Genomic DNA, 57,671 nt, shown 5'->3' on the forward strand with positions numbered 1-57,671 from the left:
GCCGACTGCTGCCACAGGATGAGGCCCGAAAGAACGTCGTCCATGCCTTGCAGCCACGCGCCTGCGCCTGATTCCTCCAGACGCGCCTTCAGTTCCAGATATTCGCTGACCGCTTCATTATGATATCGGGCACATTCTAAAAGCGCCGACTGCTCGCTAATGGCCTTTTCTCTTTTCAGTATCATGGCCAGATTAAAATTACAGGGCCTTTTTACCTCTTTGTGATAAGAGAAGATGTCGTTACCGAGATAGATAATCTCACCCGCTTTTTTTAGAAAGGCATCGAGCAAGAGGCTGTGGACTTTGTCAAAAGGCATTTCGGCTGAAGCCAGTTCTCCCAGGTAGAGAGTGGGTAGAACACCTGAAGAGAAGGGCCGGATATGAAAGTAGCTGTCAACATCGGTTTTCGACGGATCACCGCAAATGGCCGGCTCTTTTTCGATGCCTTCAAAGAGCCACATTTTCATGGCATGGCAGAATCTTTTGCAGAGCTCGGGCCTTGCAAATTGCGGCAGACGGCGCCCCAGTTCCCTTGCTGCCGGAACAAAGCAATCTTCAATGTCACCGAAGGCATGGCTGCCCTCCAGTGATGCTATGTAGCTTCTGAAGAGGGCATGCCGTTTTTTTTCGGACTGCCGCCGCTTGCGGCTGGACTCTAGCCTGTCATCAAGAAGAAACCACCAGGCCATGAAGTCGGACGCGAACTGTGCCGCCTTTCTCCCCGCCCCCGGATAGACAAGCGCTGAAAAGAGCCCCGTGTCGAGCTTTGCCAGGGTCTTCTCCAGCTGTGAAATGTCTTTGGAAAAGTGTTCCTTACACCATTGGCGCGTATTGTCCTGCAATTGACGGGCAAAGGCCGGGTCTGCCCCGGAGCGCCTCTCGCCGGGATAGCTCAGGGCCAGCCATTTTTCATTATTATTATGAGACATATTTATTTCTAATTAATCTTTGAAGTCCCCATCTTTTGGGCGGGGTTAGAGTTAAAAGGCTATGCCATAATAATTTTACTTTTCTTTTGCGGACAAAGAAAAGTAAGAAAAGAAAGGCCGCCCTAAGCCCGGTTAAAACCGGATAAGTACCTTAACGAAATAACTTCCTGTAAAAAGAAACAGAAAGTTATTTCTAAGTTACTAAACTTGGTCCCGCCAAGGCGGGACTTCCCTCCTTCCACCGTTGCCTTCGGCGGGCACAAAAACTCGCTTCGCTCAAACAGTTTGTGCCCTTCATCCTCAGTCAACGGCTACACTCGGCTGCCTTTTAACGGGAAGGAAAAGCAAGGCCTTTTAGGGCTCAAGCAAGACCATGTCCTCTGGGCATGGATTCTTTACTTTGATACAGAGGAAGATAATTAAAACTTCACCCGTTGCCCTTTTTTCAATTCCTTTGTTGAATAATGCGTGCCTCGCCAGTCGATACCGCCGTTTATCATGCATTTTACGCCCGACCAGAGCATCATAAGCGCCAGAATAAAAAAACCCAGGGGAAGGAAGAGAGCCGTCAGCCTGGCCCTTCCCTTTTCCGGCGACAGAAAGAATAGAAGTATATTCATGCCGAAGGCAACAATGGCTGCCGTAAGGAGAGGCAGGGAGCCGCTTTCTAACCCCCTTACAAGCGCCAGGGGCGGTATGGCGATTAATGTCCATAAAAGCAAGAGGGTAAGGGCCAGACGCCACCACCGGTATCCCAAACCGGGTCCGAAGAGGTTTTTTTCAAGCCCCTTGAACATTTCCCTTACACTGCCGTACCAGGTGAGTGAGAGGTCTTTTTCGGCAAGGGCGAAGCGGGTTTTCCCCCCTGCCCTGTTGATCATGAGTCCCAGACCGTAATCATCGCAGGGTTCGAGACGCAGCCACTCAAAACCGGGCGTCTTGCGAAAGGTTTCCGACTTGACCAGGTTGAATGCGCCAATGCCCATGGGTGTTTTGCTCCCTTGGCGGTTTACCAGGGCCGAGCGGGTAGAGAGCAGGAAAAGAAGACCGAAGGTTCGCACCGAAAGATCGAGTAAAAAGCTGTTCACATGGACCTTGGGAAAAAGGGCCACATGATCTGCCCCGTAATGATTGGCGTACATCTGTGTCCGCCGCAGCGCTCCCCGGTGAAAGTGGACATCGGCATCGGTAAAGAGGAACCACTCCCCCTTTGCCAGTTGCACGCCCCGGTGGAGGGCATTTACCTTGCCGAGCCAGCCCTCGGGCAAGGCCTTAATATGCAGCGCCTTGATCCGTTCATCCTTTTTTGCCAGTTTATCGATGATCTCTCCCGTTTCGTCTGTTGAGCGGTCGTTTACGGCGATGATTTCCATGTTTGGGTAATCCTGCTGAAGCAGCGATGAAAGAGCGGAACCGATATGGGCGGCTTCGTTGCAGGCGGGAATAATGATGCTCATGAGGGGCAGGCTATGGGGTTCGTCTTTGATATCCTTCATGTCATCCCGCAGCTTAGGCAACTTTTTCAAGGACCAGATAAAGCCGATTATCATGGCAGACCAGAGTCCGCAAAAGAAAATTAACGTTTTCATGAAGCTCCCCAAACGCTTCTCGTTTAGTGGTAGTCTGTTATTGTAAACTATAAAGGGAATTAAACCAATATGGGATTGAGAATTGGGCAGGAATATTTTCCGGTAAGGGCGCTGGAATGACAGTTAATTTGTATTTATCCGGGCGCAAACCCTTGTCATTGCGCACTTGATGCGGAACGGGGTTCTTTTTATTATTAGAATTGCAAGTGGCAATGGAAGTTAATATTGACGCTTAAAAGTGTGACACAATTACTGCGTATCTGCAACCGTCCCGGCGCTGAAGGATTATTTTTTCTTTTTTTCCTTTACCTCGGCAGGCGGCTCTTTTTCCAGGACAAGGGCCGTCTTTTTAGGATTATTCCGGTGTCTTTTACCGGTAGTTCCCCGCCAGATCTTTCCGCGCTTTGATTTTCTGTCGCCTTTTCCCATTATTTATCTCCTTTTAAAATGACTGTTGCAGATTCACTCTTTCCTGTCGAGAAATAAGAGCAGCCCCTTGCCCCTCTCAAGCAGCGAATTATCCGGAAACGATAGGCCGACATGAGATCAAGACTATCTTCATCGTTTCCTGTGGTGTCATTATGGGCATCGAATTTTTCAAAGTCAATGCCCATATTTTTAAATATATTTCCAAGTATAGCGTAAAATTTACAAATTTAAAGAAAGGCCTTTGCATTTTTTAAAGCGATTCATTTCCCTTAAGGGCAAGTCACTTTACCGCATCAGCGGGGACGTTAATAAAAATTTTGAATAATTAAGGGGTATTAGGGGGCTTTATAGAGAGGGCCAGCAAAAGGATGGCGATGATAGATACAAACATTGCAAAGAGATCACCATAGCGGGTGTAAAATGTTTTTTTACGGGAAGGGGAAATCTTTCCGGTAATGAAGGATTCTTCATAGATTTTGGTCTCTTTGACAATCCTTCCAAGGGGATCGACAATGGCTGTTACCCCCGTATTGGCCGATCTAAGCATGTATACGCCGTTTTCTACGGACCGGAAGGTAATGGCGGAAAGATGCTGGTATGGCGCAGATGTCTTCCCGTACCAGCCGTCATTGGTGATATTAACGAGCACGTTAGCGCCCTCTTTTACAAATCGCCTCACAAGATCGGGAAATATCGCTTCGTAGCAGATAAGCGGACCGAAAGATAATTTAACCTTGTCACTGTTATTGACTTCCACATCGAGGGTCATGACCCCCTTTCCGGGAGTAAAATCCCCTATACCCTGGGTAATTTTTTCGACGAAAAAAAGCAGTTTCTTTAATGGCACATATTCACCGAAGGGAACGAGGTGAATCTTGTCATAGCGGTCAATGACCTCTATTTTCCTCTTTTCCTTATCCGGCGAAATGAGAAAGGCGCTGTTTAAGTAATTTATTTTCTGATCTTCTTTAAAGCTATAAGCGGGACTGCCGAAAATAATCGGGCTGTCGAGTGTTCCCGACATTCTCATTACCCTGTTTCTTAAAATGCCGGGCTGCTGGAAGTAAAAAGGGACAGCCGTTTCAGGCCAAATGATAACATGCAGATCACCCGATTCACGGAGGGCCTTTTGAGAAAGTTCTTCATAAATAGCGATTGTTTTGGCGGTGTACTTTTTATCCCACTTAAGGGCCTGGTCTATGTTGCCCTGTATGAGCCCTGCCTGAAAGGTCTTCTCCGGCGCTTTATAATAATTGACTTTTATGATTCCATAAGAAAATGTGAGGCCAATAAGGAGTAACAGCATGGCCAACTCCCTGAAAGGGAGGGCTTTTTCCCTGATAAATTTGGCAACAATCTGAAAAAAGAGGCTGGAAAAGAGAACAAGGATAAAGGAAATTCCATATACGCCAAGACAATCGGCCAGCTGAATGGCATAAATATTCTTGTATTGCGTGTAAGCAATAAGGCCCCAGGGATGACCCGTAAAAAGATAGGTTCGAAGGTATTCGAGGGCTACCCATAATGAGGGCGCCCCTAATATAAGAGAGAGGCCCCTTTGTGAAATCTTTTTCAGTAAAAGCGTAAAGAAGGCCCAGTAGAGGGCCAGGTAAAGATTAAGAAAGAGAAAAAAGAAGAAACTGGCAAGATAACCCAGACCGCCAAAGTTAACCATTGTATTTATGAGCCAGTAACAAAGCCCTGAATAGGCAGCTACACCTGCTGCAAGGCCTGCCAGGAAAGCCTCTTTCAGAGACCGGCTTAAGGTAACGGCCCCTATGAGCGGCGCTATGGCAAGCCAGCCGAGAGGCTCCAGGTCGAAGAAGGGGGAAGCAAGGACATAAAAAAGCGCTGAAAGAAGAGACAGCGCAAGAACGTTAATATTCATTTACTCTTCCCGCTGGATTTGCAGGTTTGTCTCCTTTTCCGCCGGGGGCTCCATTTTTATCCCCACCTTGGCAACGCGCCGCTCATCAGCCTCAATAATGGTAAAGGTAATATTTTCATAATTTATAACGTCATCTACTGCGGGAATCTTGTTGCTCATATGGACAAGAAAGCCGCCGAGCGTATCATAATCCTCTTTTGGGATGATAACACCAAGCTTATCGGAAAGTTCATCAATATCTATTTTGGCATCGGCTATGTATTCACCTTCTTCAACAACAACAAACTCATCTTCCTCGATATCATACTCATCCTGGATATCACCGACAATTTCTTCAATAAGGTCCTCGATGGTAACAAGACCTGACGTTCCGCCATATTCATCGACGACGACGGCAATATGAATGCGCTGGTTTTTCAGTTCCTTGAAAAGATCGTCAATATTCTTTGTTTCCGGAACGAAAAGCGGTTTTCTCATGACATCCCTGATTTTGTCGGTCTTGCTCTTGCTGATCCAGTATTTAAGCAGATCCTTGGCATAAACAATGCCTACAATCCTGTCTATATTCTCCTCATAGACGGGTATCCTGGAATGGCCTACCTTTACGACCAGTTTTGCCACATCTTCAACGCTTGAGTTGATTTCCAGCGCCTCAACGTCCGTTCTGGGAACCATGACCTCCCTTACGACGATATCTTTCATTTCAAAGATACGGTGAATCATTTCATTTTCATCTTCGTCGAGGAGGCCCGTTTCCTGACCCGTATCGATAATGGTCTCCAGCTCTTCCTGGGTTACCTCCTTCTTCCATTTAAAAGGCAGAAAGTTCCTCCACGAAAAGGAACGATCATTATTATTTTTCCCCAAATTTAACTCCTCTTATCTATCTGAATAGTTGAAAAAAAAGTAACGTAATTAAAAAGCCCAATAAGGCGCCTGTAATGACTTCCGCTTTACTGTGTATTCCCAGGAGCAACCTGCTGTGGCTAACCATGAGGGCAAGGGCAAAGACAAGCAGGGCAATAAAAGGATCCATCGATATAAGCGACACGGCGGTAAAGACAGAAAAGGATATGGCCGAATGGCCGCTCGGCATTCCTCCGTGAAGGGGCGTTCCCTTACCGATATGTGACTTCATAATGACGACGACGATAATAACAATGATAAGGGAAATCATGGTTATATGTTCGGGTGCTCTTTTTATGCTCTCCAGAGCGACTGTGCTGTATGCAAAAACCGGTTTTGACAATATAATATATCCCATAATAAGGGCGCCGAAAGATGCAATCAGCACGGCGCCGGCAGCCACGTCCTTGGCAGCCTTGGCCAGCGGATGAAATTCCTCATGAATAAGATCGATGGTGTATTCGATGGCCGAATTGATAAGTTCCGCAAAGATAACAAAGGTGATGGAGATGGCAAGAAGGATAAAATCAGAGCCCTTTATATCGAGAAAGAGGCTTAAAGTGAGAACGGCTGCGGCAATAATAAAGTGAACCTTCACATGCCTTTCATGCTTTGCGGCATAGAGGATACCTTCAATGGCGCAGTTTAGAGTCTCAAACCAGTTTTCCGGTTTCATAGATTTCTCTTCTCCAGCGCCTTAAGCAGTTCCTTCTCCTTTCCTTCCATTAGCAGCCGTTGGGCTTCATCCTTTTCATGGTCATAGCCGTGAAGATGGAGCATACCGTGGATGAGAAGCGACCTTACCTCCTCCATAACCTGTGCATTTCTTTCCATAGCCTGCTTTTTTGCCCTGTCGAGAGAGATAACCACATCTCCCAGCATATTGCTGTTAATATTACCAAACTCGCCCTCACCCATGGCAAAGGCAATAACGTCGGTGGGCCGGTTTTTTCCGCGGTATTCAGAATTAATGGCGGTCATCTCGGCATCATCGACAAGAAGAATGCTCAACTCGGCGTCAGATGACTGCAAGAGGCGCAGAACAGCTTCCGCCGTTTTCCTGATCTTTTCCCTGCTTACCCCTGTCAGTCTCTTTTTTCCGCTTATCAGTACCGTCATTAACTTTTATACCCTTTTTTCCTTCATCGTCGGGATCGGGATAATCGATCCTGGCGTGGAATATTCCATTAAGTATCCTGTTAAAGCTCTTTGCAATTTCATTCATATCCTTAAGGGTGAGTTCACATTCATCGAGCTGGCCATCGGCGAAAATATCTCCGATAATCTTCTTGACGACTGATTGTATCCTGGCAGGCGTCGGCTCCTGGATAGTCCTTGCCGCCGCTTCCACGGCGTCGGCAAGCATAACGAGACCTGCCTCCTTGGTCTGCGGCTTTGGGCCCGGATAGCGAAAGTCCTTTTCATTAACGGAGTGCACATGAGGATCTTCCTGGTCCTTTGCTTTCTGGTAAAATAAGCGGATAAGCCGTGTTCCATGGTGCTGGGGGATAATATCGGTAATCTCCTTGCCCAGTTTATACTCCTTTGCCAACTCCATGCCGTCCTTGACATGACCTATAATGATGAGGCTGCTCAGACTGGGAGCGAGTTTATCATGAGGATTTCTTCCCCCCTTCTGGTTTTCAAAAAAGTACTGGGGCTTTTTCATCTTTCCAATATCGTGATAAAGGGCGCTCACCTTGGCAAGAAGCGGATTGGCATGAATGGCTTCTGCCGCCGTTTCAACGAGATTACCGATAATCCAGCTGTGGTGATAGGTCCCCGGCGACTGGGTAATGAGATCCTTCAAAAGGGGATGGTCGAGACTTGCCAGTTCGAGGAGTTTAAAATTGGTCGTATAAGAAAAGAGACTTTCAATAATAGGGGTAAGGCCTGTAACGAGAACGCCCGTCATAATTCCCCCCAGAAAGGCGAAAAGTATACCGAAGGAGTACTCCCCGCTATAGGGATTATCTGAAAGTAGTCCGAAGACAATAACCATGGCGGCATTGGCAAGCCCTATATGAAAGCCTGCTTTAATCAGCGTTACCCTGTATTTGCAGAACCTTACCACCTGTGCGCCGACGATACAGCCCACAAGGGAATAGATGCCGAAATAGAGGTTGTTTTTCATCATCATTGCCGTCAAAACACTCACAGCGATGGAAAAAATAATGGCCACTTCTGAATTCAGCACGATACGCACAAGAATAGCGCTGGCAGAGACGGTAAAGAAATACCGGTAGGCCGAAGCGGGTATAGCAGGAAACACATTGGAAAGGGCGTCCGTTATGGGCATGGTAATATCAAAGAAAAGAATGGAAAACATAAGAAGCAGCGCAAGAAAGAGAAGGTCTTTCGTTTCCAGGGTTATTTTCCTGATATTGCTTGTTGCAAAATAATAGAGGGCATAAATAAGGGCGCTGATGAGAAGAAACATTCCGAAAAGGTTATGATACCATTCCCTGCTCTTTTTACCGCCTGAAAGGGCCTTCAATTTAACGATATGCTCTGCTGTGACTCTCTCCCCCTCACGGAGGATCATTTCTCCCGCCTTTACCTGAAAAAAAACAGGCCCCACTTCATTAACCGCCTTTTCCCTCCTTGCCTCCGTTTCATTTTTATTTAAGGTCAGATTGGGCTTGATAAGGCTTGAAGCCATACTGGCAAAGGCGGTAATTTCCTTGTCTTTCCAGAGTTCCGCATAAGATTTTACTTCATTAACTACATTCAGTCTGGCGCTGTTTAAATCGACCACTTCCGAGATATCTTTAACTTCAGCCTCCTTCTGGCTTCCCACACTCCTGACGACAATTCCCTTGTCCATCTCCTGCCGGAGGAATTCCCTGCTTTCAACAATACCGGTAACGAGAGCTGCATAGCATGCTTTTCGTAAAATATCCTCTATGTGAGAGCTGAAGTTCTGCTTTTCCAGTATTAAAAAGGTCTTTTCATCGATTTTCAGGCCAAGTTCCTGGTCAAAGGCCTGCTTTCTTTCATTTCGTGACTCTTCCAGGTAAGCCGACTCTGCTTCCCTCATGCGCCGTTCCCTCCTCTTTCCGGCCTGCTTGTCGGCAGATAAAGAGGCAAGTTTCCCCGCATTTCCCTCAATTTCTGCAAGATACTGCCGCATAAGGAGAAAACTCTTTGATATCCTCTCTCCTGTGACGGTAGCTGCGCCATCGTCAAAATCATATACAGAGAGGGAAGCGGACCCCGTTTCTTCTTTCTTTTTTTCAGTAGACGGAAAGTCCTGGACGAGAAAATCGTGAGGCGCCTTTACATTACTCCTCGCTATCTCGCCTGCATCGTAGTCATAGACACTGGATACGATGTTGGGAGAAATGATTAATGCCAGACCCATGCTGACGACAAAGAGAATGAAAGACTTCTGCAGATGAGGCTTTTGACTAAGGAAGCTGAAAAGCCCTGTACCGGCTGAAAGTGATTCTTTTGGCTTTGCCCCCTCTTTTTTTACAAGAGGGACAACCTTCTGTTTTTTACTTTCTTCCTTTCCGTTTTGCATCAGTTGAGTTTTTTCTTTAATCTTTCGTAGGCATTGACAATGTCCTGAACAAGTCTGTGCCTGACAACGTCTTTATCGTTAAAATCAATAAAGACAATACCTTCTACCCCTTTCAGTATCCGTTTCGATTCGACGAGACCGGAAACCTTTTCCATGGGAAGGTCGATTTGCGTTATATCACCGGTAATAATAGCCTTCGACCCTACGCCGAGCCGCGTAAGCAGCATTTTCATCTGCTCGGAAGTCGTGTTCTGCGCTTCATCGAGAATAACAAAGGAATCGTTAAGGGTTCTTCCTCTCATAAAGGCAAGGGGCGCTACTTCAACAATATCCTTCTCCAGCATATCCTTGACTTCATTAAAATCAACCATATCATGAAGCGCATCATAGAGCGGCCTTAAGTAGGGATTTACCTTTTCTATCAGGTCACCGGGCAAAAAACCGAGCTTTTCTCCAGCCTCAACGGCAGGACGTGTCAGGATAATTCTTTTAACTTCTCCTTTTAAAAGCGATGAAACAGCCATGGCCATGGCGAGATAAGTCTTGCCCGTCCCGGCCGGTCCGATACCGAAAACAATGTCATTCTTCCTGATGGCATCAATATATTTTTTTTGATTAACGCTCTTTGGAGAGATAACTCTTTTTTTGGGGGAAACGCATATCTTTTCAAGAAAAATATCTTGCAGGCGAGACTTGGGATCTTCCCTGACTATCCTTGTTGCTCTCTCGATATCGAAAGGACTCAGCTTGTACCCATTGAGCTGGAGTTCATGCAAAGATTTAAGAAGGCTGTTGACAATAGCGATATCGTCATGGCTTCCGCTGATGATAAGATTTGCCCCCGATGAACTGATCTCTACGGGAAAAACTTTCTCAATCAGTCTTAAATTTGAATTATGCTCACCGAAAAGTGATTGGGCCAGACTGTTATCTTTAAATCCGATTTCCAGGTCCGGCTCGTCTCTATCAGCTTCCAATAAAGCTCTCTCTCCTCTTTACACAAAAGCTTTGTGTGAAATAAATACTACCACTTTAGTATGTCATGTGCAACTTCTTTAGAAGAAAGTTGCACATTATTGCTCAACATTTTATATCTTTTATAAATAATTGTATGGACTTTTGCTTGTTCCAGTAATTAAACCGCAGTGAATAGGCAATGGAAAAACGCTCCCCTTCCTGAACCCGCTTATGCGCCATATTAAAGGCTATGGCATCAAAGGTCTTGCCCTCTTGCTGAAAAGTCATTTTTAAATGCGCATCCTTTAAAAGCCTTAGCGATAAAAGGGTCACATCTTCAGTAGCAAAGACAGGCTCTGCATTGGATGCGCCAAAGGGAGACAAACGTTCCAATTCTTCGATAATGTTATCATCAATTTCTTCAAATGAGAGACAGGACTCTATTTTAAGAGGCCGTTTAAAGTCCTCTTTAGGGACACTTTTTTTTACTACCCTGTCGAAATTCTCAGCAAAAGGAAGGATTTTTTCAGGACTGATGGTAATTCCGGCAGCATATTTATGGCCTCCAAACCCTTCAAGGTGGTCTGAGCACTCTGTAAGGCCCCTGTAGAGGTGAAATCCATCAATACTTCGGGCTGAACCCTTTCCCACACCGTCGATGACGGCAATAACGAGGGAAGGTTTATAATATCGATCGACGAGCCGGGAAGCGACTATTCCTATTACACCGGGATGCCAGTTCTCTGAATGGATGACAATGGATGATTTCTCGTAAAGCTTCATCGATTCAACCATGGCGACGGCTTCTTCCAGGATCTCTTTCTCTACGGCCTGTCTCTTTCTATTCTCCGAATCGAGTTCCTCAGCCATTGTTGAGGCCTCTTTCACTATTTCCGTCGTGAGAAGCTTCACGCCGGCATCTGCACTGGACATTCTCCCTGCTGCATTTAAGCGAGGCCCCAACTGAAATCCGACACCCCCCACATTGACTTCACCCGAATCGATTGCGCTTACCCTTTTTAAAGCTTTGATACCGGGCCGGTTTCCCCTGCTTAGTTCCTTCAGGCCGTGTACGGTAATGATTCTATTTATACCTGTCAGGGGCGCTATGTCGGCAATGGTGCCCAGTGCCGCGAGATCGAGGTATTTTTTTATATTCGGCTCACATTGCCTTTCCCATTTCCCTCTTTCTCTCAGGCCGGATCGAATAGCCATAACCATATTGAGTGCGATGCCTACCCCGGCAAGCTCTTTAAAGGGGTAGCTGCAATCAGCCTGTTGAGGGTTGATAACGCCATAGGCAGGTGGCAGGTGGGGGGGGATTTGATGATGATCGGTTATGATCACATCCATACCGAGACTGCAGGCCAGCTCTACTTCCTTAAATGAGCTTATGCCGTTATCAACGGTAATGATGACCCGCGTTCCCCTCCGGGAAAGTTTCTTTATGGCGTCAACGTTAAGACCATAACCCTCATGGAGCCTGTCAGGAATGTAGTAATCGCAATTTGCCTCGATTTCCTTTAAAAAAAGAAGCAGCAGTGATGTCGATGTGGTGCCATCTACATCATAATCACCGAAGATGGTTATCTTTTCATTCTTTTCCAGTGCAAGAAGTACCCTTTCAACCCCTTTTTTCATATCTTTAAGGAGAAAGGGATCATGGAGATTGGACAATGAAGGATTGAGGAAGCGGAATGCCTCCTCCGGTGAGTTTATCTCCCGATTTATTAAAACCTGGGCAACTTTGGGGGAAAGATTAACTTCCCCCGCCAGTTTTTTGCATTCCTCGCTTTGCTGGTGGTAAAAAACCCACCTTTTTTCCATCTAGGCCCCTTTAGTTTTTGAAAAGAGCGCATCATAATAGATGAGCACAGGTGAAGCAACAAAAATTGACGAGTAGGTACCGATAAGAACACCGACGAGAAGGGCAAAGGCAAAGTTATGAATAACCCCTCCCCCGTAGAGGAAAAGGGCCAGAACGACAATAAGTGTCGTTACCGATGTAAGAATGGTCCTGCTCAGCGTTTCATTAATGCTCTGGTTGATGCAGGACTCTTCCTGCCCCTTTTTTACCCGCTTCATATTTTCCCTGATCCTGTCATAAACAATAATCGTATCATTAAGAGAATAACCGATAACGGCAAGGATGGCGGCAATCACGGGAAGCGATATTTCATAACCCGTGACGGCAAAGGCGCCTACCGTAACGAGAACATCATGAGCAATGGCAATGATGGCGCCAAGGGCATATCTGAATTCGAAGCGGAGGGAGACATAGATGAGAATGCCGCCCATCGCGTAAAGTATAGCCATAAGCGCCTTTGTCTTAAGATCATCGCCTACCTGGGGTCCCACCATCTCGACACGCCTTACTTCGTAACTGCCGGCCCCAAAACTGTCGGACAACTGGCCTTTTACCGAATGGGAAAGGTCTTCAACCTTGCCCGTTCCCTTTTCAATTCGGATAAGGTATTCACCTGCGCCTTCACCAAAATCCTGAACAAGCACGTCGCCAAGGTCGACTTTGGCTAAGGAATCCCTCAGGCTGTCAATAGAAAGCGCAGTATCGTTGAATTTAACATGAACAAGGGTTCCACCGGCAAAATCGATTCCGTAATTGGGACCATTTCTCAAAATAAGTGAGGCCATGGTAATTATGATCAGTGACAGGGAGAAAATAAGCGCCGTACCCCTCTTGCCGACAAAATCAATATTTGTTCCAGAACGTATTAATTCCATAAACTTAACTATCCTCCCAACTGCTATATACTTAACTTGCTGACTTTTTTCCCGGAAAGGGAAATATCGAAGATCAACCGTGAAACAAAGAGCGCCGTAAAGAGGCTGGCCAGGATTCCGATTGAAAGTGTAACGGCAAAACCTTTAACAGGCCCGGTGCCGAATTCGAAAAGAACGATGGCGGCAATGAGTGTTGTCACATTGGCGTCCATAATGGGCAAAAGCGCTTTTGAAAAACCGCTGTCAAGGGCCGCCATGGGCGTTTTCCCAAGCCTTAGCTCTTCCCTCACTCTTTCGAATATAATGACATTGGCATCGACAGCCATACCGATGGTAAGAACGATACCGGCAATACCGGGCAGTGTGAGCGTTGCGCTGAGCCCTGCCAGGGCTGCCATAATAAATACGACGTTTAGAATAAGAACTATATCGGCAACAAACCCTGAAAACCGGTAGTAGACGGCCATGAAGAGGATAACGATAACTCCGCCGATGAGCATGGAGAGGAAGCCCTTTTCAATTGAATCCTTACCGAGAGTCGGTCCTACCGTCCTGTTTTCAAGAATTTCCAGAGGGGCAGGAAGCGCTCCTGCTCTTAAAATAATGGCAAGGTCATGAGCTTCATCCATGGTGAAACTCCCTTCGATCATGGCGCTGCCCCCTGAAATTTTACTCTTTATGTTGGGCGCTGAATAGACGTTGTTATCAAGAACGATGGCAAGCCTTTTTCCTACATTTTCTCCCGTCACCCTTTCAAACTGCCTGGCTCCCTTTGAATCAAATTCTATGGCTACATAGGGTGTGTTGTACTGGCTGTTAATTCTCACCCTTGCATCGGTGAGCCTGTCACCGGTCATGAGGATTCGCTTCTGAAGAATAAATTCATTTTTCTGTATAATCTTGTTCGTGCCCTTTTCAGTGATTTTCTGATAAACGATTTCTCTGCCGGGCCCCTTGCTATCGGCAACGATCCTGAATTCAAGCTGTGCCGTCGTTACCAAAATATCAATTGCCCTGTCAGGGTCTTTAACGCCGGGAAGCTGGACGAGTATCCTGTCTTTACCCTGCTTCTGGATAGTGGGTTCACTTACACCGAGTTCATCAATCCTGTTCCTTAAAGTTTCAATGCCCTGATCGACTGCATATCTCTTGATTTCATCAATCTCTTCCTGCTTCAGCGTTAAAATAAAGTTGCCATTTCCGAGATTTTTCAATTCAAACTGACTAAAATCATTCCGAAGGATCTCTTCAGCTTCTTTTTCATGCTTTTCCGACATGAGACGAAGGTTAATTTTTGATAAATCGCTAATGACACTTCTCTTTGTCCTGATATGCTCTTCACTCAGCGAGTCTCTGACCTCGGCGCTGAGCCTTTCCATAACGGCGCTAACGGCCTTATCCTGATCCACGCCAAGCACGAGATGCATACCGCCCTGAAGGTCAAGACCGAGAATCATCTTGTATTTTCCCCACCACTGGGGAAGATCAGGTTTTATTGCCGGCGCCAGAAAGAAGAGAGCAGAAATAATAACGGCTAATGTCAGTGCGAGTCTTCCTTTGATAGTCATCTGCAACCAATCCCCTTTCGCATATTATTCTTTCGTTTCTTTAACTTCTTTACTTTCACTGCCGCCGATGGGCTGAAGCTGTGCTTTTAAAACAGCGACCTTAACCTTGTCGGCAATTTCCAAAACCACCTTGTTACCGCTGTCAACGCGGGTAACTTTACCGAAAATACCGCCGGCAGTAACCACTTCATCGCCAACCTTCAGCTTTTCAAGGGCCTTAGCCTGCTCTTTCGCTTTTTTCTGCTGTGGCCTGATTAAAAGAAAGTAAAAAATAGCAAATATCAGTATGAGTGGGAAAAACGCTCCAAAGGGATTTTGCGGCGCTCTCTGCGCCCCTTCCGCAGCATAGGCTATTGCAACTAACAACTTATGTACCTCCTAAGGTTTTATTAAATTTAGTACCTTAGAAAATATTTTCGTAAAGGTACTTATCCAGTTTACCTGGGTTAAGAATTAATTTGACGCAGTGCGTAAAATTCCCGCTTAAACTGCGGGAACCGGTCTTCTTCTATCGCTTTTCTCGCCCTCTTCATCAGGTCAAGGTAGTAATGAACATTATGTATCGTATTAAGGACGGAAGACAAAATCTCCCCGGCCTTGAAAAGGTGCCTCAAGTAGGCCCTTGAAAAATTTTTGCACGTATAACAACTGCAGCTTTCATCGACAGGGCCTTTGTCTCTTTCATAGCGGCTGTTTTTTATAACAAGCTTGCCGAAAGAGGTAAAAAGCATACCGTTTCGCGCATTTCTTGTGGGCATAACACAGTCAAACATATCAATGCCCCTGTCTATGGCCTCGATGAGATCTTCCGGCGTCCCCACCCCCATGAGATAACGTGGACTCTCTTCAGGTATAAAAGGTTCGGTAGCTTCGATCATCTCATACATGAGGGGTTTTGTTTCCCCCACACTTAGTCCCCCGACGGCATAGCCGTCAAAACCGATATCTACCGTTTCCTGAGCCGAACGTTTTCTGAGATCGCCATACATGCCCCCCTGGATGATGCCGAAAAGAGCGCTTCCTTCACGCTTTTTCGCTTTCTTGCAGCGCTTTGCCCAGCGGAGCGTCATATCGAGCGAAGCGCTGATATAATCATAACTCTCCCTATGGGGAGGGCATTCGTCAAAACACATGATAATGTCCGCTCCCAGCGCTTCCTGTATCGCTATGGAAGATTCAGCGGTAAGGAGATGGCGTGATCCGTCCAGGTGAGACTGAAAGCTGACGCCTTCTTCCGATATTTTCCTGAGTGAACCAAGACTGAAAACCTGAAAGCCGCCACTGTCTGTAAGGATGGGACCATGCCAGCCCATAAACTTGTGAAGCCCCCCCATCTCCCTAATAAGCTCATGCCCCGGCCTTATATAAAGATGATAAGTATTGCCCAGTATAATCTGGGTATCCAGATTTTTCAGATCATGGGGCGTTAATCCCTTTACCGTTCCCTGAGTACCTACAGGCATAAATACGGGTGTATTTATTTCACCTCCGGGAGTAACTATCCTGCCCCTTCTTGCCTTTGTTCCACCGGCCTTTTTTAAAAGATCAAATTTAAACTTCACTATTGTTCGTTATCAGCGCCTTTCACTTACAGCAGGAATTACAAAATCAGCATGGCATCGCCATAGCTGAAAAAACGATACCTCTCTTTGACAGCCCTTTCGTAAACACGCTTCATGACATCCGTCCCGGCAAAAGCGGAGACAAGCATAAAAAGCGTCGATTTTGGCAAGTGAAAGTTGGTAACCATACAGTCAACAATGTTGAATCCGTATCCGGGACGCACAAATATATCAGTCCAATCTTTATTTGGCAAGACCTTTCCGTTCAAGGTGGAAGATTCAAGCGCTCTGAGGGCTGTCGTACCTACGGCGACAACCCTTCCGCCCCTTTCTTTTGCACTATTTATACGTTGGGCGGTCTCTTCGTCTATCATAAAATATTCCCGATGCATTTTATGATCATCGAGATTTTCTGCCCTGACAGGCTGAAAAGTGCCGGGGCCTACATGGAGCGTAATCATTTCGACAGAGATGCCTTTATTTTTTATCTCTTCCAGCACAGGAAGGGTAAAGTGAAGCCCTGCAGTGGGCGCTGCAACGGCCCCCTCCATTGAGGAATAGACTGTCTGGTAGCGTTCTTCGTCCTCTTTTACTGCGGGACGTTTAATATAGGGAGGGAGAGGCATTTCTCCATACCTGCCGATGGCTTCCTTTACAGAGCCGGCGCATGAGAAGCTCAAGAGACAGGTGTCGCCTCGCTTTTCCTCTACCCTGGCTTTCAACTCACCACCGAAAAGAAGGGGGCTTCCTTTTTTCGGACTTTTTGAGGACTTGAGCATGGCTTCCCAGAGATGCCCTTCCACCTCTCTTAAAAGAAGGGCCTCCACCTTTCCGCCACTGGCCTTTTGGCCATAGAGCCTGGCAGGAATGACTCTCGTATTATTAAAAACAAGGGCATCCTTTTCATCGAGGAAATCGATGAGATTGGAAAAAGACCTGTGCAGGACCTCTCCTTCCTTTCGTTTCAGGACCAGAAGGCGTGACTCGCCTCTCTTCGCCGGCGGACTCTGTGCTATAAGGTCTTCAGGCAGGGAATAATCAAAATCGGATGTTTTCATTCAGGACTAATCGGGCATAAAAGCAACAACGATGTTTCTCCCTTTTGTTTTACCACTGTACAAGGCTTTGTCGGCACAATCAATCAGCTCCGTTGCATACTGTGTATCATCAGGATAAGAAGAAACACCAAGGGTTACCGTCAGCTTTCCCCGGGGCTGGTTTTTTTCACCGCTAACCTCGATTTCTTCGATGGCGACTCTCAGCTTTTCAGCTATCTTAACGGTATGTGTTTTGTCCTGTTCGGATATAAGGACGATAAACTCCTCTCCACCATACCTTGCAAGGGTATCGGCCTTTCTCACATTTTCTTCAAGCGTAGCGGCAACCGTTCTGAGCGCATCATCACCAAGCAGATGGCCGTTTTTGTCATTAAAGTTCTTAAAATGATCGATATCGAGAATAATGACTGAAATATTGCGATTAAATCGCCTGGCTCTTTCCATTTCCTTTTCAAAAGTATCAAAGAAATAGCGCCTGTTGTAGAGCCCCGTCAGGTCATCTCTCATTGAAAGTTCCCTTATATTCCTGAAAGAAAGGGCCTTGTCTATGGCGACGGCAATCTGCTGGGCTACTTCATCGAAAAGCTGCACATCTTTTTCTAAAAAGGCATTTGCTTCAGGTTTATGGACATTAAGTGTGCCTATAATCGATTTATCACTTCTTTTAAGGGGTATGGTAAGAAAGGAACCGATATTCCTTTTTTTACCTTTATAGAAGAGAAAGTCAGGCTCTTTACTAACGTCCTGTATGAGAACTTTCTCGCCAAGGAGGGGAACCCGTCCCGAAATCCCTTCGCCTACGGACAAGGATATATTCTTAAGGTCCGTATCGCTGTGAGAGGCGCTAACCGTAAGAAACTCATTTGATTTATCGAGAAGCATGATACAGAAATCGTCAATTTTGAGCGACCGGCTGATGTGCTCCATCGTTTCGCTGAATATCTCCTCAAGGTGAGTGGTCATGCTCAAACGCTTGCTGATACTGTAAAGGGTATAAAGTTCGAGAATCCTGGAATCTAAAATCCTGTTCTCTTTTTCCAGTCCTTCTACCCTGGCTTCAAGATCCTTCTTTTCCATTTTTCCCTCATAAGCACTGCCAACTAACTAATAAACCCTTCGTATATATGTTCCCTTGTAATAATACGTTAAAATATCTTTATAGTTCATTCCCGACAGGGCCATTCCTCTTGCTCCCCACTGGCACATTCCCACACCGTGGCCGAACCCGCTGCCTGAGAAAATAATCTCGTTACCTTTGATCTCCAGCGAAAAAAGCGTGCTCTTTATATTTTCATAGCCCATGAGTTCCCTCAGTTCATTTCCCGATAATTGCACGCCTGCCAGGAGAATCTTCTTTATTCGTCCACTTTCGGACTGTTGAAAAATCTTTATTGAATGAGGACCTTTTCCGGGCAGATGACCTTTTTTACGGAGAGACTCTAAAATGCTAGCAAAATCTGTCCTGTAAATCCAGAAATAGTTTGGCGCCTCTGTGCAATAGCTGTCTTCAACAGACCTTAAGTAGGGAAAATCCTCGCCCCAGACATGAACTGCCGATTCCGTCTGGCCGCCACAACTTGAATGATAGAGTGTGCGGGCAATCGTTCCTTCATAAAAAAGAACCTCGCCCTCTGTTTCGTTGACGGCCTTTTGCACTCTTTCGTCTTCACTTAAGCTTCCCCCGTAGACCTGATCCAGTACTGACGCCTTTAAATGATAGGGCGCTTCTCCCGCTGATTTCAGCTTAAGATAGGCATAAGTTCTAGCTGCCACGGCCTGGGCCTTTACAGACGCTAAAGGCCACCTTGAGGAGATCTCATGATTGATTATTCCCATGAGGTAACCTTCCAGCCCAAGCGAGTTGATGACAGTAAGGGCGCCCCGCTCTCTAATGACGGAAATGCTTCCTCTGTAAGGCCTTCCGTTAACGCTTATATCCTTGCCGCCGAAAGCCAGTCTTTCACTTTTAACAAGACGACCATCGACAAGGATACCGTTATTGCCCATATTAACGGTAATATTGCTTCGTCCCTGCAAGAGATCCTTTCCATTATCTATCACTCTTAATCCGCTTCCCGACAGGGAAACTTCCTCGACTCCCGTTAATAAAGCAACATTTATGCCAGGACCCTTTAAGGTCTCAGGGGAAAATCTTTCACCCGGTGTGGAGCAGGAGATTGTCTGCAGAGAGAAATAAAGGGGAATGATGAGCCCTGCTAACTTTTTATGAGCCGTCATTTTTATATAACCCTTAAGGCAATATAAAGCACGCCAAGTCCGGTAAGCATAAAGAGAAAACCAATCCCCCTGATGGCGGAATCGGGCATTTCCCTGATGATTTCAAGCCATTTTTTAATCCCCGAAGGGGCCAGGAAGTAAGGCATACCCTCAATGACAAAGACGAGCGCAAGAACGGAAAGGAAGAATTTAAGTCCGTATGTTTCCATTATCCTATCCCTTTTATATGCGCTATAAAGTCGAGGCTTTTAAGTCTTTTTCCCAGATGCTGTGAAATAAATGCAGAAAGCAGCCTTCCGCTCTCATTTAGCGCATCTTTTGTAAAAGAAACCTTTCCATTTAAAGCGCCGCTTAAGGTTTTCAATGTTCCCGGTGAAATAAAATCGAAGGCTGAATTATCATGCCCTCTGCACTTGCCGCAAACAACTCCTCCCCTGCTGTGACTGAAGGCGATTCCCATGGGAGCGCTTTCTGCCGATATCTTAAAAACGTTGCTGCCGCAGGAAGTGCACTCCAGCAGTGACGGCATATAGCCCGCCATGGAGAGGAGTCTGATTTCAAATTCCCTGACCACAACTTCTAGCGCTTTTGCATGGGAAAGTCTTTCCATGCTGTCCAGCGTAAGGGCAAAAAAACACCTTGCCGAGTCCCTGTCATGATGGTGATTTTCGTCGGAAAGGACATCTGCCAGTTCCATTATATAACTGCCGTAGGATATCTTTACAATATCATTCCTGATCGCTTTATAGCTTTTAAGTACCCTGGCGTCATTTATAAAAGCAAGGCCCTTGCCCGGTTTAAGGACAAGCTTGACAAGGGTAAAGGGCTCAAGGGCGCCGCCGAATCGTTTCAGGCTTTTTCTCGCCCCTTTCGCTATACCTTTTATCCTGCCCAGATCTTCCGTAATAAGGGTGAGTATGCGATCCGATTCACCGTAATTACTCCCTTTTATGATCAAAGCCCTGGTTTCTACCTGATTCACAGTCACCTCTTTCGTTAAAGAAAACTAAAACATTAAAAATGAAGCAATGTTAAAGAGGATGAGAATACCGATAATATCGATGGAAGTTGTTACAAAAGGTCCCGTCGCAACAGCCGGGTCGGCGCCGAGTTTAAAAAGAATAATGGGCATCATCGTTCCAAGGGCTGCCGCAAGAATCATGGACATGCACATGGATATGCCGACAACGGCGCTTAAGCGCAGGGCATCAGGGTAAATGAGGGAGGCCGCAAATGCGACCAAGCCGCCATAGACGACACCGAGAATGAAGCCGATTCTAATCTCCTTGAAAACGATCTTCCATAAAGCGCCCACATCGACACTTCCTGTAGCAAGGCCTCTTACGACAATTGTTGTTGACTGTGTGCCGATATTTCCACCCATACCAAGGATAACAGGGATAAAGGAAGCCAGGGCAACGACCTGCCCCAGCGTATGCTCAAAGGCGCCGATTATCTTTAATGCGACAATTCCACCGATGCAGCTCGCAAAAAGCCAGGGGAGCCTTGATTTGGCGCTTTTAATGATAGACATGGGGATGGCATCATCAGAGCCGGCGCCTGCCATCTTGAAAAAATCCTCCGAAGCTTCTTCTTCGATGACGTCGACTATATCGTCAATGGTAATTCTTCCAACGAGTGTTTCCTCCGGATCCGTTACGGGAAGAGAGATGAGGTTATATTTTTTAAAAATTCTGGCAATTTCCTCCTGGTCCTGATCTACGTAAGCCGCTGCATACTCCGTATCCATAATATCCATAATGGGAGTATGGGGCGGTTCGAGAACAAGACGCCTGATGGGGAGAACGCCTGTCAGCTTATTTTTACGGTCAGTCACAAAAATGTTGTGAATGTCTTCCCCTTTGTCACTCATATCTCTAAGCATATGGATCACTTCCTGGACTGTGGCATCTGCCGTTACGGAAGCAACCTCTGCCTGCATGATACCGCCGGCGCTGTCCTCGTCGTAGGTAAGAAGCCTTTTAACCTGTCTTGTGTCTTCTTCGGGAATAAGGTCGAGGACTTTATTGGCATCTTCTTCAGATAAGGAACCGAGCACGTCGGCTGCATCATCGGAATCCATATGATCAACGATTTCACTGACCCGTTTGGATTCCATCTCTTCGAGAATGAACTCTCTCATTTCATCTGAAAGCTCGATAATCACTTCCGAAGCAATTTTAGGCTCGAGGATATAAAAGAGTTCCCTCGAATTCTCTTTGGAAAGGTGATTCATGAATTTTGCCACGTCGGCGGGATGGTGTGTGGAGAGCAAAGCGGCCAGTTCTTCTTTCTTGCCACTTTCCAGGAGCCCGTCACACTGCTCGTAATCGATTTTTAAATCTTCTGTTGCCGACATGGGCATGGCAGGCCTCTTGATATGACGCTTTGATTAAATTAACGGAAGTTTCTGTAATACTTGCGAAAATAGCACAGAGACGGCCTTTTTGTCAAGGAAGTGAGCAGCCGGGAAAGATCTTTAAAAAGTGGAGAATATAAACGCGTAAAGAGAGGTATAAAAGGTTTGACAGACTGTTTATTCCAGGTGTCCTCTGTCCCAGCCCTTTGCCCGCTCAACGGCCCGCTTCCACCCTGCATAAAGACAATCGGCTTCCCCCTTATCCATAGCCGGAACATACCTGGCCCCCTCCTGCCAGTGGGAGGAGATCTGATCCATGCTTTCCCAAAAGCCGACGGCAAGTCCGGCAAGGTAGGCGGCGCCCAGGGCCGTTGTTTCCGTGACCTTTGAAACAACGACGGGAACACCGAGAATATCGGCCTGAAACTGCATAAGAAATGAATTAACGACGGCCCCGCCATCAACTCTGAGCTCCTTTAGTTTGAGTCCCGAATCGGCCTCCATCGCACCAATAAGGGCCCTCACCTGAAAGGCAATCGATTCCAGGGCTGCTCTTACCATATGCGCCCTGCCCGTCCCGCGCGTCAGGCCAACGATCGTTCCTCGCGCATACATATCCCAGTAAGGCGCGCCCAGCCCTGCAAAGGCGGGCACAAAATAGACGCCGCCTGAATTTTCAATACTCATGGCTATCTCCTCGCTCCCGGCGGCATCTTCTATGAGCTTCATTTCATCCCTTAGCCACTGAATGGCCGCTCCGGCAATAAAGATACTCCCTTCGAGGGCATATTCCACTTTCCCGTCAACACCCCAGGCAAGGGTGGTCAGAAGCCCTTCTTTTGAGGCAAGGTATTCTTCTCCCGTATTCATGAGGAGAAAGCAGCCTGTGCCATAGGTGTTTTTTGCAAGTCCCCTGTCAAAACATCCCTGGCCGAAAAGGGCCGCCTGCTGGTCACCGGCCACTCCGGCAAGGGGAATGCCGCAACCGATTAAATCTTTATTAACTGTTCCCAGGTGTCCGCTCGACGATTTTACCTCGGGAAGCATCGATTCCGGTATATCAAGGGCCGACAGGATTTCATTGTCCCAGCATTTCTCCCTGATATTGTACAGCAAGGTTCTCGAAGCATTGCTGTAATCGGTGGCGTGAACCTTGCCAGCGGTCAGTTTATAAATGAGCCATGAATCGACTGTGCCGAAACAAAGTTCCCCTTTCCGGGCTTTCTCTCTTGCGCCGGACACATTGTCGAGTATCCACTTTACTTTGGTTCCCGAAAAATAGGCATCGAGAACAAGTCCCGTCTTTTCTCTTATTTTTTCTTCAAGGCCCTTTTCTTTCAGGTCCTCGCAGACAGGAGCCGTTCTGCGGCATTGCCATACAATAGCGTTGTATACCGGCTTGCCGCTATCTCTTTCCCAGACAAGTGTCGTTTCTCTCTGGTTGGTAATGCCTATAGCGGCAATTTCATCAACGGGCTTATTGGAACGCGCTAAAACTTCTTTCAGGGTCCATAACTGGCTTTCCCATATTTCCAGCGGATCATGCTCCACCCACCCCGGCCTGGGGTAGATCTGCCTGAATTCCCTGGAAACCTGCTCAAGGGGCCTGCCCTCTCCATTAAAGAGGATGGTTCTTGAACTGGTCGTCCCCTGGTCAAGGGCGATAATATATTTCTTTTTATCATTCATGGCTTGCCCCCTCAAGTTAAGGTTTTGATTTACCCCTCCTAAGCTCCCCTTATCAAGGGGAGGAACTAAATCCCCTCCTTATCGTAGAGTACTACATGGCATAAAGAAACAAAGAGGGTGGCTATCAATTCCCCCCTTTAACAAAGGGGGGTGAGGGGGGGCTTTAGATATCATGCTACAAGAAAATCCCCCTTAATCCCCCTTTTTCAAAGGGGGGAGACTCATTTAAAAGTCACCCTGAGCCTGTCGAAGGGTCTTCAACACTAATGACCCAAAGAACAATCAAAATATAGCTTCCACAAAATCCTCTGCATTAAATTCCCTGAGATCCTCCACGCCTTCACCGACACCGATATAGCGAATAGGAAGCTTCATCTCGTCGGCAATAGCAAAGACAACCCCTCCCTTGGGTGTTCCGTCCAGCTTAGTTACCACAAGTCCCGTTACACCAACGGATTCATGAAAAAGTTTCGCCTGGGCAATGGCATTCTGCCCCGTACTTGCATCGAGAACGAGAATTACTTCATGGGGCGCATGGGGAATAACCTTCGTCATGACCCGCTTTATTTTTTTCAGCTCTTCCATAAGATTTACCTTCGTATGAAGACGGCCGGCCGTATCGATAATAAGAACATCCATGCCCCTTGCCTTTGCTGCTTCCACGGCATCATAGGCAACGGCGGCAGGATCAGCGCCGTCGGCATGGCTGACAACAGGAATCTCATTACGCTCGCCCCAGATTTTGATCTGCTCGATGGCGGCAGCCCTGAAGGTATCTCCTGCCGCCATGAGCACCTTTTTACCTTCCGATTGAAATTTAGAAGCCAGTTTGCCTATGGTCGTTGTTTTACCGACACCATTAACACCGACAACCATAATAACGGTAGGCTTTTCTTTACTAAATGGAAGCAAACCTTCGCCGGGCTTGAGAAGGTTCAGCATCTCACCTTTAAGGGTTCCCCTGAGGGCTTCTGCATCACCCAGTTCCTTCCTTCTCACCTTGTCTTCCACGGCTTCCAGGAGGTCATAGGTCGTTTTTACGCCAATGTCGGAAGTAATTAAGATCTCTTCAAGATCTTCGACAAGATCATCGTCGATCTGTTTTTTGCCAAGAACAGCCCTGTCTATTCTCTTGACCAGCCCCTCACTGGTCTTTGAAAGCCCCCTTCGTAATTTCTTTAAAAAACCTTTTTTTTCTTCTTCTCCCATTATCTCATTCCCAAAGTGTATTTAAAAAAAACGCCCGTCCTTATTTGATTATTTCATAGCAGGGAACATATTTGGAACCGGGCAACTTCATCCGGTGCTGGCTGACGAATGAACCGAGAAGAATATCCATAGATTCCATAATGTCTTTATCACCCCTGATTTCGAAAGGTCCATGTTCTTCAATTATCTGTATTCCATCGGCCTTTACCGTTCCTGATACGATACCTGAAAAGGCGCGCCGCAGGTTTGCCGCAAGCTGATGGCGTTCCTGATCTTTATGGAGTTCCAGCGACGCCATATTTTCATGGGTCGCTTCAAAAGGTTTCTGGAAATCATCTTCAATCTTCAGAAGCCAGTTATAGTAAAAGGCATCACTCGTGGAGCGCCTGAAGCGGTAAACCTCTTCAATGCCCTCTTTAACCTCTTTGGCCACTTCCGGCGGATCGTTGATGATTATTTTATAGCGCTTTTGCGCCTCCTTGCCGAGGGTCTCTTCAATAAACCGGTTGACACCCTCAAAATAGGCTTCAGAACTTTTCGGCCCCGTCAATATGAAGGGGAAAGGTATTCCCCTGTTTTCAGGATTAAGAAGCAGACCGAGAAGAAAAAGGATCTCCTCCGTCGTGCCGGCGCCGCCGGGAAAAACAACGATACCATGTCCCGTACGGACAAAGGCTTCCAGCCTTTTTTCAATATCGGGCAGAATGACGAGATCGTTGACGATGGGATTAGGGGGCTCGGCCGCAATAATACCCGGCTCCGAGATGCCGATATATTGTCCTATATTGATTCGCTGTTTGGCATGACCTATTGTTGCGCCTTTCATGGGACCTTTCATTGCGCCCGGCCCGCATCCGGTGGCAATATTAAGTCCCCGAAGCCCCATTTCATGGCCTACTTCTTTCGTATATTCATATTCTATGCGGTTAATGGAGTGACCTCCCCAGCAGACAACGAGGTTTGGAACCGTCCTTGGCCTCATTATTCGCGCATTGCGAAGAATATGAAAAACGGCATTTGTTATTCCTTCGGAACTGATGAGGTCAAATTTGGGGTTTCTATAAACTTCGTCACTGACATAAATAACATCACGCAGTACGGAAAAAAGATGATCACTGATTCCCCTGATAATCCTGCCTTCTACGAAAGCGGAAGCCGGCGCGCCCCTGACTTCGAGCTTTATTCCCCTTTCCTGCTGAAGAACCTCGATATGGAAGGATTTGTACCTTTCAAGGAGCTTTTTACCGTCATCGAGGTTACTGCCGCAATTAAGCACGGCAAGTGAGCAGTTCCTGAATATAGTATGGAGATCGCCCTTACTGGTATTAAGCAGGCTTTCCACTTCCGCCTTGGAGAGGACTTCCATCCTCCCTTCAGGTGTTATTCTCGCATCTACAACTTCCGGTTTCATAAGGTTTTTCAAGGCTCCATCATTTATTTGTTTTCAAGGCGTAACAGACTATCAGAAAATCGCTAAAATGGGTATGCAAAATATATTTTACTCCTTTTAACAGGGAATATCATTTGATCTTCACCTTTATTTTTCAGAATAAAATGTGCAATAATGATCTCCGTCTTAACAGAATATGTGCAGGGAGTTTATTTATGAATATTACGATGGTCAAAAAAATAATGGAAGATGGCCGGGAGTGCAAAAAATGTCGGGAAGTCTCTGAAAGACTTGAGTCAGGCGGGGAAATGGCCTTTATAAACCGCACTATTTATGCCGACATGAGAGATCCTTCTTCCGAAGGGCATCATGTCGCCAAAATGCATAATATAACTATTGCGCCTTTCTTTGTCGTTGAAGAAGCGGGACAGGTTAAAATATATAAAACCTATATGGAGCTTAAGAGAAAGGTCTTCAAAAAGATACTTGACGAAGCCGATATTGAAATAGAGGAAAAGCGTAAGGCAAAACCAGCATCCTCCGCTCTGGATTTTATGAAGTATAAATCAAAGGTCAAAAGCGCTTCTTCACCCATGCCGCAGATTGACATTGACAGCTTAAATAGCGACTTTGAAGACAAATCTCCCCGGGAGTTGCTCAAATGGGCATTAGATGAACTTCATCCTTCCATTGCACTGGCATGGAGCGGCGCAGAAGATGTGGCCCTTGTCGATATGATGCTCAAAATCAACCCTCAGGCCAGGGTGTTTACACTCGATACGGGCAGATTAAATGAAGAGACCTACCAGCTCATTAGCAGAGTGCGTGAGAAATACGGCATGAACGTGGAAGTTCTCTTCCCTCATACTGAGCAGACAGAGGAAATGATCCGGCAAAATGGAATCAATCTTTTTTATGACAGCATTGAAAAGAGAAAGCTCTGCTGCAAGATAAGAAAAGTTCAACCTTTAACTAAAATGCTCTCTACCATGAATGCATGGATAACGGGGCTCCGGAGGGATCAATCGGTAACGCGTACGGTTCTTCAAAAAATAGAGATTGACCATGCCTTTGGCGGCATTATTAAAATTAATCCCCTTGCCGGCTGGTCTCACGATGATGTATGGCGCTATATCCGTGAAAACGATGTTCCTTTCAATGAACTTCATGAAAAAGGCTACCCCTCCATCGGCTGTGCTCCCTGCACCCGTGCCGTTCAGGAAGGAGAAGACATAAGGGCGGGACGATGGTGGTGGGAAGAGCCGGAGAGCAAGGAGTGCGGACTCCATATTAAGTCCAAATAAGCCTGTCAACCACCCCGCCGCAAGGAGTGGTCTTTCACCTGGCAGACCGGCTTTCCCATTTATTGAAGTACGTCCGAAGGGTTTTAACATAGCCATTCGAGGGGCCGTCAGTGGCCCCTTTTTTATTTATTTTTTCGCACAAAAAGCACCTTTTTCCCTTCTCTTAATGGTCTCTATTTTTATTTTTCTGCATAAATGGCTTACATATTAGCCACTTGTATGCTAAACTCCCCTGCAAAAACCTAAAGAGCAATCCTTATGAGGAGATTATTTTATGCATAACAAAGGAATAGTCCTTTTAACGTCCTGCCTTTTTGCGGTTTCCGGTTGTGCATCTTCAGCAGTAACAGGAATCGACAGGCTTGGCAATAAAAAACCCGGCAAGCCAACTGAGGAAGTATTCCTTGCACAGAGACACAGCTCTTCAGATGACTTCATCACCCGTCATAACGGCGAAATAATCTATCTTGAAAAGCATAAGCCCCTCGACCTCCCCGAAAGTGAAGTCAGCGCCCTTGAAGAAAGCGCCAATCCTCAGTTTCATCTCGATGCTGCCCTACAGCTATACGAAGAGGCCCAGCAACTCCGGATGGAAGGCAAAAATGAAAAATCGATGAGCGCTCTCGATGAGGCTTATGAAAATCTCCTCAAAGTTTCAGACAAGGATAACCCGGAAATCGATCAGCAGGTAGATAACCTGAGATTTATGATATCCAAAAGGGTCCTTGAAATTTATGCTTCGAGAAATGCCACTACAACAGGAAAGAACAATGCCATACCTCTTGTTATGAATTCTCACGTTAAAAGGGAAATCAAGCAATTCCAGAGAGGTGAAAGAAGATTTTTTATAGAATCTTACCAGCGCTCAGGCCTCTACAGAGATAAAATTGTAAAGGAACTGAAAGAGGCGGGAATTCCCGAAGAACTTTCCTGGCTTCCTCTCATCGAGAGCGGCTTTAAGGTCAAGGCCCTGTCAAGAGCCAGGGCGCTCGGTCTCTGGCAGTTTATACCTTCTACAGGCTATAAATTCGGTCTGCGCCGTGATTCATGGATCGATGAACGCCTGGATCCTGACAAAGCGACTGAAGCGGCTATTGCCTATATGAAGGAGCTTCATCAGATTTTCGGAGACTGGACAACCGTCCTTGCCGCTTATAACTGCGGTGAAAACAGGGTGCTCAGACTCATTCGCAAGCAAAAGATCAATTACCTGGACAACTTCTGGGATCTTTATGAGCGATTGCCACAGGAGACAGCCCGTTACGTTCCTCGCTTTATGGCAACACTCCATATACTGAAAGATCCTGAAAAATACGGCATTGACCTCAAAACACCTTACTCTGAACAGGAATATGACAGGGTAATGGTTGAAAAGGAAATGAGCCTCAAATCGATCGCAGCTTCACTGAAGATTGATAAAAAAAACCTTCAGGCTCTCAATCCAGAACTGAGATACGGCATTACCCCCAAAATAGCCTATAGTTTAAAAGTCCCGCAAGGTATGGGGATTACCCTGTCGGCAAAAGTCGATAAAATACCGGTTACGGTACTTCCCAAAAGGTCTTACAAAATTCACTATGTCAAACGAGGCGAAACGCTGTCCGGTATTGCCCGCAAGTATCGCACAACGGTCTGGCGTATAGCCGGCGCAAATAATATCAGGCGAAAGCATGTTATCAGAGTCGGCCAGAGGCTGAAAATCCCTGCCCGCGGCGTTAAAGTCAGAAAGAGCAGACGAGCGATCAGGAAAGCAAACTACAAGTTGACTCCACAGGGGACATACAAGGTAAGAGCCGGCGATTCGCTCTGGATGATCTCAAAACAATTCAAGGTTTCCATGGATAAGCTTAAAAAACTTAACAAACTCGACTCAAACATACTCCATATTAACCAGGAACTGAAAATCACCAATATTTAAAAAGAAAGGGGCCTTGAAAAAGGCCCCTTTTGTTTTTCTTGTTTAAGCTAAAAGCTTCTTACATTCCTTAAGGCATTTTACACAGGCATCGGCGCAATTGAGACATGTCTGGTGCTTCTTGTGCTTCCTGCATTCCTTCTCGCAATCAGTGCAGACTTTTTCAGACAAGGCCGCAATCTTTTTTAGGTATTCTGAATTTATAATACCGGCCTGATACAGGGCAGTACAGTATATTTTCAGTTCCGTCACGCTTTTGGCACATTTAGCGAGAGAAGTATCACCTCTGCCAAGGACGTCTATGCAGTGATTCAGACAGGCTTCCGCCCTTTTGACACAATCAAGGGCTGCATCAATTAATCCTGTGTTAGTTCCATGACTGTGGTCATGTTTATGATCTCCCGCAAATGCCGTCCCTTCGAGTTTTCCAAGGGCCGCTGCTGCCGCAAATCCTCCGGCGGCAACAAACAGTTCTCTTCTTTTCATGGCTGTCTCCTTTATTTGATGATTTCAGTTTCGAATATTCTATAACAAGAAAATAATTTACAGGATTTTTAATAACAAGGCCAGATGAAAATGAAAATAGACCTGCTTCTTGATTTAATAAAGATCAGTCTGTACAATAAGCCCTTTTCAGTTTAAAACAGTCTGACAGGCTGTCTATTAAAGGAGGTTTTATGTCTGCAAAGAGAACATTCGGAGCGAGTACTCGGCTCTGCGCCGTTATCGGCAATCCTGTTTCACACTCCCTCTCTCCGGCAATTCACAATGCCGGTTATGAAGCGCTGGGACTTGATTTTGTTTACATTGCCTGCCGTGTTGAAGATGTGAAAAGTGCGCTTGCCGGAATGAGGGCGCTAGAGAACTTCAGAGGACTGAGTGTCACCATTCCTCACAAAATTGAAGTCATGAACCACGTCGATGAGATAAATGATGTGGACCGTTCCATCGGCTCTATCAATACGGTTATTCATGAAGGAGAGAATCTGATCGGCCTCGGAACGGACGGACCCGGAGCGCTAAAGGCGATTCGGGATGCCGGAGTAGCGACAGAAGGCAAAAAAGTGCTTATGCTTGGTGCAGGGGGTGCATCGAGGGCCATTTCCTTTACGCTGGCTAAAGAAGCAGGCCCTGACTCTATTACCCTGCTCGACCTTAACAGGGAAATTCTCGACGGGCTTGCTTCTGATCTAGGCTCATCGACAGACAGAGATATAAAGTCTGCCCTATTTGATGACAATGCACTGGCTGCATCTATGGAAGAAGCCCATATTATTATCCACTGTACGCCTGTGGGGATGCACCCCAAAGAGGATGCCTCTCTTGTCCCGCAAGACCTTATGAGACCGGGGCAGGTTTTCTTTGATATTGTTTATACGCCGCTGGAAACGAAGCTCCTGGCAGATGCAAAGGCTAAAGGCCTGCAAACCATATCCGGAGTTGAAATGTTTGTTAACCAGGCCGTACTGCAATTTGAGCAATTTACCGGCGTCGATGCCCCTGAAGAGGTCATGCGCCGCGTTGTTATGGAGAACCTTACAAAATGAATATTGTGCTCATCGGATACCGTGGAACGGGAAAGAGCGAAGTAAGCACTTTACTTTCGCAGAAGTCAGGCATGAAATGCATCGGCATGGATGCTGAAATTGTGAGAATAGCCGCTATGCCCATACCTGAAATTGTTGAAAAATACGGCTGGCCCGGCTTTCGTGACCGCGAATCGGAACTGGCAAGGGATTTATCTGGCCAGGATAATCTCATTATTGATTGCGGCGGCGGTATCATTGAAAGGGCTGAGAACATTGAAACCCTAAAAAATAACGCCATCATTGTCTGGCTAAAGGCCTCTGTCGATACTATCGTTACCCGTATTACAGGCGATAGGTCAAGACCGGCACTGACGGAAGGTAAAACCTTTACCGAGGAAGTGGCTGAAGTACTGGAAAGGCGTACACCGCTTTATCATGGGGCTTCAGAATATGAGATTGATACAGACAACTTAACGCCGGAGCAGGTGGCTGAGAGGATTATTGAGGTTTGGGAGACAAAAAAATGACTTGTAAAGGTGAGATCGCTTCACTCTGTTCGCCATGACTTGGTTTTACTCGTTATTTGTCTTTGCGAGGAGGCACGGCGAAGCAATCTCATTGAACAAAACTTACCGTTGACATATGCCTTGTAAAAACATTTTTTTACAGTAAAGGTTGCCATCAAAGATTATCTCCACAGGAAGAAACTGGAGAAAATCGCCGCATACCGGGACAACCTGGACATTGACCATACTGGCGGGCTCTTAAAGAGGATGAGCTAAAATAATATGACAATGAATAGTTAACGCTCCTCACCTTTACAAGGGTCTTGATGCCCCCGGTGAGTAGAGGTCAGGAGCTTTTTTCATTCACGCTCATAATAGCTATAATATGAAGACCCCTTTGACATAGAACTAAATTTGGGCTATATTTAGGTCATCAAGCAAAAGGAGGAAGGCTATGAAACTAAGTGAGGCTGTAAAACCGATAAGTTATTTGAAAGCCCATGCCGCAGAAATGATTCGCTCAGTATCAAAAGACCACAAAACAGTTATTATTACTCAAAATGGCGAAGCAAAAGCAGTACTGCAAGACATTCAACTCTATGAACAAACACGTGAAAGCCTTGCCATGCTCAAAATCCTGGCTCAAAGTAATGAAAGTCTTCGTAAGGGAAAAACAAGCCCACAAAAGGAATCTTTCAATCGTCTAAGAAAAAGGATAGAAGAGTATAAGAAATCATGAAATATTCTGCTCATCTTGCAGAGGATGCAGAAAACGACCTTTTTGATATCTTCCGTTATGTGGCAGAGGAAGATTCACCAGCCAAAGCAGAAAAACTTATTAACAACATCGAAGCTGTTTGCAATAAACTTGCTGATCTCCCTGAAAGGGAGCATATTCCGCCGGAGCTGGAACGAATCGGTATCTTCAGCTACAGGGAAGTACACTTTAAACCTTACCGAATAATTTATCAGATCCTCGAAAAAGAGGTTTTCATTCATTGTATCCTTGACGGAAGGCGCGATATGGAAGAGATTCTCCACCACAGAATGTTGAGGTAAGTTAAAAAAACAATTTAAAACATAGACATAACTTGCTTTTTTGCATCTATATAACACAATGACTTTACTTATCACATACCTTACCATCGCCATCGGTGTTTCTTTTATCTGCTCCGTACTGGAAGCTGTTTTATTGTCAATCACTCCCAGTTATGTGGAGAGTATGGCCAGTCAGCAACCTGCCCGGGGCAAAGTACTCATAAGCGTCAAAAACCGTCTCGATCAATCCATATCAAGCATACTCATATTAAATACTTTTGCACACACCATGGGTGCAGCCGGCGTCGGCGCTCAGGCAACCATTATCTTTGGCGCCCGTTGGGAAACATTGATCGCCGTTTTGCTGACACTGGCTATTCTTTATTTCTCTGAAATTATTCCAAAGACAATTGGCGCTACCTTCTGGCGTCAACTGGCTGTTCCCTCGGCACATACTATCCACTGGCTTATAAAACTGGTCTACCCCTTAATATGGCTATCAACACTAATCACTAAAATTTTTAGAAAAAAGGAACAACAGGAAATCAGCCGGGAAGAAATTATCGCATTAGCCTCATTGGGCCACAAAATGGGATCACTCATCAGCCAGGAAAATGAATACCTTGCCAATGTTTTGAAGCTGCGGGAAGTTAAAACGGAAGAAATCCTGACGCCACGTACCGTTATGCACAGCCTGAATGAAAAACTAAGCGTTAGTGAGGCCCTTGAGGATGAAAGGACAAAGCAATTTTCACGCATACCTGTCTATAGTGATGATCAGGACCACGTGACAGGTTTAGTCACCAATCGTGAACTTTTAATAGGCGAGCGTGAAGGAAAGTCTGACATGGCAATCAGCCATTTTTCCAAACCCATTACCCGTGTTTCAGAAAACCTCCAGGTACAAAAGCTTTTAGACCTCTTTATCAAAAAAAAGGAGCACCTCTTTCTGGTAGAAGATGAGTTCGGTCAGACAGCAGGCATCGTTACACTGGAAGATGCCATTGAAACCATGTTAGGCAGAGAAATCGTTGACGAGACGGATACCGTCGAAGACTTGCAGGAATTTGCTAAAGAAAAATACCGGGACCGATTAAGGCAGGACAAGAAGTGACAGCAGTCAAGGGGATCATGTCTTTGCGAGGAGGAACGACGAAGCAATCTCAAAAAGCCAGATTGAATATGACGGATAGATCGAAAAAAATATTTACAAATTAGATTGATTAGGATATAAAAAATAGAAAACTCTGGGGGAGTAAAGTGGGGAAGAGAGGAAAAATAAAAGAAAGATAAAAGCCCGGACTGGTAACGGTTTCGGGCTTTTATTATTTTGAAGTAAAGGGATAAGAAATATGGAGTTAGACAGAAACAAATTAAATTATGATTTCGGAGGTCAAGATGAAACCTAGAATATTTATTGCTTCTTCTGTGGAAGGTTTAGATATAGCTTATGGTGTTCAGGAAAATCTTGAATACGATGCTGAAATCACCGTGTGGGCACAAGGAATTTTCGAGTTGTCAAAAACTACCCTTGAAGACCTTCTTGATGCAATAAACAGCTTTGATTTTGCCATATTTGTTTTTTCCTTTGACGATATCGCAAAAATAAGAGGTGAAAATGTAAAAGCTGTTAGGGATAATGTTTTATTTGAATTGGGCTTATTTATTGGGAAGCTTGGTAAGAATCGATCTTTTTTTATAATGCCTAGAGAAGCAGATGAAATTCATCTTCCAACAGATATTCTTGGTTTCAAACCAGGCACTTTTGAATCAAATCGTGGTGATGGCAATTTACAGGCTGCGCTAGGCCCCTGCTGTAATCAAATAAGAAAAGCTATCAAAAAATTAGGTTGCTTCAGAGATGGTCTAGCAGAAATGTATGAGCCACTGGTTGGATTTCATGAAACATATAGGAAAGTCAATTGGTCATCTCTTCTTGAACGAGCTGACAGCAATATCGATATAGTAGCTTACTATTTTGACTCTTGGGTTAATGCAAATTATGAAGCTATAGTAAATTTTTTCAAAAAAAGGGATACAAAGATGCGTGTCTTTGTTGCTAATCCGGAAGATGATTTTATAATCAAAAACGTTCAAAGATTATTTCCTGAATATAGTGAACAAACAATAAATGAAAAAATTGAACATACGGGTGAACGTTTCAATAAAGCTGTTATTGATGCAGGTGGTGACCCAAATCGATTTGAATTTTACTATGTTCCGCATTTTCTCAATTATTCTGTCCAATGCGTTGACAACAATATTCTGGTGCTGTCAATTTTTGAAATGTTCCGTGAAATGAAAATTGATTCTCCTGCCCTTGTAATAAATCTTGAGATGTCAGATCATTTATTAAGGTTTTGGCAGAAAGAACTTGAGGGCCTAATAAGTAAATCCAAAAAAATTGAATTTGCGTAATACCCCGCTGTTATTGCGCCCTACATCGCTGGGTGCTATCATTTGAACACTTGTAATGAAATCAATCAAAGTTTCGAAAAATTTTATCAGGCGGCCCAAATATAGGATGAACACATGGATAGTATCTCATTAAACTTTTTCCCTCTGCTCAAACAAAACAATAATGCAACAATCTACAGGCAACAGGTCCAGGACAGCTCACAATCAAAAAGTGACGAAGATTTTCGTGTGAGCCTTCCCATGCAAGGAAAAGATGACGAATGGTTTTTGTTTGATGTTTCGGTCGACTCCAAGGATGGTTATGAAGCATACGAGTATGAATATACCCAGAATCCCTTTTTGACTGTTCATCTCATTTATCATGATTTTCTGGAAACGCTGAAAGCTAATGCTTGTGAGCTGGAATATTATATTCCTGAAAAAGCGATCTTTTTGAAAGAGGTTCGCTTTGTAACGGAAAAATTTGAAGACGGCAGCACCGAAATCATTGTTAAACCCTATTACCTAAAGGGAGAGAAACAGTTTGGCATACTAGTCGAACATAAATTCTCTCTGAAAAACAATCAGTCTTTTAATAAGCAGACGCAAATTCGTAGTTTCTCTCTAGATAAGTGCGGCAAACCGAATATCTACTTCTATAAGGACAAAAAGGCCACGATTGAGGCTTTTACGAAAAATGTACTTATGCCACTGCTGTCCGGCTCTAGTCTTGACATTGACAAGGACTTTTCTGCTCTCCCTGCGAAGCAGCTTGATGTAAAGACTTATCTAGTTGGTGGTGGAAAGACAGCAAAATCACAGTTTATGGGAATAAGGTCTAATGGCCCGTATCGACGAATGAATGATGAAGTTAGATATCTCTTCCTTTTTACTGAAAGAACTAGGTCCTTAGCAAGAGATATCTACCTTGGATTGGTCGGCAAGCTTTTTCCCGGCCAGTTCTCCGGCCTTGACAAGATGTTCTCTGTGCCAATTCATAAAGACATTGTAGAACATCATCTGGTAAGTACGTTTGATGAAACCGCCATACAAGATATCGAAAAGCAGGTCCAGCTGCTAAAAGCGTCTCATCCCACTAGAAAAGTAATGCTTGTAGCGGTCCTTCCGAAAGGCTTTAAAGGTGTAGAAGCGGCTTTCGATGCATACGGCTATCTCAAATTGATGGCATTAAGAAACAATACCTATTGTCAGGTCGTAACAGAAGACACTTTCTTCAAGAAAGACCAATTGAAATGGTCTGTCTCCAATATCGGGTTGCAGATATTTAGCAAACTTGGCGGCGCACCTTGGCTCGTGCAGCCCGCGAAGAGCAACTGTTTAATATTTGGAATTGGAAGTGTACAGGAGAGGGATAAGGGTAGCACAACTCGCTATACAGCGTATACCGTATGTTTGGATTCCAGTGGCGACTTTAAATATATCAAGCCACTGTCTTCCTCAAGCGATGAGTCGGCTTATCTCGATAGCTTAAAGACTAACTTGAAGGTCGTTTTGTCGAGTGAGCTTGGTGATCACTACAAATCGCTCGTTTTGCACCTCCCATACAAGATCAGTCGGAAGGAAATCGATATCATCAAGGCAGTAGTTTCCTATATTAGAGAGGCAGATGATTTTGAGGTCATAGTCATACGCGTCAATACAAAACACAAGTTTCTAGGATTTAGCGATCACAACACCTGTGTTCCTTACGAAAGTAGCTATGTGCAGCTTTCAGCGAACGAGTTTTTGATTTGGGCAGAAGGATTGCAGTATGGAAAAGAGGTATTGCATAAGCGAGTATCGGAGCCATTGTACATTGACTTCATTGAATCACGGGAAGAATGGTCGACAAAAAAGGAGTGTCTTCAGGATATTTTAAATCTAACAGGTGCTAACTGGCGTGGATTCAACTCAAAGGCCCAACCAATTTCGATCCTATATTCAAGGCTTATCGCGAAATTCATGAAGGAGTTTTCGCACCTAGAAAATGTAAATGATATGCGGATTGTTAGCGCTCAGTCTGTAGCGCCGTGGTTCTTGTAGAAAGGAGTGTAAAATGAGTTTAAGAGAAGATTCGTTGTTATTTCTCTTAGGGGCCGGAGCCAGTGTCGATGCAGGTATTAAGCATGCAAAGGCGATGACACTTGATATCGAAGAGAAGATACGATCAGACTCGGAATTCAAAGAGTTTTACGAGCTGTATAACTACTTGAAAAGCTCTATCATCTATCAGCGAGGACTTGTAGGTGCATTCGAAGATCAGACGGCGACCATCGAAGAGCTGTTAAACGTTTTATCGGAGATCAACCAGAAGCATCAGAACAAGCTATATCCATTTATAGGTGGTTGGAACATTCATCTGCTTAAAGTTGCGGGTGAAGAATTTGAGATGGTGGCAAAGCTTGATAAGCTGATACGTTCACAGCTTTTCCAGTGGATAAATATAAGCAACTACGACGAAGCGAGTTACTTTCGTGGGTTTAGAGACTTAGTGTCTGACATCGGTAGCGCCGTCCGTGTATTTACACTCAACTATGATATCTGTGTCGAAAAAGCGCTCGTGGGTATAGACTTTAGTATAGAACTAGGATTCAACGGTGACCGTGAATGGGAGGCATCGAAATTTGATGCAAACGAGAATGCAGACATTGTCCTGTATCTATATAAGTTACACGGCTCTATAGATTGGATAAGAGATGAGACTAATGGTGGGGTACTGAAGCTATGCGACAACCCCCAGCCAAATCCTGAACTTATCTTTGGTAACGCCGCGAAATTGAGTTCGATTGATCCTTACTTATTCTATGTACACGAGCTTCGAAAGTATTCGTTGAATGAGGCTTTGCGATTTATTGTTATCGTTGGCTATAGCTTCAGCGACGACTATGTTAATGGCCTTATCGCACAGGCAGCTACTCGTAGTGATTACCTTAATGTCTTGGTGGTAGCACCGATCTTCGAGGATAAGCAAAATCTTGTGTCAGCCCGTATTGAAGTGGAAAAGTCTCGTATTGCGACAATTCTGAACGTTGAGAAAGATCGAATTATCTACGAAAACTTAACCGCAAAGGAATTCTTCGAAGAAAAGATGGTACTTACTTACTTTTCCAACCTATCTGGCGCGGGCGACGATGATCCGTTCTGATAAAATACAATTTCCCAGACTGCAATTTCGTTACGCTCCATTACCGTTTGTGAGCTTGGATGTTATTTTTAGATTCCCGACTTCTCGGGAATGACATTTTATTCTTTTTCTCCCTTAATCACCCTCACCCCACCCTCCTCAAGACTAACAAGCCTCTTCTTATAAAGCGCCCCCACTGCCTTTTTATACCGTTTCTTGCTTACTCCAAAAAGCTCTTTTATCTCATCAGGCGAACTTTTATCAGTAACGGCAATAAATCCGCCACTCGCCTTTAAAGTCTCTAAAATCTGCTCTGAAACCTCATCAATCGCTTCATAACCCGGTTTATTAAGGGTTACATCGATCTTGCCGTCTTCCCTTACCTGTTTGATAAATCCTTTTGCCCTCTCCCCCTTATTTACAGACTGATAAAGATCGCTTTTATAAAGAAGCCCCCGGTGAGCATCATTTATAATCGTCTTGAATCCGAGATCCGTTTCTTCACAAATAAACAGTTCCACCTCGTCTCCATCCTGATAGTCCCCTTTATATAAATCAAGGCACCTGTCAAGTTTGGAGGTTCCCGCTATGCGTCCCGTTTCTTCATCGGAATAAATATAAACAATATATTCCCTGCCCTCTTCCATGCGATGCTTTTGTTCATTGAAAGGAACGAGGAGGTCCTTCTTTAGTCCCCAATCAAGAAAGGCCCCGAAATTAGTAACGGAAACGACTTTGAGACAGGCATATTGCTCCACCTGGGCATAAGGTTTTTCCGTGGTAGCAACGAGACGATCTTCCGAATCAAGGTAAACGAAGACCTCAACCACATCACCAAGCCTGTAATCTTCAGGTACATACTTTTTAGGCATCAGTATTTCACCAAGATCTTCACCATCAAGATAGACGCCGAAATCGACTTCCCTTATGATCATGAGCCTGTTTGTTTTACCTACCTGGGGATTTTCTGTTAAATCAGCTTCTGTTAGTTTCAATGATGTGCTCCTTTATTTAAGATATTGTCACTCTTACTTTTGACCACCCCTTAATCCCCTCCTAAAATAAGAGGGGAAACAAACCAGTTCCTCCCCTTGATAATGGTCTTGATACCCCCTGAGGGCAGGGGTCGGGGTGGTAAAATCTCTTTTATTCCAAAAAAAGAAATGGTCCTTGATGATTATACAACCACCCCTACCCCCTCCTTATCAAGGCGGGGAATTAATTGGTAAAAAGCAGGGATGACAATATAGAATAGATTTTCAACCTTACCCTAACCTCTACCCTCAAGGGAAATAAATCTCCCCTCCTTGGTTAGGAGGGGATTAAGGGGTGGTCGAAAGAAAATATAACAACATAAATGATAGTATTTTACTTATTCGAACTCTTCCTCAAGGGCTCAAAAAGATACTCCAGCCCATTCAACTTAATCTCATACACTGCTTTAAGCATTTCACCTAACTTACCGGATGGAAAACCTTTTTTAGAAAACCAGACCACGTAAGGTTCCGGAAGATCAACAAGGCGTGTGCCCGAGTATTTTCCGAAAGGCATCCTCATTTCATAGAGTTTTATCAGGTACCGGGGGTCAGGGGAGAGAAGCGTTCCCTCTTCTTCAGGGTGCGATACGTCAGGCATATTCAATGTCCGTATTGGCGGCTATTTCGTTACTGATGGTGAAGATATCGTCCATAGCGAGGTCATGAACATTAGAACGGCCGTTTATCCTGGACAGGACTTCCAGTTCCATACGTGTTGCGTCGTAGAAATTAACAAATCGTTTTACCGAATGGGGAATGGAAAAGCGGCTTCGAAGTTCTTTATCCTGGGTAGTGATTCCCACAGGGCAAAGACCCGTATTACAAATTCGATACTGCTGACAGCCGATTGCAACTAGCGATGCCGAGGCAAGCGCTACCGCATCGGCACCAAGGGCCAGAGCCTTGGCTATATCGGTACTGTCCCTGAAACCACCGGTAACACAGAAGGTGACCTTGCTTCCCACACTGTCAAGGTAGCTTCTTGCCTTTCTGATGGCATATACGGCAGGGAGGCAAACATTATCACGAATAAAGTTCGGTGCTGCACCCGTTGCACCTCCCCTGCAATCAATGGTTATGAAGTCGGGTTCAGCGGCAAGAACAAACTTTAAATCTTCCTCTACATGCCCTGCGGCAAATTTGACACCGATGGGTCTGCCTTTTGTCAGACTTCTAAGGTCAGCGATCATCTTTTTAAGATCTTCAGGAGAATTGATGTCATCCTGACGATTTGGGGAAATAAAATCCTCACCTGCTTCAATATTACGTACCTTCGCTATTTCTGGTGTTACCTTTTCACCGGGAAGGTGTCCCCCCATTCCGGGCTTGGCCGCCTGACCAAATTTAATTTCTACGGCATCTGCCTGCTTTATATACTCTTCATTACGGCTAAAGGCTGCCGTCCCTATTTCATAAATATAGCGGCTTGAATGCTCTCTCTCTTCAGGCAGCATTCCACCCTCTCCGGAACATGTAGCTGTTCCGACTTTTGAGGCTCCCATGGCAAGGGCAATCTTGGCTTCTTTTGAAAGGGCACCAAAAGACATGTGCGATACATAAAATGGAATATCAAGCTCAAGAGGATATTTAGCAGAGGGTCCGATGACTGTTTTTGTCGAGACCGCTTCATTCTCATTTAAAGGAAATCGGGAGAACTGTACGCCTTTGAATAGAATCATCTCAAGCCCGGGAAAGGGCCGCCTCGTTCCCATGGGAGAAATTTCACTTTTGCCCGTTATGGCCAGCTTCTGAATAGTGGTAAACTTCTCTTCTTTTTCGTACTCAGAGCGGCTCCACGGGGAAAGATAATCAACAAGTTCGGCATGAGCTTCAAAGACTGAAGGCTCCTCTGTCTTTTTCTCTTCTTTAACAGGAGGAGAACCAACAGCTTCGAATTTATCGCTAGATGCACTGCAAATGGGACATTTATCGGGCGGGTATTCGCCCTCGGCTACATATCCGCAAATGGTGCATCGCCATTTAGTTGCTGATTTACTCTCTGCCATGAACATTTCCCCCTCACCCTAACCCTCTCCCACCAGGAGAGAGGGGATTTAATGAATAATTAATGTACTTATTTAATCGAAGAAAGATCCCTCACAGCCCCCCTGGCCGCACTTGTCGTAAGCGCCGCATAGGCCTGCAACGCCTGAGAAACAACTCTTTCTCTTGCGACAGGCTTCCATGCTTTAGAACCTTTGCCATTCATCATCTGCCTGCGATGGTCAAGCTCTTCTTCCGACAAGTCTATTTCTATCTTCCTGTTAGGGATATCTATATTAATTGTATCACCCTCTTCGATGAGACCGATGTTACCCCCTTCGGCAGCTTCAGGTGAACAGTGACCTATAGAAAGGCCCGATGTACCACCTGAAAAACGCCCGTCTGTGATGAGCGCACATTCCTTGCCCAGGCCTTTAGATTTAAGATAACTCGTAGGGTAGAGCATTTCCTGCATGCCCGGTCCCCCTTTTGGGCCTTCGTAACGAATGATAACTACATCACCTGCCTTGATTTTATCACCAAGAATGGCCTCTACAGCATCATCCTGGCTTTCAAAAACCCTTGCAGGACCGCTGAATTTAAGAATAGACTCATCGACGCCTGCCGTCTTAACGATGCAGCCTGCAAAGGCCAGATTACCGAAGAGAACGGCAAGACCACCATCTTTGCTGTAGGCATTTGCCGCGTTGCGTATACAGCCATTTATGCGATCAACATCAAGATCGGGCCAGCGACAATCCTGACTAAAAGCCTGCTGGCTCGGCACACCTGCCGGACCTGCAAGAAAAAGTTTTTTTGTTGCTTCATCTTCATTCACTGCAATGTCCCATTTTTCGATAGCCGCTCCCAGGGTGGTACTATGCACTGTTTTTGCATCACTGTGAAGAAGTCCCGCCCGGTCAAGTTCACCTAGTATTCCAATAACCCCTCCCGCCCTGTGCACATCTTCCATATGGTACTCCTGTGTCGAAGGAGCCACCTTGCAAAGATTAGGCACTTTACGTGACAAACGGTCAATATCAGCCATGGTAAAATCAACATTTGCCTCATGGGCGGCAGCCAGAAGGTGAAGTACCGTATTGGTAGACCCACCCATGGCAATATCGAGGCTCATGGCATTTTCAAAGGCCTCGAAGGAAGCAATCGACCGGGGAAGTGCTGATTCGTCATTTTTCTCATAATATCTCCTTGCCAGTTCGACACTGAGTCGTCCCGCTTCGAGGAAAAGCGCTTTCCTGTCGGCATGAGTGGCAAGAAGCGAACCGTTGCCGGGAAGGGCCAGACCGAGCGCTTCGGCAAGGCAATTCATTGAGTTGGCCGTAAACATACCCGAACAGGAACCGCAGGTAGGACAAGCGGAATGTTCGATAGCATCGACATCCTCATCGCTTTCATTAGGATCAGCTGCTGAAATCATTGCATCGACAAGGTCAAGCTTGACATCCTTGCCGTGAAGTGAGGTTTTGCCGGCTTCCATTGGCCCGCCGGAGACAAAAACGGCGGGAATATTAAGACGGAGCGCCGCCATCAACATGCCCGGTGTGATCTTGTCACAGTTGGATATGCAGACCATGGCGTCGGCACAATGGGCATTAACCATATATTCAACGGAGTCTGCAATAATATCCCGTGACGGCAGGGAATAAAGCATTCCGCCATGCCCCATGGCGATACCGTCATCGATGGCAATGGTATTAAATTCCTTCGCTACACCACCGGCCTTTTCAATTTCACGGGCCACCATCTGGCCCAGGTCTTTAAGGTGAACATGACCGGGAACAAACTGGGTAAATGAATTGACGACGGCAATAATGGGCTTTTGGAAATCTTCATCCTTCATTCCCGTGGCTCGCCAGAGCGCACGGGCGCCTGCCATATTACGGCCGTGGGTGGTTGTGTGTGAACGATATTTGGGCATTTAAAAACTCCTTTAATTTAAATAGTACGCAGATTATCCAATATTTACTATGGAAAGGTCAAGGTCGGGAGAGCCTGAATAACCACAAAGTCACAAAGTACACAAAGGAAATTCATTAAAATGCTAGAGACAATAGTGCTGCAAAGGCGACTGGTTTATTTAAATCAACTATTTAATAATCCTTATCTTCAGGAGAAGTATGCAGTAGCGTTGAAGTTTAAAAACATGGCTTGATTCTGTTCAGTTATTGAGATAATTCTTTTCTAATACTCTGTGCCCTTTGTGCCTTTGTGGTTAAAGTTGTTTCCTTACTTCCATTTCTTCAAAAACTCTCTCATTTCCTCCTCACTTCCCTCACCGACGATATGTTCCTTTTTTCTCGCCAGTCCCTTGGCATAGAGCGGATCATAATAATGATAAAGCAGCTTTTCTATCCAGATTTTATGGAGGTGAAAAGAGCCGCTTGTTTTCATCTCTTCTATAGCATTTTCAAGATCGCTGATGCACTCTGAATAGAGGAGTCCTCCAAGACGCTTTTTTATTTTCTCAAAGGGGGCGCTGTAAATTTTATAGAGCGCCCCGTAAGGATCATGCTCGTCTTTGATGATCTCCCATCTGGCCTTAACATACTCATTTAAAATAATTTTAGCCCTGTCGGGACGGGGGATTTTGAGGACAAAAACGGGTGATTGTTTCTTCTTTTCATAGAGTGAATGAGGCAGAGTTACCCCTCCTATGGTAGCACTTTCATCTTCAATAAGGATAAAGGATGACGTTTTTTTCTCTTCCTTTAGCAATGCAATGAAGACGGCATTTTCGAAGTTTATCTGTGTCGGCTGGGCTGTGGGATTATGACCGAAGGCGGAACCGCGGTGATTGGCAAAGCCTTCAAGATCGATCCCCTTATAACCTTCATTAATGAGGTTATTCAAAATTGTTGTTTTTCCCGACCCCGTATATCCTGAGATAACAAAAAATCTATTATTTTCGACCTCTTCTTCCAGCTTATTTATAAGATAGTTCCTGAGTCGCTTGTAGCCGCCTTTTACAAGGGCCACCTCCCTCCCCTCCTCCTTAAGCCAGCTCTGGGCGATTTGGGACCGTAAGCCCCCTCTGAAACAATAAATAACGACAACAGATGATTTATCCGCTACCTGAAGCCACCTGCCGGTCTTTCCCTTTCTGTCGTCACCGTATACGAGGCTGTATCCGAGCTTTATAGCCTCCTCCCTGCCTTCATTTTTATAGCAGAGCCCCACCTTATGGCGCTGTTCGTTATCGAGTATGGGAATATTGATTGCTCCGGGGAAAGCACCCTGGGCGAACTCTACAGGAGATCTTACATCAATTAGCGGAATATCCTCGAGAAAGAGACTTTTTAGTTCTCCATTGTAATAATTAACAGCCATCATTAACGCACTTTCATTTGATAGGCATATAATACGTGAAGAGCTTTATGAGGTAAAGAGGCATTTAAAGAAAGATAATTCATTGACAGCCTCAAGGAGAAAGCCGTAGACTGTAAATACAGGACATATTATTCTTTCAGCCCCTATAAAGGAGCATTCATGTTATATGGTTAACGGGATACGAAATCGATGGCTGCCGCTGCTCGGTATTGCCTTTACCTTTTCCCTCTTTCACCTGGGAACATGGAGTGATGCAGGTCAATCCTATCCCGTTAAAAAAGGAGCCCTCCTTGTAGCTCAACCAAAAATCAGCGCTTCTATCTTTAAAGAATCGGTTGTACTCATCACCCACCACAGCAAAAAGAACGGGACTCAGGGCCTCATTATCAACAAACCGAGCGGCCATTCTCCCGATGACATTCTTCCACCCGATTCAGGGGCTGAAAAGCTCTATGAGAAGCTCTTCATCGGCGGCCCTGTTATTCTGGCGGCGCCTACCCTTCTCATCGATACGGAAATCCCCCCGGAAGGCGCTATTAAAATCTTCAGCCATGTTTATTTAAGCATGTCCCTCCATAAGGTTTTAAATGAAGAAAACAGCAAGAGGCATTCCGAGCTAAGGATATACGCCGGAATGTCGAGTTGGGCTCCGGGCCAGCTGGAGAGGGAAATTGCCAGAGGGGACTGGCTTCTTTTGCGTCCCGACTCAAAAATGGTATTCAGTGAAAATCCGGAAGTTATCTGGGAAAAATTGATAAAAAGATACGAAGAGGGAGGACGAGGAATACTCATATAATCAAACAAATTTTATTAATGTTACACCTGAAATAACCCTCCTATCTCACCATAATCCTTAACAAATTTCTTCTCTCTTGCTTCTTCCAGCATTGTCAGTTCCTCGGGATTACCCCTGAAATAAGCAAGTTTAACCCGATTACGTGCATTTAAGATTTTTTTCAATAGATCAATCTTATCCACATCAATCGTCTCAAGCAGCTTTACGTTATGAATAAGGCCCGGAAGTTTTGACAATTTATGATAGATCTGGTCATCATAGGCCTTGACGGCATACATAAATTTTGAAAGGTATTCTCCCTGTAGAGAGTTTTTCCCCAAAGATGACCTGTATGAAAGGTCTCTCCCCAGGGCCAGGGCGGCGGCGGAAAATCTTTCCGTCCAGTAAGCGCCCATGCCGATAATAAGCCCCTTTGCAAAGTTCCTCAAATCCTCTTGATCGAAATTGGCTATTTCCGCCTTCCATTCATCTTCACCTGCCCGGCAGGTGAAGTCATCAAGGAGAAAATAAATATTCGGCTCTATAGTCAGGTAAGGATCGCAGCAGGAAAAACTGCTGCCAACCTGGATGAGCACAAACAAACTGTTATGAACTAGATACGTCTCTGACACTATTCTTCCGGTAATTTTTCTGCCCAACGGTCATAATGAATAAGTGATTCAAGGGGAAGTCTGGGCAACCAACCCACTTTTTCAAGTTCCGGTTTTTCATGAAAACCGGTAACATAACCGACACACAGGTAGGCAATAGGAACAATGCCGTCAGGAATATTAAGCGCCCTTTTCAGGGCCTTGTGATGAATAATACTTACCCACCCCGCCCCAAGGTTTTCCGCCCTCGCCGCGAGCCACAGATTTTGCACAGCACATACGGCGCTGTATAGGTCCATCTCCCGGTTTGCCGTTCTGCCGATTACTGCGGGGCCTGTTCTTTTACGGTCACAGGTTATGCAAATCCCCAGTGGCGCTTCCATTATACCCTCCAGTTTAAGCTCCTTATAGCTTGCCTGCCTCTCCCCGTCAAACATTTGCACAGCTTCATTATTTGCAACTTCAAAAGCTTCTTTAATACGGCTTTTGACAGACTTATCTTTTACAACAATAAAATCCCATGGCTGCATAAAACCGACACTGGGAGCATGGTGCGCTGCTGTTAATATTCTTTTAAGCACCTTTTCCGGCACCGGGTCGGGCTTAAATTCCCCACGCACGTCACGCCGATTAAAGATGGTTTTATAGACGGCTTCCCTTTCTGCCTCATTAATTTCCAACAAATGACTCCTTATGATCTTCTTTTTATCATTCTAATCGATATTCCCGCATAAAAAAGGGTAATTGTATTTTTTTATTTATCCTTTTCCGCCGCAGCCACCGTCAAATCCTTCGGGTACTCTATGAGCTTCTTCAGCAAAGTATTAAAATGAAGTGAAAAGAGCAGTTATCATAAAAATATTATTATAGCAGCTGATTCACTTTTAAAAAAATCCTTTTTCAAATTTTGCTTATCTCATGTCTGTCAGCAGCAGTTACCCGATGAAGATTCACCACTGCAATCGCAGGAAGGCTCGCCGCCGTACAACATGGAATTTATAATAGCCGCTGCACAGCCCACTCCATTATCGACATTTATTGCTTTAAAAGCGCAGTTCATCATACATGCCCCGCATTCCATGCAGAGGTCCCTGTCTGAAACAGCCACTTTCTTTTCATGCCGTACAAAAACAGCATGGGGGCAGACGTCAATACATCTTAGGCAACCGGTACATTTGTCGGGGAAATATTCAAGGGTCGCCACATTACTCAGGTATCTCATAATATAATCCTCCATTCAAGCGCTTTCTGGGCGATAAGCAAGAGCAGCGAGATAACAATCCCTGATTTATAGAGAGGAAAAGCATACTTAAGCTCCTTTACTACGCCCGACATATTTGTGAAGGTTGTAGCTCCCGTAAACTGAAGAGCCAGATAGGAACTGAGAAGCGGAAAAAAGATATAGCTGAATATGATTAACAGCGGACTCATGCCTGCCGTCATGCCTGTTCCGAAGCTGAATACGATGAGAGCAGCCAGTCCCGCTATCCAGCCCTTGATTGCAAAGGAACGAAAAGGAATGAAAGGGAGCACTACCGGTGTAATAAATGCGCCTGCCAGAACAGACAGAAGGCCCAGCCCGATAAAAAGAAGCCCCTCATGATAAGCTTTGTCAAAAAGAATGCCCGACCTGTCTATGCCGGAATAGACAAGTACGAGAAGAGCGTAAATACCGAACTTTTTCATAACGGCATTTAATTCGATGGGCGTAAGAATGAGGCGGTCGAGCCACTTGAACTGAACAAGCCGCATCTCCTTCGTTGCCTTTCGTCCCGCTTCAAGGTAGGCTGGTATGTCTGAGGCCTCGACAGGACCATAGTGGAGATGGAATCCACTTTGTTCCTTTACAACATGAGCCTTAATACCGACACCACCCAGTTGGGGAAGGATAAGCCGCCTGTGGCTGACTATCCCTTCAAGGCCCGTCACTTTGATCCTTTTAACCAGTTCATCAGTACTGAAGGTTCCCTTTCCTGCGGCGCACCAGACATTGATTCCCTTTGTATCAAGAACAAGTATCCATCCGTCGAGGCCCTTAAGTTCCCTCCTCAGAATGTCGAAAGTGAACTTGTAGTTGGCCGTTACAAAGACTTCCGCTTTCTCGTCAGGTTCGCCTATCTTGTATAAACCGGGGTTAACCATATAGGTGTTTCTAAAAGAACCCGATCTGGCCTTTATCCGCCCCCAGTGATCCCTTGCTGTCCAATGAGAATCGACAGCAGTAATATTCTGTGATTCCTCACCAGTTATAGACTCAACGGAGGAGTCGGTACAGCAACTCTTTTCTACAGGCTCTTTCGGTGGAGCAGGACTGCAACAGGAATTTACACTATTTTTTTTATCTTTCATAACTATTCCCCTGTCATTGTCATTCCCTACTGTAAATGGTATTGAATGCGTCGAGAATTAAAATGCACAAACTTTTTTAAATGATGCCCCATCTCGACAGGCTCAGGGTGACTAAATGTTGCCTAAGGTCATGCTGAGCCTGTCGAAGCATATAAAAACTAAAGCACATCCATAATAACGGGCCCCAGCTTGTCCTTCATCATATCCACAAGTTCTTCCGCTTTGATAAGCGTAATGCAGCAGACTTTACCCTCTTTTTCCCAACTCGTGAGAACCAGTTTATCGCCTGCCTCTATTTCCATCTTTGCCCTCAAATCCTTGGGCAGAACCATCTGGCCCCGTTCATCGACGCTTATAATGGATTCTACCTTACATGAACTGTCATTTTCAGCTGTACAGCAGGACCTGTCATCTTTCCTTTTCATGGTTCTTTTCTCCAATAGTTAAAATTAGAATAATCTGATTTTTCAGTATTTTCTGATTATAGCTTTTGCATAAGGTTGCTGTCAAGAGTTCTTCAAAAGCAAAGATATGCGATTCCGGGAGGTTTTCCGGTCATGCTTGCCAATGCGGCAGGAGTCTATTATTTTGAACTGTAAAGTATCTCAGGTAATTTACAGGGAAAGCATAAAGAAGGGTATCTCGAATATGCCCTTTCACAGATATTCTCACCCAAACAGAAAGAGCGCTTTAAAAAGAAAGGGGCAGGGAAGCTTCTCAGCAAAACAAAAGGAGAGTACTATTATTATTTATGTCATTTCGTGAGGCTGGCGGATAGTTTTTTTCTGACAGCCTTGACGGGATTTTTTATTGATACCCCTTTAATGTGACATCTCATCTTCGATGATTTCCATCAATCTATTTAATGAAACCGGTTTTGCAACCAATTGATAATTTCCTAATTCCTTAATACGTTTTAACGTTGAATCATCGCCATAACCTGAAACAAAAATTATTTTTATCCCTTTATTAATGGACAGGATCTCCTTTGCCGCATCAACACCATCTATTCCGGGACCAAGGCAGATATCCATGAGGATAAGATCGGGGCTATTTTCTTTTACGGCCTCTATGGACATTTCACCCGTTTCCACAGGTTTAAAAACATGGTAGCCCATTTTATCGAGCTTACTTTTATAGAGCATGGAAATAATTATTTCATCCTCAACAATCAGCACTTTACTCTTCTGGCCCATATCAAATCCTTTGTTTATATTTTCTTTCCTTAAAAGAAACTTCATAAGACGTGCCCAACGAACCGTCAGTGACAATGTCGCCGTTCAGTTGCTTTTTCACTATGGAAGAAACAATTTGAAGACCGTAAGATTTGACCTTATTAAAGTCAAACCCTTCAGGCATACCAATGCCGTTATCAGAAATTTCGATCTTTATCGTCTCATCTTCCTTCCTGTTAACAGCGATACGGATAGATCCTGTCCTCTCCTCGGGAAAGGCGTGTTTAAAGGCATTTGTCAGCAATTCATTAATAACGAGCCCGCAGGGGACAGCCGAATCAATATTGAGAAGAACCTCTGCAAGGTCAAGGTTAATGGAAACCCGCCCTTCAGCAGATGAGTAGACCTCTCTCAGGTGCAATATGAGATCCTTGATAAAATCTCCAAGGTCAATCAGAGAAAGGCTTTTTGACTGATAAAGTTTCTCATGCACAAGGGCCATCGACATGATCCGGTTTTCTGTATCTTCAAGTATAGCAGAAAATTTATCATCATCAACAAACTGCGATTTGAATGACAGCATGGCGCATATAACCTGCATATTATTCTTTGTTCTGTGATAAATTTCTCTTAAGAGCACCTCCTTTTCACTTAGTGACGCTTTAAGGGCCTTATTTGTCGATCTCAAGGCTTTTGTTCGCTCTGCAACCGTCTGCTCCAGTTCGGTATTGGACTTTTTTAACTGCATTTGAAGATAATGAATGGTAAGATGCACATTCACACGGACCAAAACCTCTTCGCGCTGGATCGGTTTGGTTATGAAATCCACCCCTCCCACCTTAAAGCCCTGCACCCTGTCACGCATCTCCTGCAATGCGCTTATGAAGATGACCGGCACCACTGCTGTGCGTTCGTCCTGTTTCAGTCTTCGGCACACTTCAAAACCGTCCATGCCGGGCATTTTTACATCAAGCAGGATCAGATCAGGAGAATTAGCGAATGCCGACTCAAGCGCCAGGTTCGGTTCCCTCGCCGGTCGCACCTTATAACCCTGGTCCATCAGTATGCCCGTCAAAAGCTGAAGGCTTTCAGGACTGTCATCAACAACCAGAATTTCATATTGATTTTCCATTTTTATCTCCTGTGGCCGCCGTCTTTTAATCAATTACTGTCTCCCTTTGAGCAGTTCCAGTATTCGTTCGAAGCGAAATTCCCCGAGCAGCAGTTGCAGCCCACTGGCGATCTCAGGGTGCTCACTGCGAATTCCTTCGATTAATTCACCGGTGGCCGAAATATCCAGTCTGTGAGCAGAGGCCCTCAAAGCCTGTCTCCGTTCAGACGACAGGTCCACCATCATCCCGGCAGTAAGCATATTTGCAGTTTTGGACAATGCCCTTGTTCTTTCTTCTTCATAAGTATAGCGCACACCCAACTGATGTGCCATAGTATCAAAGATTTCATGGGATTTGTACGGCTTGAGCACCACATCATCGCAGCCTGCTTCTATAATTCTCTTGCGCTGCTCCTTCAAGGCGCTGGCAGTAATGGCAACGATCTTCACCCTGTCACCGCCGGGAAGGGAGCGGATTTTTGCTGTGGCCTTATAGCCATCCATCACGGGCATGCGCATGTCCATGCAAATGAAGTGGGGCTGCCATTGTTCAAATAGACCGATAGCCTCCTCACCGTTTTCTGCCTCCTTTATAAGGAATCCCGCCTCAAGCAGCAGGCTGCTTAACAATATCCGGCTGTCCCTGTTGTCTTCAACAACCAGGATGCGCCACTGAGGCTGGCCTTTTTCAATTCCCAGCACAGCCGGCTTGTTCGCATATATGCCGGCAAACTCCGAGTCCTTAGCCAGGGTAACAGGCAACTCGACATGAAACAGCGAACCCTGACCGGGTGTACTGGTGACAATGATCTCTCCACCCAACAGTTCAATGAAAGATTTGCTAATGGCCAATCCCAGCCCACTGCCCTTGAGATCCTTTCGGGCGGGCCCAACCTGAACAAAGGGGTCGAAAATTCGTTCCCGTTGCTCCGGCGCTATGCCTATCCCGCTGTCTTCCACCTCGATCTGCAGTGTAACAGTTAAAGGATCCTCTGCTGTAGACAGTGTACGGGCGCGCAAGGCAACCCCACCTTTCAATGTAAATGTTACCGCATTGCCAAGCAGGTTGATAAGTACCTGACGGAGTTTGACGACGTCCGTTTTTACGTGTTTGACCAGCGCCGCGTCGAGTTCCAGATTAAAGTACAATCCTGCATTCTCGGCGCGCAGATCAAACATGTGTCCCATATCCTTAAGCATGAGCGGCAGATCGAAAGCCACTCTTTCCAACTCCACATGGCCCGCCTCTATTTTTGAGAGGTCCAGCACATCATTGATCATGTTTAACAGGTGCTCACCGCTGCGATTGATAATACCGACTTTCTCTCTTTGACAGGCATTCGTTTGGCGGTCACGGCCCAGCATTTCTGAAAAACCGAGAATGGCATTGAGCGGAGTGCGTAACTCATGAGATATGTTGGCAAGAAAGAGGCTTTTGGCCCGGTTGGCAGTTTCAGCGGCTTCCTTGGCTAAAAGAAGCTCTTGCTCCACTGCTTTCTGTTCGGAAATATCCAGCGCTGCAAGAACAAGCCCCGTTACTTTACCCTCTTCGTCAAATAGAGGAACCTTTCGGCTAAAGTAAGTATGTATCTTTCCATCAGGATAGGGAATCTCTTCCTGTTGCAGACTTTCCCTTCCTGTGGCCATGATTTTTTCATCGAAATCCCTGATAGACTCAGCGACAGAAGAAGGAAAAATTTCGGCGTCCACTTTTCCCAGGGCTTGCTCCCGTTTAACACCCGTCGCTTGCTCAAAGTTGGTATTGACGAGAAGATAGCGTCCCTTACGGTCTTTTAGCACCAACACAACGGGAACGGTATCTACCACCAGTTGCAAACGCCTCTCGCTTTGCTGAAGCGCTATTTCCGTCCTTTTGCGGGCCGCCACCTCCCGGCGAAGACGCCAGTTCCAGTAGCCAAAGGCCAGCAGCAGCAAAACAGCCCCGGCAAGCACCTGCCACAACAGGGAATAGTCGAATCCATTTTTATATTCCAGGGCCACCCATTTTTGGGCGATGGCCAGCCGCTCCTCCTCAGATATGGTGTCCAGCGCTTTTTGAAGAATACCGACGAGCAAAGGCTGGCTCTTGACTACGCCAAAGCCCATGCCCTCTGTCTCAATACCGGTGGGAGCGGCAATTTTCAGGTTGGTAAGACCGTGCTTGCGAATATAGAAGGCAGAAGTGGCCATGCTGTTTACCGATGCCTCCACTTGCCCCGTCATGACCGCTTGCAGGGAATCAAAGACCGTTTCATAGGGCGCCAGTTTAAGCGAGGGATAATCACGCGCCAGGATTTCCTGCGTCACATATCCTTTGGGTACGGCAACACGCTTGCCGGTGAGGTCCGCAAGTCCGCCGATAAAAGGATAGTCCTCTTGTGTAACAATTACCCAGGGGTAATTAACATAGGGTTCGGTAAAGTACAGGTATTCGCTTCGTTCCGGTGAAGGGGTGAGCAGGGTAAGACCATGGGCTTCACCCGCTTTTGCACGTTCCAGCGCTTCACTCCAGGAAGCGATTTGGGGCAGTACTTCAATTGCTGTACCGAGACGATGGCCGATGAGGTCAAGGTAATCCGCAGCAATACCCACGTAGCGGCCCCGCTCATCGATCCATTCGTAAGGCGCAAAGGAGGGATCATAGGAAAGACGGATGACGGGGTTGCTCTGCAGCCAGGCCCGCTCTTCCGTCGTCAAATCGATCCCTGTCGATTGGAGCGCCGGCACGGCAGTCTTTTCTTTGGGAATTTGCGCTGAACCGGCAAAGGCAGGGAGTATAATGAGGAGAAGAAATAACAAGGAAGAAAGATGCCTTGCCGGGCTCCCGATTAAAGACATGCGGGCCATCCTGTCTTTAATCATGGGAGGCAGGTATCTGCCGCTGCAGTTGATAATATTTTTATATTCCACTTTCAATTAGTATCCCTTCCACCGAATGAAGGATTTGGGCTTACTTATATTATGAAGGACTCATAGATTGAGCACCATAAAAAAATGCGCCCGCCGGGGATTAAAACAAGAGAGATGGTTTTATGACGGCCATTCAATGTTTTCCTCCCAGCAGTTCCAGTATTTTTTCGAAACGAAACTCCCTGGCCAGCAATTGCAGGCCCCTGGCGATCTCGGGGTGCTTGTTGCCAATCTCTTTAATCGCGCCATCGGTAGCCGGGATATCAAGCTTGAGCGCAGCCTCCCTCAAAAGCTCTCTCAGATCAGGCGGCAGGTCCGTCAACATGTCCGAAGTGAGGGTAATTTCCTCTTCATCGGCTTTCACTTCCTTTTCTTCTTCATAAGTGTAACTTACATCCAGATACCGCTCCAGAGCATGAAAAATCTCACGCCTTTTGAAGGGCTTTGTGACAACTGCATTGCAACCTGAATCAAGAATTCTCTTGTGCTGTTCCCTTAAGGCGCTGGCAGTGATGGCGACAATTTTCACCTTATTACCCTTCGGCAAGGAGCGGATTTTTGCCGTTGCCTCATAGCCGTCCATGACAGGCAAACGCATGTCCATCCAGATAAAATGAGGCTCCCACTGCTGGAAAAGGTCAACAGCCTCCTTACCATTTACCGCTTCCCTGATTTCAAAGCCTGCCTCTTTAAGCAAGCTGCTCAGCAGGAGCCGGTTTTCCATATTATCTTCAACGACCAGGATGCGCCAGGAGGGCTGTCCCGGTTCCAGTCCCAGTACCTCACGTGGGGCGGCCTTAACACTCATTGCCTCAACGGCTTCTGCCTGGGCCACCGGCAGTTCAACAGAAAATAGCGTCCCTTTACCGGGCCTGCTCTCAACACTGATTTCACCACCCATAAGCTCAACGAAAGACTTTGTAATAACGAGACCCAGCCCGCTGCTCTTTGAACCGTTCTGGTCCTCTTTTGCCTGGAAAAAGGGTTCGAAAATACGATCCACATACTCGGGCGAAATGCCCGGTCCGCTGTCTTCCACTTTCAGTTGGAGTATGGTCATGCCGGGCTCACCTTCTACAGGCATCGTTCGGGCATGCAATGAAAAACCGCCTTCCCTGCTATACTTTAGGGCATTGCCCAGCAGGTTGATAATAATCTGGCGCAGCTTGCCCACATCGGTCTTGACGTAGCGGGACAGAGCCTGATGAAGCGACAGTTCAAAAGCGAGGCCGGCCTTCTCGGCGCGTACCTCAAACATTTGCCCGATATCCTTCAGCATGAGTGGCAGGTTGAAGGACTCAGGCTCCACCTCTACGTGACCGGCCTCTATTCTGGAAAGGTCCAGCACATCGTTGATCATATTTAACAGGTGATCACTGCTGCGATTAATGATGGCTATCTTTTCTTTCTGTTCTTTGGAAGTATAACGATCATATCCCAGCATTTCGGCGAAACCGATGATTGCGTTCAATGGCGTGCGCAACTCATGGGACATATTAGCGAGGAAGCTGCTCTTTATGCGATTGGCCGTTTCAGCCGCCTCTTTGGCCTCTTTCAATTCATTTTCCGCCTCTTTGCGCTCGGTAATATCCTGAACGGTTCCACTCATGTAAGTCGCTTTTCTTTCCTCATTCCAAACAACCTTTCCCATCTCGTGGACGGTGCGAACACTTCCGTCGGGCCGCAACACCCGGTATTCTACTGAATAGTGTTCATGGGGATCATTCATCGCTTTTTCTACCGCTTCGGCAACCCTGGCGCGGTCATGGGGATGGACAGATTGAAGAAAAGCCTCATAGGTAGCGCCGAATTGTTGCGGCTGCAAACCGAATATACGATAGATCTCATCGGACCAGAGCAGTACATCGGTAACGATATTCCACTCCCAGTTACCGCAGTGGGCCATCTTCTGCGATCTTGTAAATGTTTCAATCTCACTTTTCTGCGTTTCCAGTTCCTCGCCCAACTGCGGCAACCACTTTCTGAGCAAGAGAAAGACGATAATGACGGCCGCAATAACATTGACCATTTTAGGGATAAAGACATATTGCGGCTGGACGAGAAATTCATATATGTACTCAGGAAAAAGCCCTACACGCGCTGTGTACCAACCACCGAAATAGAGGCTCTCAAAAATAGTACGAATGGCGTCGATAAAGAGCACCCACAGCAGAAATCTCATGGCAGTGCTCCTGTGCCGCCAGTCACGGATCGCACGAAGATAGAGCAAGAGGACCATGCCCCACAGGATGACAAGCGACCAGTAAGTGATGGGTGTAAGCCAGACAAAGATATTCTCATTCATAAGGATTCCCCTTTTTTCAACAGCTCCAGGATTTTTTCAAAGCTGAACTTACCGGCCAGTTGCTGAAGTCCGTCAGCAATCTTCGGATGCTTATGGGCGATACGTTTGATCGCTTCATCGGTAGCCGAAATATCCAGCTTGTGTGCCGCCTCCTGCAAGGCCTGCCTTAGTTCAGCAGGCAGGGCTGCCATCATCTCTCCGGTGAGAACGATTGCCGGCTCAGCCACCACCGCTGCCTTCCCCTCTTCATAAGAATAGCGCAGTCCCAGCTGTTCAGCCATAGTCTCAAATATTTTATGCCTCTGGATGGGTTTATTTACTACTTCATCGCAACCTGCATCCAGAATTATTTTTCGCTGTTCCTTTAAGGCACTGGCAGTAATGGCAACGATTTTCACCTTGTCACCTCCGGGCAGAGAGCGGATACCTGCCGTCGCCTCATAGCCGTCCATGACAGGCATGCGCATATCCATCCAGATGAAATGAGGCTCCCATTTTTTAAATAATTTAACAGCCTCTTTGCCGTTTTCCGCCTCCTTTACCTTAAATCCCGTCTGGAGCAGCAGGCTGCATAAAAGGAGCCGGTTATCATAATTATCTTCAACAACCAGGATACGCCATGGAGGCTGTCCCGGCGCCAGTCCCAGTACGGCCGGTTTTTCCCTTTCCTTTTCAGCAGCCTCTGCGGCCTCGGCCAGAGTAACAGGCATCTGGACAATAAACCTGGAACCCTCGCCGGGTTGGCTTGTGACGCTGATCTCTCCCCCCATCACTTCAACGAAGGACCTGGTAATGGCCAGCCCCAGTCCGCTTCCCTTGACAGACGATGGGGAAGGTCCTGCCTGGACAAAGGGTTCGAAGATACGTTCCTGTTCCTCGGGCGCAATACCCGGACCGCTGTCCTCTACTTCCATTTGCAGGGTAGCCTTTTTGGCATCATCTGCTGCAGGCATGGTGCGGACACGAAGTGAAACTTCACCTTCAGCCGTAAAGGCTACCGCATTGCCGAGGAGGTTAATAAGGATTTGACGCACTTTACCGCTGTCCGTTTTAACGTATCGTGCCAATAGGGGATCGAGGGTCAGCCGGAAGCGCAGTCCGGCACTTTCGGCGCGAATCTCCATCATTTGTCCAATATCATTCAGCATGAGCGGCAGATCAATTACTTCGCTTTCCACTTCAATTCTTCCCGCTTCGATTTTGGAGAGGTCAAGCACATCATTAATCATGTTGAGCAAGTGCTCTCCGCTGCGGTTGATAATGGAGAGCTTTTCCTTCTCATTGGCAGTGGCCTCGCTTTCACGGACCAGCATTTCCGAAAAGCCGAGAATGGCGTTGAGCGGTGTGCGCAGTTCATGGGACATATTGGCCAGGAAGACAGACTTGGCCTGATTGGCTGATTCGGCTGCTTTTTTGGCTTGTTTAAGTTCCTTCTCTACCTGCTCACGTTCAGTTATTTCGGCACGCAATTTGATGGTACGGTCTTCTACTAATTCTTCGAGATGGTCACGATATCGCGCCAGTTCATCTTCCGTCTGCTTTCGCTCGCTAATGTCCTCAATGACGCCGACAACACCTGCAATTTTCTCTTCAGCATCTATTAGAGGAAAATAGCTTTCTCTTGTCCACCCTTCTTTCCCCCCGGACAAGGTATATTTTAGTTCTATATTACGAGAGACATCTCCTTGCATTGCTTTTTTTATTGCTTCCTCAATTAGACCCTTTAAAAATGGATATTCTTCCCAGGGTATTTTTCCCAAAACATCTTCCCTTTGGGTATGTGATATTTCTTCGAGCGTTCTATTAAAATGGGTGTATTTAAATTCGGAGTTTAATACAAGGACCCCTTCTTCCATCGATTCGAAAACATTAGCAAGTAATTGCTGGTTTTCCCGCAGTGCCTCTTCAGTCCGTTTGCGGACAACCGTCTCCCAGGCCAGGTCCGCCAGTTGTTGTACCAACTTGAGATCATGCTCATCATAATCGCTTTTCTTGTTTCCAGTCCCAAGAATGGCCACGATCTTCTTTCCCCGAAAAACAGGAACGACAAGCTCGCGAATGACCGGCGCATGCCCCTCAGGCAACCCCCGCTTATGAGGCAAACTGTCATAGTCGTTGTGAATGACAGGCCTGCGCTTCAGCACGCAGTCAACCCATACACCGGCTTCAGAAATGGGATAATGTTGACCTTCGCCTTCTGCCGTACACATATTCT

At 45.9% G+C, this 57,671-nt stretch carries 51 protein-coding genes (1 of these 51 running past the window's edge); 11 read left to right on the forward strand and 40 right to left on the reverse strand.

The window, feature by feature from the left end; all coding sequences use genetic code 11:
- The 24 genes from OEV42_01295 to ppnN all read right to left on the reverse strand — a co-directional run.
- The coding region (locus tag OEV42_01295; protein ID MDH3972888.1) for a hypothetical protein at positions 1 to 929 on the reverse strand (929 nt) is incomplete at its 3' end.
- Between the two features lie 419 nt (positions 930 to 1,348).
- Positions 1,349 to 2,518 (reverse strand): glycosyltransferase family 2 protein, encoded by a 1,170-nt coding sequence (locus tag OEV42_01300; GenBank protein ID MDH3972889.1) that lies wholly within the window; start codon positions 2,516 to 2,518, stop codon positions 1,349 to 1,351.
- A gap of 285 nt (positions 2,519 to 2,803) precedes the next feature.
- Positions 2,804 to 2,947 (reverse strand): 30S ribosomal protein THX, encoded by a 144-nt coding sequence (locus OEV42_01305; protein ID MDH3972890.1) that lies wholly within the window; start codon positions 2,945 to 2,947, stop codon positions 2,804 to 2,806.
- The gene (locus OEV42_01310; protein ID MDH3972891.1) at positions 2,947 to 3,132 is read right to left on the reverse strand and encodes a hypothetical protein; all 186 of its coding nucleotides are present in this window, start codon (positions 3,130 to 3,132) and stop codon (positions 2,947 to 2,949) included. Before OEV42_01310 ends, OEV42_01305 begins: the two co-directional genes overlap by 1 nt.
- A gap of 140 nt (positions 3,133 to 3,272) precedes the next feature.
- Complete coding sequence (gene lnt, locus OEV42_01315; protein MDH3972892.1) at positions 3,273 to 4,835, reverse strand: apolipoprotein N-acyltransferase; 1,563 nt, start codon at positions 4,833 to 4,835, stop codon at positions 3,273 to 3,275.
- Entirely contained in the window at positions 4,836 to 5,702 is an 867-nt protein-coding gene (locus OEV42_01320) for a hemolysin family protein (GenBank protein ID MDH3972893.1), read from the reverse strand.
- A gap of 16 nt (positions 5,703 to 5,718) precedes the next feature.
- Positions 5,719 to 6,417 carry a diacylglycerol kinase gene (locus tag OEV42_01325; protein MDH3972894.1) on the reverse strand — a complete coding sequence of 233 codons (699 nt, stop codon included), beginning with the start codon at positions 6,415 to 6,417 and terminating at the stop codon, positions 5,719 to 5,721.
- Positions 6,414 to 6,860, reverse strand: coding sequence for an rRNA maturation RNase YbeY (gene ybeY, locus OEV42_01330; GenBank protein ID MDH3972895.1), 447 nt, complete (start codon positions 6,858 to 6,860; stop codon positions 6,414 to 6,416). Before ybeY ends, OEV42_01325 begins: the two co-directional genes overlap by 4 nt.
- Positions 6,760 to 9,267, reverse strand: coding sequence for an HDIG domain-containing protein (locus OEV42_01335; protein ID MDH3972896.1), 2,508 nt, complete (start codon positions 9,265 to 9,267; stop codon positions 6,760 to 6,762). The genes ybeY and OEV42_01335 overlap by 101 nt, the downstream gene beginning before the upstream one ends.
- Complete coding sequence (locus tag OEV42_01340) at positions 9,267 to 10,244, reverse strand: PhoH family protein (GenBank protein ID MDH3972897.1); 978 nt, start codon at positions 10,242 to 10,244, stop codon at positions 9,267 to 9,269. Before OEV42_01340 ends, OEV42_01335 begins: the two co-directional genes overlap by 1 nt.
- Positions 10,245 to 10,347: 103 nt before the next feature.
- Complete coding sequence (recJ, locus tag OEV42_01345; protein MDH3972898.1) at positions 10,348 to 12,051, reverse strand: single-stranded-DNA-specific exonuclease RecJ; 1,704 nt, start codon at positions 12,049 to 12,051, stop codon at positions 10,348 to 10,350.
- Positions 12,052 to 12,966 (reverse strand): protein translocase subunit SecF, encoded by a 915-nt coding sequence (secF, locus tag OEV42_01350; GenBank protein MDH3972899.1) that lies wholly within the window; start codon positions 12,964 to 12,966, stop codon positions 12,052 to 12,054.
- Positions 12,967 to 12,989: 23 nt separating this feature from the next.
- Entirely contained in the window at positions 12,990 to 14,534 is a 1,545-nt protein-coding gene (secD, locus tag OEV42_01355; GenBank protein ID MDH3972900.1) for a protein translocase subunit SecD, read from the reverse strand.
- 24 nt (positions 14,535 to 14,558) lie between these two features.
- Positions 14,559 to 14,900 (reverse strand): preprotein translocase subunit YajC, encoded by a 342-nt coding sequence (yajC, locus tag OEV42_01360; protein MDH3972901.1) that lies wholly within the window; start codon positions 14,898 to 14,900, stop codon positions 14,559 to 14,561.
- Positions 14,901 to 14,980: 80 nt separating this feature from the next.
- Entirely contained in the window at positions 14,981 to 16,099 is a 1,119-nt protein-coding gene (gene tgt, locus OEV42_01365) for a tRNA guanosine(34) transglycosylase Tgt (protein ID MDH3972902.1), read from the reverse strand.
- 35 nt (positions 16,100 to 16,134) lie between these two features.
- On the reverse strand, positions 16,135 to 17,154 hold the full coding sequence (gene queA, locus OEV42_01370; protein ID MDH3972903.1) for a tRNA preQ1(34) S-adenosylmethionine ribosyltransferase-isomerase QueA: 1,020 nt from the start codon (positions 17,152 to 17,154) through the stop codon (positions 16,135 to 16,137).
- A gap of 6 nt (positions 17,155 to 17,160) precedes the next feature.
- Positions 17,161 to 18,231 (reverse strand): sensor domain-containing diguanylate cyclase, encoded by a 1,071-nt coding sequence (locus tag OEV42_01375; GenBank protein MDH3972904.1) that lies wholly within the window; start codon positions 18,229 to 18,231, stop codon positions 17,161 to 17,163.
- Positions 18,232 to 18,258: 27 nt separating this feature from the next.
- Positions 18,259 to 19,392 (reverse strand): SpoIID/LytB domain-containing protein, encoded by a 1,134-nt coding sequence (locus OEV42_01380; protein ID MDH3972905.1) that lies wholly within the window; start codon positions 19,390 to 19,392, stop codon positions 18,259 to 18,261.
- Between the two features lie 2 nt (positions 19,393 to 19,394).
- Positions 19,395 to 19,601: a DUF2065 domain-containing protein gene (locus OEV42_01385; protein ID MDH3972906.1), complete on the reverse strand. Its 207-nt coding sequence runs from the start codon at positions 19,599 to 19,601 to the stop codon at positions 19,395 to 19,397.
- Positions 19,601 to 20,374 carry a DNA repair protein RecO gene (gene recO, locus OEV42_01390; protein ID MDH3972907.1) on the reverse strand — a complete coding sequence of 258 codons (774 nt, stop codon included), beginning with the start codon at positions 20,372 to 20,374 and terminating at the stop codon, positions 19,601 to 19,603. Before recO ends, OEV42_01385 begins: the two co-directional genes overlap by 1 nt.
- A 24-nt stretch (positions 20,375 to 20,398) precedes the next feature.
- Positions 20,399 to 21,751, reverse strand: coding sequence for a magnesium transporter (mgtE, locus tag OEV42_01395; protein ID MDH3972908.1), 1,353 nt, complete (start codon positions 21,749 to 21,751; stop codon positions 20,399 to 20,401).
- A gap of 177 nt (positions 21,752 to 21,928) precedes the next feature.
- On the reverse strand, positions 21,929 to 23,440 hold the full coding sequence (gene glpK, locus OEV42_01400) for a glycerol kinase GlpK (GenBank protein ID MDH3972909.1): 1,512 nt from the start codon (positions 23,438 to 23,440) through the stop codon (positions 21,929 to 21,931).
- 282 nt (positions 23,441 to 23,722) lie between these two features.
- A complete protein-coding gene (gene ftsY / locus OEV42_01405) occupies positions 23,723 to 24,649 on the reverse strand; it encodes a signal recognition particle-docking protein FtsY (GenBank protein ID MDH3972910.1) in 927 nt (308 codons plus the stop codon).
- A gap of 40 nt (positions 24,650 to 24,689) precedes the next feature.
- Positions 24,690 to 26,060: a nucleotide 5'-monophosphate nucleosidase PpnN gene (gene ppnN / locus OEV42_01410; protein ID MDH3972911.1), complete on the reverse strand. Its 1,371-nt coding sequence runs from the start codon at positions 26,058 to 26,060 to the stop codon at positions 24,690 to 24,692.
- A gap of 533 nt (positions 26,061 to 26,593) precedes the next feature.
- Here ppnN and OEV42_01415 point away from each other — a divergent pair.
- Together OEV42_01415 and OEV42_01420 are read left to right on the forward strand one after the other, a co-directional pair.
- A complete protein-coding gene (locus OEV42_01415) occupies positions 26,594 to 27,343 on the forward strand; it encodes a phosphoadenylyl-sulfate reductase (GenBank protein ID MDH3972912.1) in 750 nt (249 codons plus the stop codon).
- Between the two features lie 274 nt (positions 27,344 to 27,617).
- The gene (locus OEV42_01420; GenBank protein ID MDH3972913.1) at positions 27,618 to 29,261 is read left to right on the forward strand and encodes a LysM peptidoglycan-binding domain-containing protein; all 1,644 of its coding nucleotides are present in this window, start codon (positions 27,618 to 27,620) and stop codon (positions 29,259 to 29,261) included.
- Positions 29,262 to 29,303: 42 nt separating this feature from the next.
- Here the strand turns inward: OEV42_01420 and OEV42_01425 are convergent, their stop codons facing one another.
- The gene (locus tag OEV42_01425) at positions 29,304 to 29,744 is read right to left on the reverse strand and encodes a four-helix bundle copper-binding protein (protein ID MDH3972914.1); all 441 of its coding nucleotides are present in this window, start codon (positions 29,742 to 29,744) and stop codon (positions 29,304 to 29,306) included.
- Positions 29,745 to 29,935: 191 nt separating this feature from the next.
- Between OEV42_01425 and OEV42_01430 the strand changes: the two genes are divergently transcribed.
- From OEV42_01430 to OEV42_01465, 8 genes are all read left to right on the forward strand, one after another.
- Complete coding sequence (locus tag OEV42_01430; protein MDH3972915.1) at positions 29,936 to 30,805, forward strand: shikimate dehydrogenase; 870 nt, start codon at positions 29,936 to 29,938, stop codon at positions 30,803 to 30,805.
- On the forward strand, positions 30,802 to 31,314 hold the full coding sequence (locus OEV42_01435) for a shikimate kinase (protein ID MDH3972916.1): 513 nt from the start codon (positions 30,802 to 30,804) through the stop codon (positions 31,312 to 31,314). Before OEV42_01430 ends, OEV42_01435 begins: the two co-directional genes overlap by 4 nt.
- Positions 31,315 to 31,747: 433 nt before the next feature.
- On the forward strand, positions 31,748 to 32,032 hold the full coding sequence (locus tag OEV42_01440; GenBank protein ID MDH3972917.1) for a type II toxin-antitoxin system Phd/YefM family antitoxin: 285 nt from the start codon (positions 31,748 to 31,750) through the stop codon (positions 32,030 to 32,032).
- Positions 32,029 to 32,352 carry a type II toxin-antitoxin system RelE/ParE family toxin gene (locus OEV42_01445; GenBank protein ID MDH3972918.1) on the forward strand — a complete coding sequence of 108 codons (324 nt, stop codon included), beginning with the start codon at positions 32,029 to 32,031 and terminating at the stop codon, positions 32,350 to 32,352. Before OEV42_01440 ends, OEV42_01445 begins: the two co-directional genes overlap by 4 nt.
- 58 nt (positions 32,353 to 32,410) lie before the next feature.
- On the forward strand, positions 32,411 to 33,445 hold the full coding sequence (locus tag OEV42_01450; protein ID MDH3972919.1) for a CNNM domain-containing protein: 1,035 nt from the start codon (positions 32,411 to 32,413) through the stop codon (positions 33,443 to 33,445).
- A 284-nt stretch (positions 33,446 to 33,729) separates the two neighbouring features.
- Positions 33,730 to 34,749, forward strand: a complete 1,020-nt coding sequence (locus OEV42_01455; GenBank protein ID MDH3972920.1) for a nucleotide-binding protein — start codon at positions 33,730 to 33,732, stop codon at positions 34,747 to 34,749.
- A 114-nt stretch (positions 34,750 to 34,863) separates the two neighbouring features.
- Positions 34,864 to 36,771 (forward strand): Piwi domain-containing protein, encoded by a 1,908-nt coding sequence (locus OEV42_01460; GenBank protein ID MDH3972921.1) that lies wholly within the window; start codon positions 34,864 to 34,866, stop codon positions 36,769 to 36,771.
- 13 nt (positions 36,772 to 36,784) lie between these two features.
- Positions 36,785 to 37,873 (forward strand): SIR2 family protein, encoded by a 1,089-nt coding sequence (locus OEV42_01465; protein MDH3972922.1) that lies wholly within the window; start codon positions 36,785 to 36,787, stop codon positions 37,871 to 37,873.
- 98 nt (positions 37,874 to 37,971) lie between these two features.
- Here OEV42_01465 and OEV42_01470 read toward each other — a convergent pair whose 3' ends face one another.
- From OEV42_01470 to mnmH, 5 genes are all read right to left on the reverse strand, one after another.
- Positions 37,972 to 38,847: a S1-like domain-containing RNA-binding protein gene (locus OEV42_01470; GenBank protein MDH3972923.1), complete on the reverse strand. Its 876-nt coding sequence runs from the start codon at positions 38,845 to 38,847 to the stop codon at positions 37,972 to 37,974.
- Positions 38,848 to 39,220: 373 nt separating this feature from the next.
- The gene (locus tag OEV42_01475; protein ID MDH3972924.1) at positions 39,221 to 39,487 is read right to left on the reverse strand and encodes a DUF3820 family protein; all 267 of its coding nucleotides are present in this window, start codon (positions 39,485 to 39,487) and stop codon (positions 39,221 to 39,223) included.
- On the reverse strand, positions 39,480 to 40,895 hold the full coding sequence (locus OEV42_01480) for a glutamate synthase-related protein (GenBank protein MDH3972925.1): 1,416 nt from the start codon (positions 40,893 to 40,895) through the stop codon (positions 39,480 to 39,482). Before OEV42_01480 ends, OEV42_01475 begins: the two co-directional genes overlap by 8 nt.
- Positions 40,896 to 40,963: 68 nt before the next feature.
- A complete protein-coding gene (gene ilvD, locus OEV42_01485; GenBank protein ID MDH3972926.1) occupies positions 40,964 to 42,811 on the reverse strand; it encodes a dihydroxy-acid dehydratase in 1,848 nt (615 codons plus the stop codon).
- A gap of 308 nt (positions 42,812 to 43,119) precedes the next feature.
- Positions 43,120 to 44,223, reverse strand: a complete 1,104-nt coding sequence (gene mnmH / locus OEV42_01490) for a tRNA 2-selenouridine(34) synthase MnmH (GenBank protein MDH3972927.1) — start codon at positions 44,221 to 44,223, stop codon at positions 43,120 to 43,122.
- Positions 44,224 to 44,386: 163 nt separating this feature from the next.
- Between mnmH and OEV42_01495 the strand changes: the two genes are divergently transcribed.
- Positions 44,387 to 45,016 (forward strand): YqgE/AlgH family protein, encoded by a 630-nt coding sequence (locus tag OEV42_01495; GenBank protein MDH3972928.1) that lies wholly within the window; start codon positions 44,387 to 44,389, stop codon positions 45,014 to 45,016.
- A 20-nt stretch (positions 45,017 to 45,036) separates the two neighbouring features.
- On the opposite strand, the gene OEV42_01500 is transcribed toward OEV42_01495, so the two are convergent.
- From OEV42_01500 to OEV42_01545, 10 genes are all read right to left on the reverse strand, one after another.
- Positions 45,037 to 45,627 (reverse strand): hypothetical protein, encoded by a 591-nt coding sequence (locus OEV42_01500; GenBank protein ID MDH3972929.1) that lies wholly within the window; start codon positions 45,625 to 45,627, stop codon positions 45,037 to 45,039.
- Complete coding sequence (bluB, locus tag OEV42_01505) at positions 45,627 to 46,286, reverse strand: 5,6-dimethylbenzimidazole synthase (protein ID MDH3972930.1); 660 nt, start codon at positions 46,284 to 46,286, stop codon at positions 45,627 to 45,629. The genes OEV42_01500 and bluB overlap by 1 nt, the downstream gene beginning before the upstream one ends.
- A 245-nt stretch (positions 46,287 to 46,531) precedes the next feature.
- Positions 46,532 to 46,828, reverse strand: a complete 297-nt coding sequence (gene hgcB / locus OEV42_01510; protein MDH3972931.1) for a mercury methylation ferredoxin HgcB — start codon at positions 46,826 to 46,828, stop codon at positions 46,532 to 46,534.
- The gene (gene hgcA, locus OEV42_01515; GenBank protein MDH3972932.1) at positions 46,825 to 47,955 is read right to left on the reverse strand and encodes a mercury methylation corrinoid protein HgcA; all 1,131 of its coding nucleotides are present in this window, start codon (positions 47,953 to 47,955) and stop codon (positions 46,825 to 46,827) included. The genes hgcB and hgcA overlap by 4 nt, the downstream gene beginning before the upstream one ends.
- A gap of 158 nt (positions 47,956 to 48,113) precedes the next feature.
- Positions 48,114 to 48,380, reverse strand: a complete 267-nt coding sequence (locus OEV42_01520; protein MDH3972933.1) for an HgcAB-associated protein — start codon at positions 48,378 to 48,380, stop codon at positions 48,114 to 48,116.
- A gap of 396 nt (positions 48,381 to 48,776) precedes the next feature.
- Positions 48,777 to 49,196 carry a response regulator gene (locus OEV42_01525; protein ID MDH3972934.1) on the reverse strand — a complete coding sequence of 140 codons (420 nt, stop codon included), beginning with the start codon at positions 49,194 to 49,196 and terminating at the stop codon, positions 48,777 to 48,779.
- Positions 49,153 to 50,262, reverse strand: coding sequence for a response regulator (locus tag OEV42_01530; GenBank protein MDH3972935.1), 1,110 nt, complete (start codon positions 50,260 to 50,262; stop codon positions 49,153 to 49,155). The genes OEV42_01525 and OEV42_01530 overlap by 44 nt, the downstream gene beginning before the upstream one ends.
- Positions 50,263 to 50,295: 33 nt before the next feature.
- The gene (locus tag OEV42_01535) at positions 50,296 to 53,151 is read right to left on the reverse strand and encodes a transporter substrate-binding domain-containing protein (GenBank protein MDH3972936.1); all 2,856 of its coding nucleotides are present in this window, start codon (positions 53,149 to 53,151) and stop codon (positions 50,296 to 50,298) included.
- A gap of 133 nt (positions 53,152 to 53,284) precedes the next feature.
- Positions 53,285 to 55,456: an ATP-binding protein gene (locus tag OEV42_01540; GenBank protein MDH3972937.1), complete on the reverse strand. Its 2,172-nt coding sequence runs from the start codon at positions 55,454 to 55,456 to the stop codon at positions 53,285 to 53,287.
- Positions 55,453 to 57,671 carry the 3' end of a transporter substrate-binding protein gene (locus tag OEV42_01545; GenBank protein MDH3972938.1) on the reverse strand. It continues 3,763 nt past the right edge of the window, so 2,219 of the gene's 5,982 nt are visible here — the last part of the coding sequence; the start codon falls outside the window, past its right edge; the stop codon is at positions 55,453 to 55,455. The genes OEV42_01540 and OEV42_01545 overlap by 4 nt, the downstream gene beginning before the upstream one ends.

The sequence above is a fragment of the Deltaproteobacteria bacterium genome (assembly GCA_029860075.1).
In the GTDB taxonomy this organism is placed as follows: Bacteria; Desulfobacterota; JADFVX01; order JADFVX01; family JADFVX01; genus JAOUBX01.

Coding starts and splice junctions, on each gene's coding strand:
- OEV42_01300 (MDH3972889.1), bottom strand. CDS start 2,518: ATGAAAACGTTAATTTTCTTTTGCGGACTCTGGTCTGCCATGATAATC.
- OEV42_01305 (MDH3972890.1), bottom strand. CDS start 2,947: ATGGGAAAAGGCGACAGAAAATCAAAGCGCGGAAAGATCTGGCGGGGA.
- OEV42_01310 (MDH3972891.1), bottom strand. CDS start 3,132: ATGGGCATTGACTTTGAAAAATTCGATGCCCATAATGACACCACAGGA.
- lnt (MDH3972892.1), bottom strand. CDS start 4,835: ATGAATATTAACGTTCTTGCGCTGTCTCTTCTTTCAGCGCTTTTTTAT.
- OEV42_01325 (MDH3972894.1), bottom strand. CDS start 6,417: ATGAAACCGGAAAACTGGTTTGAGACTCTAAACTGCGCCATTGAAGGT.
- ybeY (MDH3972895.1), bottom strand. CDS start 6,860: ATGACGGTACTGATAAGCGGAAAAAAGAGACTGACAGGGGTAAGCAGG.
- OEV42_01335 (MDH3972896.1), bottom strand. CDS start 9,267: ATGCAAAACGGAAAGGAAGAAAGTAAAAAACAGAAGGTTGTCCCTCTT.
- recJ (MDH3972898.1), bottom strand. CDS start 12,051: ATGGAAAAAAGGTGGGTTTTTTACCACCAGCAAAGCGAGGAATGCAAA.
- secF (MDH3972899.1), bottom strand. CDS start 12,966: ATGGAATTAATACGTTCTGGAACAAATATTGATTTTGTCGGCAAGAGG.
- secD (MDH3972900.1), bottom strand. CDS start 14,534: ATGACTATCAAAGGAAGACTCGCACTGACATTAGCCGTTATTATTTCT.
- queA (MDH3972903.1), bottom strand. CDS start 17,154: ATGAAAACATCCGATTTTGATTATTCCCTGCCTGAAGACCTTATAGCA.
- OEV42_01375 (MDH3972904.1), bottom strand. CDS start 18,231: ATGGAAAAGAAGGATCTTGAAGCCAGGGTAGAAGGACTGGAAAAAGAG.
- OEV42_01380 (MDH3972905.1), bottom strand. CDS start 19,392: ATGACGGCTCATAAAAAGTTAGCAGGGCTCATCATTCCCCTTTATTTC.
- OEV42_01385 (MDH3972906.1), bottom strand. CDS start 19,601: ATGGAAACATACGGACTTAAATTCTTCCTTTCCGTTCTTGCGCTCGTC.
- mgtE (MDH3972908.1), bottom strand. CDS start 21,751: ATGTCGGCAACAGAAGATTTAAAAATCGATTACGAGCAGTGTGACGGG.
- glpK (MDH3972909.1), bottom strand. CDS start 23,440: ATGAATGATAAAAAGAAATATATTATCGCCCTTGACCAGGGGACGACC.
- ftsY (MDH3972910.1), bottom strand. CDS start 24,649: ATGGGAGAAGAAGAAAAAAAAGGTTTTTTAAAGAAATTACGAAGGGGG.
- ppnN (MDH3972911.1), bottom strand. CDS start 26,060: ATGAAACCGGAAGTTGTAGATGCGAGAATAACACCTGAAGGGAGGATG.
- OEV42_01415 (MDH3972912.1), top strand. CDS start 26,594: ATGAAGTATAAATCAAAGGTCAAAAGCGCTTCTTCACCCATGCCGCAG.
- OEV42_01420 (MDH3972913.1), top strand. CDS start 27,618: ATGCATAACAAAGGAATAGTCCTTTTAACGTCCTGCCTTTTTGCGGTT.
- OEV42_01425 (MDH3972914.1), bottom strand. CDS start 29,744: ATGAAAAGAAGAGAACTGTTTGTTGCCGCCGGAGGATTTGCGGCAGCA.
- OEV42_01430 (MDH3972915.1), top strand. CDS start 29,936: ATGTCTGCAAAGAGAACATTCGGAGCGAGTACTCGGCTCTGCGCCGTT.
- OEV42_01435 (MDH3972916.1), top strand. CDS start 30,802: ATGAATATTGTGCTCATCGGATACCGTGGAACGGGAAAGAGCGAAGTA.
- OEV42_01440 (MDH3972917.1), top strand. CDS start 31,748: ATGAAACTAAGTGAGGCTGTAAAACCGATAAGTTATTTGAAAGCCCAT.
- OEV42_01445 (MDH3972918.1), top strand. CDS start 32,029: ATGAAATATTCTGCTCATCTTGCAGAGGATGCAGAAAACGACCTTTTT.
- OEV42_01450 (MDH3972919.1), top strand. CDS start 32,411: ATGACTTTACTTATCACATACCTTACCATCGCCATCGGTGTTTCTTTT.
- OEV42_01455 (MDH3972920.1), top strand. CDS start 33,730: ATGAAACCTAGAATATTTATTGCTTCTTCTGTGGAAGGTTTAGATATA.
- OEV42_01460 (MDH3972921.1), top strand. CDS start 34,864: ATGGATAGTATCTCATTAAACTTTTTCCCTCTGCTCAAACAAAACAAT.
- OEV42_01465 (MDH3972922.1), top strand. CDS start 36,785: ATGAGTTTAAGAGAAGATTCGTTGTTATTTCTCTTAGGGGCCGGAGCC.
- OEV42_01475 (MDH3972924.1), bottom strand. CDS start 39,487: ATGCCTGACGTATCGCACCCTGAAGAAGAGGGAACGCTTCTCTCCCCT.
- OEV42_01480 (MDH3972925.1), bottom strand. CDS start 40,895: ATGGCAGAGAGTAAATCAGCAACTAAATGGCGATGCACCATTTGCGGA.
- ilvD (MDH3972926.1), bottom strand. CDS start 42,811: ATGCCCAAATATCGTTCACACACAACCACCCACGGCCGTAATATGGCA.
- mnmH (MDH3972927.1), bottom strand. CDS start 44,223: ATGATGGCTGTTAATTATTACAATGGAGAACTAAAAAGTCTCTTTCTC.
- OEV42_01495 (MDH3972928.1), top strand. CDS start 44,387: ATGGTTAACGGGATACGAAATCGATGGCTGCCGCTGCTCGGTATTGCC.
- hgcB (MDH3972931.1), bottom strand. CDS start 46,828: ATGAGATACCTGAGTAATGTGGCGACCCTTGAATATTTCCCCGACAAA.
- hgcA (MDH3972932.1), bottom strand. CDS start 47,955: ATGAAAGATAAAAAAAATAGTGTAAATTCCTGTTGCAGTCCTGCTCCA.
- OEV42_01520 (MDH3972933.1), bottom strand. CDS start 48,380: ATGAAAAGGAAAGATGACAGGTCCTGCTGTACAGCTGAAAATGACAGT.
- OEV42_01525 (MDH3972934.1), bottom strand. CDS start 49,196: ATGAAGTTTCTTTTAAGGAAAGAAAATATAAACAAAGGATTTGATATG.
- OEV42_01530 (MDH3972935.1), bottom strand. CDS start 50,262: ATGGAAAATCAATATGAAATTCTGGTTGTTGATGACAGTCCTGAAAGC.
- OEV42_01540 (MDH3972937.1), bottom strand. CDS start 55,456: ATGAATGAGAATATCTTTGTCTGGCTTACACCCATCACTTACTGGTCG.